Genomic DNA, 55,311 nt, shown 5'->3' with positions numbered 1-55,311 from the left:
GGGACGACCCTTACGGGTACCGGAACGATCACTGCGACCGAGATGACCAGCACCCTGAGCGGTACCCTTGCCCCGAGGGTTACTGTTTCCAATGAGCGTACCGGAGTCAGCGGGACAATTGCAGGTAACGTGTACGATCACGATGGGTCGTTGCTGGTACACGGAGACCTGACAGGAACCGTTACTGTGGGCTCACAAGCTGGCGCTCCTATCGAAGGTGGAGCGTTTTACGCTGTCCAACAACCTGCCCCGACCCAGAACTGAAGACAGAATCAGGGTTTCAGGCGGCCACGCCGCCTGAAACCTTCTGTCTCTTCCCGACCGCCTCCCGAAAGGGCAGGTTGTTCCGCAAGGTGTTCCGTAATTGGCGAACACCATCCATGCCCACCCGTCGAGACCACGAGCGAGGCCTCAGGGTCGCATATGTCAGTCGCATATGTCAGTCGATGATCGGGGTCGACGATCAGGATTGCGATGCCGCTCTGACCGACGCGGCGATCTGCCTGAGCGATCTGCCTGAGCAGATTCACGCCAGCCGGGGGAACCGCTGCCGGTTCCCCCGGCTGGCGATCCGATCTAGTGTTCCTCTCCGCGCTCGCCGCTGCATGCCTTGATCGGACAATTCTGCCATGACGACGCACGACAGCCTGATTTCGCTGGTCGGCAACACGCCGCTCCTGAAGCTGCGCGGCCCCTCCGAAAAGACCGGTTGCAACATCCTCGCCAAGTGCGAGTTCCTCAATCCCGGCCAGTCCGTGAAGGACCGGGCCGCCCTGTCGATCATCCGCGACGCCGAGGCGCGCGGGGACCTGCAGCCCGGTGGCGTGATCGTCGAGGGCACGGCGGGCAACACCGGCATCGGGCTCTGCACCGTGGGCCATGCGCTCGGCTACCGCTGCGTGATCGTGATGCCGGAAACCCAGAGCCAGGAGAAGAAGGACACCTTGCGAGCCCTCGGCGCCAAGCTGCATCTGACACCGGCCAAGCCCTACAAGGACCCGCAGAACTACATCCGCACGTCCGAGCGCATGGCCACCGAAATCGCCGCCAGGGAGCCCAACGGCGCGATCTGGGCCAACCAGTTCGACAATGTTGCCAACCGTCAGGCCCATATCGACGGCACCGGCCCCGAGATATGGGATCAGACCAACGGCAAGGTCGACGCTTTCGTCTCGGCGATCGGGACCGGCGGCACGCTGGCCGGCGTCGGCATCGCCCTCAAGGAGCGCAACAAGGATGTGAAGATCGTGCTGTCCGACCCCTTCGGCTCGTGCATGCACACCTGGTTCCAGACCGGCGAGCTGAAATCCGAGGGCAGCTCGATCTCGGAAGGCATCGGCCAGGGCCGCGTGACGAAGAACATCGACGGCGGCCCGATCGACATGTCGATGCAGATCACCGATGTCGAGATGCTGGACGTCATCTACGACCTCCTGCAGCATGAGGGCCTCTGCACGGGCGGCTCGACCGGCATCAACGTCGCCGGCGCAATCAAGGTTGCCGGGGAGATGGGCCCCGGGCACACCATCGTGACCATTCTTTGCGACGTCGGCACCCGCTATCAGAGCAAGATATTCAATCCGGCGTTCCTGTGGGAGCGCAACCTGCCGACCCCGCCCTGGATGAACTGACATGGAGCTCGTGTTCCGCGATGACGCCTATGCGGCGTCCTGCGAGGCCAAGGTCACATGGGCCGAGGCCGGGCGCATCCGGCTCGATCGCACGGTCTTCTACCCGACCGGCGGCGGCCAGCCGGGCGACACCGGCCGCCTGACGCTGGCCGACGGCTCGGTCGTCGAGATCGCGGACACGGTCAAGGGCGATCATCTGGAAGACGTCGTCAACATTGTCGCCGAAGGGGCCACCCTTCCGGCGGTCGGTACACCGGTCGCCGCGGAGATCGACTGGGAACGGCGCTTCAAACACATGCGCATGCACACCACGCTTCATGTGATCTGCGCCCTGGTCGATGCGGAGATCACCGGTGCATCGGTGGGCGCCGAAAAGAGCCGGATCGATCTCAACTGGCCGCAGCCCGACATGACCAGGGACGATCTCACCGCGAAGCTCGCCGCCATCGTTGCGGCCGACCATCCGGTCCGACCGATCTGGATCGCCGACGACGAACTCGACGCACGGCCCGAGCTGATCCGCACCATGTCGGTCAAGCCGCCGCGTGGTATGGGCAGGGTACGTCTGCTGGAAATCGAGGGCGTCGACCTTCAGCCCTGCGGCGGCACCCATGTGTCGCGCACGGGCGATCTCGGCCAGGTCGCGGTCTCCAGGATCGAAAACAAGGGCAGGCAGAATCGACGCGTGAACGTCGTCCTGCTCGACTGACGGAGCACATCATGAAACGTGGCAAGAGCCTGGTCTCGACCGACTGGCTGGCGGATCGCATCGACGCACCCGACATCCGCGTCGTCGACGGATCGTGGTATCTGCCGACCGAGGAGCGCGACCCCAGGGCTGAATACGCCGAACGGCACATCCCCGGTGCGGTCTTCTTCGATATCGACGGGATTTCCGACGACAAGTCGGACCTGCCGCACATGCTGCCCTCGCCCGAAAAGTTCTCGAGCCGGGCCCGCAAGCTGGGACTGGGCGATGGCGTGCGAATCGTGGTTTACGACGGCGGCAACATGATGGCCGCAGCGCGGGTCTGGTGGATGTTCCGGGTCTTCGGCCACGAGGACGTCGCGGTGCTCGACGGCGGCCTTGCCAGGTGGATGGCCGAGGAACGGCCGGTCGACGATGAAGCCGTCATCCCGCGCGAGCGCCATCTGACCGCGCGCATGAACTCCTTCCTGGTCCGCGACCGGGAGCAGATGCTCAACAACCTGAGCACCGGGCGCGAACAGGTCGTGGACGCACGCGGTGCGGGTCGGTTCACGGGCGAGGAGCCTGAAATCCGCCCCGGTCTGCGCGGTGGCCATATCCCCGGCAGCCGCAACCTGCCCTGTTCGACGCTGCTCAACGACGACGCGACGGTGAAGGACGACGACGCCATCCGCGCCGCCTTTGCAGACCTGGGTGTCGATCCGTCGAAGCCGGTCGCCACCACATGCGGTTCGGGCATCAGTGCCTGCTTCCTGGCACTCGCGCTTGATCTGATCGGTGCGCGCAAGGTTGCGGTCTACGACGGCTCCTGGACCGAATGGGGCGGACGCGACGACACGCCCGTGGAAACCGGCCCCGCCGCTTGATCCGCCATGGCCGAGGTCTTCGGGAAGGACGGCGTACGCGATCTCGAGACCGTCATCACGTTCCTTGAGATGCGAAACCGGCCGACACGTCCGCGGCGGCCCGCGCCACTGCTCAGGACCGCCATTCTGCGCGCCGGTCCACTTGCCGTTCGTCCGGCACAATCCCGACCCGGACCTGACCTGAGCCGACCGGGATTCCGGGGATCCCGTTCCTCCCGCCCCGGTGCGTGAATCCGCTCTGCATCGAAAGACCCGGAGCATCGTCACCCGTTCAGATTGATTCAATCTGAACGGGATATGCCCTAGGCTCCACACCGGCCGGTAAAGGGAACAACCATGAAGGACGACACCAGGGTCGTGGCCGCGGGGCGTGATTTCCACGGCAATCACGGCATCGTCAATCCGCCGGCCTGCCACGCCTCCACGGTGCTCTTTCCGACCTGCGGAAGACCTTCGTGACACCGGGCAACTGCATCGCACCCGACGACGCCTGCCTCGCCCGGCGCGGCATCCGGACTCTGGCCATACGCCTTGGCCGACCTCAGGAAACAGGCTTCGTGCTGCATCCCGGCCTCGGGTCGAGCCCCGACCACGCCCTCTGGAAGCGCGCCTTCACGGGTTCCAGCGGCCTGTTCGGTATCCTGCTGCAGCCGATGAGCGAAAGCCGGAAGTCCGCCTTCTTCGACGATCTCCATCACTTCGGCATGGGCTGCTGCGGCTCCATGCCGGTCTCGAGAATGCCGGCGATCCTGTCACCGAACGCGAGGCTGCATTCGATCGCCTCAACGCGGCCCCCCGAACCCTGCGATGTTCGACCTGACGCCGCTTGAGATCGAAGCGCTGAAGCTCAGCCTCAGGGTCGGGTTCTGGGCCGTGCTGGGCAGCCTGCCGCTGGGCCTGCTTGTGGCCTGGCTGCTGGCGCGGGTCGCATTCCCGGGACGCACCATCGTCAACGGCATCGTCCACCTGCCACTTGTCCTGCCACCGGTCGTGGTCGGCTACCTCCTGCTCGTCCTGCTGGGGCGGAACGGCCCGATCGGCAGCGTGTTGCAGAGCTGGTTCGGCTGGACCTTCGCCTTCACCTGGCAGGGTGCCGCCGTGGCCAGCGCCGTGGTCGCCTTCCCGCTCATGGTCCGCGCCATCCGGCTTGGCCTCGACCTGGTCGACCGCAGGCTCGAAACCGCCGCCCGCACGCTGGGTGCCGCGCGGATCGACGCCTTCTGGTCCGTCACCGTGCCGCTCGTGCTGCCAGGCATTCTCACGGGCGCCGTGCTGGCCTTCGCGCGCTCCATCGGCGAGTTCGGTGCAACGATCACCTTCGCCTCCAACATTCCCGGCCAGACCCGGACCCTGCCGCTGGCGCTCTACACTGCCACGCAGACACCCGGCGGCGACGAAGGTGCCCTTCGCCTGGTGCTGATCTCCTGCATTCTGGCCTTTGCGGCGCTCGCCGCCTCGGAACTCCTCGCCCGCCGTGTTCAGCGCCGCCTGTCGGGAGGTGACACATGATCGAGGTGACCGTCAAACGGGCTCGCAAAAAGTTCACAATCGATGTCAATTTTACGGAAGAAACCCATGGTATAATGACATTATTCGGCCCAAGCGGATCCGGAAAATCGACCCTGATCGAGCTCGTTGCGGGTCTCCTGAAGGCCGACAGCGGCCGGATCGCGCTGGGCGGGCGCGTGCTCTTCGACGGCGCGGATGGCACGAACCTCCCTCCCGAAAAGCGTCGGCTCGGTTATGTCTTCCAGGATGCACGCCTGTTTCCGCACATGACCGCCCGCGCGAACCTGCGCTACGGCATGCGCCGTCGGCCGGCTGCCGAGCGACGGATCGCGGAAGCCGACGTCATCGATCTCCTCGGCGTCGGGCATCTGCTCGACCGGCGCCCCGCCCGGCTCTCGGGCGGCGAGCGCCAGCGCGTGGCGATCGGGCGGGCCCTGCTCACCAGTCCGGACCTCATGCTGATGGACGAGCCGCTCGCCTCGCTCGACCAGCCGCGCAAGAACGAGATCCTGCCCTTCATCCGACGCCTGCCGCGCGAGCTCGGCATCCCGGTGATTTATGTCAGCCATGCGCTTGAGGAGGTCATCCGGCTGTCCGATCGGGTCGTGGTGCTGCGCGAGGGCCGTGTGCTCGCCGCCGGGGATGTCGAGGACATCCTCAGCCGTCCCGATCTCGCCCCGCTGACGGGACGGTTCTGGGCCGGTGCGGTGATCCGTGCGAGCGTCGCCGGCCACGACACCGACTATGCCCTCACCCGGCTCGATTTCTCCGGCGGCAGCCTGCTCATCCCCGGCCTCGACCATGAGCCGGGCGCGGAGCTTCGTATCCGCATCCGCGCCCGCGACGTGTCAATTGCGCTCCAGGTGCCCGAGGGCAGCAGCATCCTCAATGCCATCCCCGCGACCGTGCGCGCGGTCGCCCACAGCGGCGGAGCCCAGGCGGATGTGGTTCTCGATGCCTCCGGCACCCGGCTTCTGTCCCGCATCACGCGCAAATCGGCGGAGACGCTCGGCCTCTCGGAAGGCACACCCGTCCACGCCATGATCAAGGCCGTCAGCGTCGAACGCCCCAGCGTCGAACGCGCCGATACGGGACGTGCGTCATGACATCGAACCCACGCCCCGACCTCGACACGATCCGTAGCACACGGGCCGCAGCACACGGGCCGTGAGAGCCCTGCCGCCCCTCTGGCGCAACAATTCCGGCGCACATGGAGCACAGCGATTGCCCGATGCATCCCCCGTACGCTACATTGCGCCGGCACGGCCCAATGTATCGGAATCGGGCTATGGCGGTGCGCCCGGGCGTCGGTCGACCGGACCCTTTGGATGGATATGGTTGAGGAGACGTGAGAATGACGGGCACCGGGACACGGGATATGCGCGGCAGGACCAGACACGGGATCGCGGGCGCAATCCTGGCAATGCTGATGCTGACCGGTCAGGCCGGGGCGCAGGTCGACAGATGCGACTGGACGGAAGGGGCGTTCTGGGACGGTGCGGGCCTGCCGGCCGTGGAACGCTGCATCGACGCCGGGGCCGATATTGAGGCGCGGACCGAACACGGATCGACACCGCTGCACAACGCGGTGGTTTTATATGGCAAAGCGGAGATCGTGCAGGCCCTGATCACCGCCGGGGCCGACATTGAGGCGCGGACCGAAGACGGACGGACACCGCTGCACCGGGCGGCGCGTAACAGCATTGGCGCGGAGGCCGTGCAGGCCCTGATCGCCGCCGGGGCCGATATCGGGGTGCGGAGCAATAACGGAGATACACCGCTGCACGAGGCGGCGCATGGCGGCACAGCGGAGAGCGTGCAGGCCCTGATCGACGCCAGGGCCGACATCAGGGCGCAGACCGAAGACGGCAGGCTCGCCGCCGATCTTGCCGAAGGCAACGCAGCGGTGCGCAACCATCCTGTGTTCTGGACACTGAACGACGCGCGGTTCGACTGACCGGCGGGCGTCGGGATCGGGGTGCGAAACGAGGATGGCAGGCTCACCGTCGATCTCGCCTGCCACGGCGAGGCCATTCCCGGTCGTGCCGCGTTCGGGAAACGCAAGGAGGCGACCGGAATGCCATGCCTCCCAGACCCGGCGGAATGGCGCGCCCTCCAGGATTCGAACCTGGGACCTACGGCTTAGAAGGCCGTCGCTCTATCCAACTGAGCTAAGGGCGCGCGGGAAACTGGTCAGCCCGGTCTCTGCCACTTGAAATTGTCGGCGTAGGACTTGGGCACGATCTTGCGGGTCTGGTGTTCCATCACGCGGTAGTCGATGCCGTGGCGTTCGGCGTAAGCAATCGCCTCTTCGCGCGTCTTGAAGGTCAGGCGGAGCTGGTCGGCCTTCATGTCCGACGATCCGGTCCAGCCCATCAGCGGATCGGCGGTCGGCGCGGACGACGCGGCATACTCCAGCACCCAGACATGGGTCCTCGCGCGGCCCGACTGCATGGCGGTCCTGGACGGGCAGTAGATTCGTGCGGTCATGGCAGCCCTTCGGCCACGGGTTCTTCACGCCTTCTATAAGGTACGCGCGATGACAAACGCAAGCGCGGCTGCCGAGGCGGAGGCCGTTTCGGCGCAGGATCACTGACGCCCGGCCTGAGCCTTCCGCCCGGCGACTCCGATAAGTCGAGGCTCTCGGCAAGGAAAACCTCCTCGACGGTTCGGGTACGCGAACAGTATCTCAAGTGTCTTGCGGTTGGGTTCGGTGCCACAGGGATAGAAGTTCCGCCCCATGAGGACACGGTTGTCCTCAAGCTCCCGGGTGCAATCCCGGGTGCACGAGGGCAACATAGCGGTTATCCGGGTCAGCCGGTTCTTCGTCCGGTAAGGCTCTCCGTCCTGGCTCCGGAACAGGTACTGCGCCGCTCGTTGCCCTCGTTGATCGAGATCAGAGCATCACGGCAAGCCGGGAATGGTCGGGGCGGCTGGATTCGAACCAGCGACCCCCTGCTCCCAAAGCAGGTGCGCTACCAGACTGCGCTACGCCCCGACCGGAGGCGGCCCTTTTGATTGCTGAGGCGGGCTGCGTCAACCGTTACCGCGCTGGTTCCCGCTGCCGGCGATGTCGACCCCGGGCACCTCATCCTCGATCACCATGCCGTTTTCAGACCCGGGAGAATCCAGAACCAAATGCCCGACTCTGTATGGATTCCCGATCAGCGCTCGAAAGCCTCGTGAACAATTCGGTCGCCGACGCCGAGCGAGAGCTCCTCCACGGTCCCGGCAAGAACCTCCAGAACCGCCAGAGCCGGTACGCCCGACAGGATGGGAGTCTCATCGAAGGGGACAGCGTTCGTGCTGATACTGACGATGTATCCGAAGCGATCGATAAATATCAGATCGAGTGGCAGAATGGTGTTCTTCATCCAGAAGCTCCGCAATGCTTCCTCCGGGAAGATAAACAACATTCCTTTGCACGCGCCCATCTGCTCGCGAAACATTAGCCCCTGAGCCCTTTGCTGTGCACTCACCGCCAGTTCGACATCAAAACGGTAGGACTCGCCATCTGTCGTCTGGATCGTTAGATGATCTCGTTCAAAGGCTTGAGCTCCCGCCACAAGGGGGCCAGCCAGGGTGGCAAGAACGAACGCGAGCCCGATGAAACGCTTTGTCAAAGACCAGGGAGACGGGAACAGCCCGGCGCCCGCTCGGCACCGATTCAATCCTGTATTCATTCCGGGTATCGTCGGCTCTGTTCCGGTTCTGGCGGGCACACCCTACCCGACTGACAATTCCCGAACATCAGGGTTATCCATTTCCCGATGTTGCAGCCTGGGCGGCGCTTGAGCCCGATGCGGGATCGATGGTCGCTGTGTTCGCGCTGTTCGACATCGCGGTTCCGGCTGTGCGGAATTGCGCAAGCCGCGTCGCGGCCGGACTTGCCCAAACGGACCCTCTGGGCATACTCGGACTCCAACACGGGGACATCGCGGGCGGGGTAAGGCCCGCGCGTCCACTTTCCCTGTAACGTACTCGGGCCCTGCAACGTACTCGGGAGACGCCATGTTCTCGGCACGGACCTTCAGCCTGTTCGCCATCCTGTTCGGCACCTGGTTGCTCCTTTCGGGCCACTGGGATCCGTTTCTGATTGGCTCGGGACTCGTGTCCTGCCTCATCGTCGTGACGATTGCACATCGCATGAGCGTGATCGACGGCGAGGGACATCCCGTGCAGCTCACATGGCGTCTGATCGTCTACCTTCCCTGGCTCGCCTGGCAGATCACCCGGTCGAACATCGCCGTGACCCGTGCTGTCCTCGGTCCGATGTCCCGGCTCGATCCCGCCTCGGGCTGGGTGACCGCGAGCCAGCAAACCACGGTCGGGCTCGTTACCTTTGCAAACTCGATCACGCTGACACCGGGCACCGTGTCGCTGTCGGTCTTTCCCGGCCGCATTCATGTCCATGCGCTCTCCTGCTCGGAGTTCGAGTCGCTGAAAGAGGGCGAGATGGACCGCAGGGTCTGCGCCATGGAGGGATCGTCATGATGTTCACGATCCCCACCTTGCTGCTGGTCGCGGCCATGACGTTGTCGTTGGTGCGCGCCGTGCGCGGGCCGACACCCTACGACCGCATTCTCGCGGTCAACGTGCACGGCACCATGACCGTGCTGCTGATAGCCCTGGGCGGTTTCCTGACCGGACGTCCGGATTTCCTGGACCTCTCGCTAACCTATGCGCTGCTGAACTTCGTCGGCACCCTTGCTGCGCTGCGGTTCTTCAAGCACGGCCATCTGGGAGAGGAAGAATGATCCTCGCCCTCGACATCGCAAGCTGGATTTGCCTGATCATCGGCGCCTTGCTGATGGTGGTGAGCGCGATTGGCCTGTTGCGCCTTCCCGATCTCTTCACCCGGCTGCACAGCGGCGGCCTGGCCGACACCGGCGGCGCCGCCCTTCTGCTGCTCGGCATGGCACTGCAGACCGATTTCGATCTCGTGACCGTGAAGATCGTGCTGATCGGTATCGTTCTGGTGCTGACATCGCCGACAGCGAGCCATGCCGTGGCTCATTCCGCCCTGTTGGGCGGTCTGTCGCCGAACGCTCCTGAGGCCAATCAGGCCAGAGACGAGTCCGACAAGGAGAACCCCTGATGGTCGAATGGCATGTCATCATCCTTGTCGTCCTGATGATCGCGCTCGCACTGACGCTCGTGAAGATCCGCAGCCCGCTCGGCATGGCGATCCTGACCGGCGTCTACAGCCTGATCCTCGCGGTCGTCTTCACCCTGCTCGACGCTGTCGATGTCGCGTTAACGGAGGCGGCCGTGGGTGCCGGTATCACCCTGACGCTGATGTTGGCGGTGATTTCGCTCACGACACGGGAGGAAATGCTCCGCAGCAGTCACATCAAGCAACGTTATATCGGCCTGCCGGTAGCCATCGCGACCGGCTTGGCGCTGATGTATGCCACCTTCGAGATGCCGCTGATGGGCGATCCCTCGGCACCGAGCCAGACTCATGTTGGCGACCGTTACCTTGCCGAGGGACCAGCCGAGACCGGCGTGCCCAACGTCGTCACGGCCGTCCTGGCGAGCTATCGGGGCTACGACACGCTGGGTGAGGTCACCGTGATCTTCACAGCCGGCATCGCCGTCATTGCTCTTCTCTGGCGCTGGAAGGAGGACGGCGAATGAGCGAACACCTGATCGTCCGTGTCGTCGTCAAGATGCTGGTCCCGTTCATCCTGCTGTTCGCACTCTATGTGCAGATGCACGGCGACTATGGCCCTGGCGGCGGCTTTCAGGCTGGCGTGATTTTCGCGACCGGTTTCATCGTCTATGCCGTGGTTTTCGGCGTACGCCGCACCATCAAGGTTCTGCCACTTCCGGCTGTCACTCTGTTGATCTCGTCAGGCCTTCTGCTCTATGCGACCGTCGGCTTCGCCACCCTCTTCCTCGGTGGCAACTTCCTCGAGTACGGTGCGCTCGACAGCAACAATCCCGTTCACGGCCAGCACATCGGCATCATCATCATCGAACTCGGCGTCGGCATCACCGTCGCCGGCGTGCTGATCGCCATCTTCTTCACCTTCGCCGAGCGCTGGCGGCCGTAGTGGGTGCGCTCGAGTTCGTCCTCGGCCATGCCGTCCAATGGGGTGCGATCATCGTGATGATGATCGGACTCTACATCGGCATGACACAGGGCAACCTGATCAAGAAGGTCATCGGCCTCAACATATTCCAGACGTCGGTGTTCCTGCTCTACATCGAGATCGGCTATGTCGAGGGCGGCACTGCGCCGATCGTGCTTGAGGGTGCGACGGCCTACTCCAACCCCCTTCCCCATGTGCTGATCCTCACGGCCATCGTCGTTTCGGTCGCGACGACGTCGCTCGCGCTCGCCCTGATCGTGCGCATCCGGGAGGCCTACGGTTCGATCGAGGAGGATGAACTCCGCGACGATGGAGATCGCTGAAACTGTGCCGCTGGTGCAGCATCTTCCAGCGCTTCAGATCGCCGTCCCGCTGATCGCGGCGCCGGTCTGCGCGTTGCTGGTGCAATCGCGACTGGCCGGGCTATTCGCCACGGCTGCGGCCTGGCTGACCTTCGCGATCGCGATTGCGCTCTTCCTCAACGTGCTGGGTCTGGGCTTTGTCTGGTACGAGATGGGCGGCTGGGCGCCGCCGTTGGGGATCGGCCTGGTGGTCGACCCGATGAGCGCGCTGCTGCTTGTGCTCGTCTCCGGCATGGCGGCGATCATCATGCCGGCTGTACCGCTCGGCATTGGTGTCGAGGTGGCACCCCGCGCGCAACGCCTGTTCTATACGCTGGCACTGTTGGCACTGACCGGCATGCTGGGCATCGTCGTCACGGGCGACGTCTTCAACCTCTATGTCTTCCTCGAGATTTCGTCTCTGGCGAGCTATGCCCTGGTCGCCACAGCCAACGACCGGCGGGCGTCGAAGGCGGCCTTCAGCTACCTCGCCCTGGGAACGGTGGGTGCGACCTTCATCCTGATCGGCATCGGCCTGATCTACATGGTGACGGGCACACTCAACATGTCAGACCTCGCGGTCCGGCTCCCGGCTCTCTGGCATCTGGCACCGGTTCAGGCATCGCTGGCCTTCATCCTGGTCGGCGCGGGCATCAAGTTCGCGCTGTTCCCGGCCCATGTCTGGATGCCGAACGCCTACACCTACGCCCCGTCACTGGTCTCCGCCTTCTTCGGCGCGACGGCGACGAAGGTCGGCGCCTACATCCTGATCCGCTTCATCTACAACGTCTTCGGTGCCGAGTTCGCGTTCGTCGATATGCGGATCGGCTGGGTCCTCATCCCCCTGGGAATCGCCGGCGCCTTCGTTGGCTCGCTGGTCGCGATCTGGCAGAACGACCTCAGGCGCATGCTCGCCTATTCGAGCGTCGCCCAGGTAGGCTACATCGCCGCCGCCATCGGCTACGGCAATCAGGACGGCCTCGTCGCCGCCATCGTCCATGCCTTCAACCACGGCCTGATGAAGGGTGCTCTGTTCCTGGTGATGGCCTGCGTCATCATGCGCCTTGGCAATGCAAACCTGGAAACCTTCCGGGGACTGGGCCGGCGGATGCCGATCACGATGGCCTGTTTCGTCGTGGCAGGCCTGTCGATGATCGGCGTGCCGTTCACCGTCGGCTTTGTCAGCAAGTGGTATCTGATCGCGGGGGCCCTGCGAGCCGATCTGTGGCCGGTCGCCGTGCTGATCGTGCTCAGCTCCCTGCTCGCCATCATTTACATCTGGCGCGTTGTCGAGGTGGCCTACTTCCAGCCTCCGCCCGAAGGTGCCGGTCGCAGTGAGGCACCGGCCATGCTGCTCGGCACGACCGTGTTGCTGACCGTGCTGTGTGTCGTCTTCGGCATCGCCACGCGATTCACCGTCAACGTGGCGGACGTCGCTGCCGTCATGCTGGGAGCGCCGTTATGACCGGCCTGCCCGATCCCGGCCTGCTTGCGGCACTGGCGATTGCCATTCCCCTGGTCGGTGCCATCGGCATCCTCCTGACAAGCCGCTGGCCGGATGTGCGCGAAGGCATCAGCCTTACGACCGGCGTTGTGCTGTTCTGCAACGTCGCCCTGATTGCTACAGCGCTCGAAGCCGGCGAAGAGATCCGCATCTCGCTCGCCGAGCCAGTCAGCAACATCGGAATCACGCTGGAGGTCGAGCCGCTCGGCATGCTCTTCGCGCTGGTCGCGAGCGGTCTCTGGATTGTCACGACCGTCTACGCGATCGGCTACATGCGTGGGCATCACGAGAAGAACCAGACTCGTTTCTACACCTTCTTCGCCATCAGCATCGCGTCCGCGATGGGTGTCGCCTTTGCCGGCAACCTGCTGACGCTTTTCGTTTTCTATGAAGCCCTGACGCTGGCGACCTTCCCGCTCGTCACCCATGCCAGGACCCCAGAGGCACGCAAGGGCGGACGCACCTATCTCGGCATCCTCCTGGGCACCTCGATCGGCTTTCAGCTGCTCGCCATCATCGCGACCTACTGGCTTGCAGGGACGCTGGACTTCGTGCCGGGCGGCATCCTGCAGAACGTCCAGGACCCTGTTGTCACCGGTGCCCTGCTTGTCCTCTTCGTCTTCGGCGTCGGCAAGGCGGCGGTCATGCCGTTCCATCGCTGGCTGCCCGCCGCGATGGTCGCACCGACACCGGTCAGCGCCCTTCTGCATGCGGTCGCGGTCGTGAAGGCTGGTGTCTTCACGATCCTGAAGATCGCAACCTTCATCATCGGGTTCGATCTGTTGCGCGACCTCGTCATGACCGACGTCCTGCAGTGGGGCGCAGCCTTTACCATCATCGCCGCGTCGCTGATCGCGATGACCAAGGACAATCTGAAAGCCCGATTGGCCTACTCGACCGTCAGCCAGCTCTCCTACATCGTGCTCGCCGCGCTTCTTGCCACCGAGGCCGGGTTCCTCGGCGGCGGTCTCCACATCGCGACCCACGCCTTTGGCAAGATCACACTCTTCTTCTGTGCGGGCGCTATCCTGGTCGCGGCGCACAAGACGGAGATCTCGCAGCTCGACGGATTGGGCCGTGTCATGCCCTGGACCTTCGCCGCCTTCCTGATCGGAAGCCTCAGCATCATCGGTTTGCCACCCCTCTGCGGTCTCTGGAGCAAGTGGCTGCTGGTCGCAGGCGCCATCGACGCCGACAAGGCGATCTTCGCGGCTGTGCTGTTCCTCTCGACGCTGCTCAACATCGCCTATCTGCTGCCGATTCCGTTCCGCGCGTTCTTCCGCCCGTTGCCTGCCGGTGTGCCGGCCAAGCGCCACGAGGCGCCCGCCGCCTGCCTTGCCGCGATCGGCTTCACGACATTGGGCTGCTTCGTTCTCTTCTTCTATCCCGACCCCCTGATCGCGCTGCTCGAGGGCGCGGCGATCACCGCCGGAGCGCTGCCATGAGCCAGCCCCCCAGAGACGACGGCAGACGTTATCTCTTCGACAATCCGCGCAACGTCAGGCTGATGATCCGGGCGTTGGTCGCCGCCTGCGCGGCCGTCTTCATTGCTGATTTCTTCATTGAGCGTCACGGCTACCACGACTGGGAAGACATGATCGGTTTCTACGCCGTGTTCGGCTTTGCGGCCTATGCCTTGCTCGTTCTGCTGGCCGAAGGCCTGCGCTTCCTCGTTCAGAAGGGTGAGAACTTCTACAATGACTAGCGTCGCGCCCTTCCTGGTGTTCCTGGTCGGCGCTGCGCTGGTCGTGGTGACGCGGGGCTGGCTGCGCAACGTGCTGGCGGTCGCCACGCCGGTTGTCGCGGGTGTCAATCTTCTGCTCCTGGGCGATGCGGAACCGACGATCGTCACGCTGGTCGGCCAGGAGCTCATCCTCGTCCAGCCCGACCGCCTGTCGATGCTGTTCGGCTGGCTTTTCACGATCGCCACCTTCATCGCGATGGTCTACGGGCTGCACCAGCCCAGCAAACTCGAGCAGACCGCGGGCCTGGCCTATGCCGCCAGCACGATGGGTGCCGTGTTCGCGGGCGACCTGCTGACCCTGCTGTTGTTCTGGGAGGGGCTTGGCCTCACCTCCGTCTTCCTGATCCTGGCACGCCGGACGCCGGACGCCGAAGGCGCGGCCATGCGTTACATGATGCTCCAGGTGCTTTCGGGCCTGCTCATGATCGGTGGCATCGCGGCCCTCGCCAGCCAGGGCGAGTCGCTCGTCATGCATCCGATGGAGCTCGAAGGCCTGGCAGCCTGGCTCATCCTGATGTCGCTGGGCATCAAGGCCGGCTTCCCGCTGCTCCACAACTGGATCACCGACACCTACCCCAAAGCGCCCGTGACCGGCACGGTGCTGATGAGTGCGCTCACCACCAAGACCTCGATCTACTGCCTGGCCACAATGTTCCCGGGCACCGAGCTGCTGATCTACATCGGCGCGGCGATGACGCTGTTCCCGATCTTCTACGCCGTGATCGAGGACAATCTGCGCAGAGTGCTGTCGTACAGCCTGCTCAACCAGCTCGGTTTCATGATCACCGGCATCGGGATCGGCACCGAGCTCTCCATCAATGGTGCTGCGGCCCACGCCTTTGCGCACGTGCTCTACAAATCGCTGCTCTTCATGTCGATGGGCGCGGTTCTGTTCCGCACGGGCAAGATGGGCGCCACGGAGCTCGGCGGGCTCTATCGCACCATGCCCAGGACCACCGTGCTCTGCATCATCGGTGCGGCATCGATCTCGGCCTTCCCGCTGTTCTCCGGATTCGTCGCCAAGGCCATGGTCATGAGTGCGGCTCTGAAGGAAGGCCACGACTGGGTCTGGATCGCGCTGTTGTTTGCTTCGGCCGGCGTGTTGCACCACGCGGGCATCAAGATCCCGTTCTTTGCATTCTTCAACCACGACTCCGGCCTGCGCCCGAAGGAAGCGCCGATGTCGATGCTGATCGCCATGGCGATCGCGGCCGTGTTCTGCATCGGGATCGGGGTCTTCCCGCGTCTGCTTTATGAACACCTGCCTTACCCCGTGACCTATGCGCCCTACACGGTCGAGCATGTCCTGACACAGATGCAGCTACTGTTGTTCGCAGCGCTGTGTTTCGTTGTCCTGCGGCTGACAAAGCTCGAGCCGCCGGAACGGGCAGGCGTCAATGTCGACGCCGAATGGAGCTATCGCTGGCTGCTGCCGCGGGCGGTACGCTTGTTCCGCAGCGTTCTTGAAGCGATCGGCGTGCCGCTGCGCGAGGCCGCACGATCCGGCATCAACGGCACGATCGGTCTGGCGATGCGCTGGCACGGCCCCCAGGGCCTGTTCGCCCGCGACCCCGTCATCAGCACCGCCTCCCTCGTTGTGATAGTGTTGTTCGGTCTTGTTCTGATCATGCAACTCATCAGAGGCTTCTGAGAGCCAAACGGAAGACACGGATAGACCTGAAAGACGAGTACCGCATCGCAGCCCCGCGCCAGGCTGTGCGGGAGGCCTCTCAACGATCCCGAGATTTTCAAGCAGTACATTCCCGGCTGCCAGGAGATCGAAAGGGAAGCCGAGTGAGCCGAGATCACGACAATCGAAGGCGTGGCCGACGACCGCGCCCATCTGGTCACGGTGATGGCCAAGCGCGCCGTTGCCAAGGCGCTCGGCTGATCCCTCCCAACACCGAGGGTTGATCATGCACAGGTCCCGGCTTCGCGTTAGACTTGTGGTGTGCTGCTCTTCATCCAGGACCTGATCGGCTTCTTGCGCCGCACCGTCCGCTGTCTTTCGATCATCGTCCTGGTCGCGGCGGCCGTGATCGTGGCCGCGTGGTTCGGCGCGCGCGCCGAGATCGTCGTCTGGCTCATCCAGCGCGGGCTCCACGAAACACCCTTCCCGGATACCCGCTACAGCGTGGCCGAGGTCCTTACCGACCGCACGGTGCTGACCGATGTCACCATCGACGGTCTGGCCCGGATCGATCGCGTCGTGCTGACCTACAGCTTCCGGCAGTTGCTTGATGGCCGCGTCGAAGCCGTCCGGTTGACCGGGACAACGCTCAAGCTCAATCTCGATGAAAACAACATCCTGACAGGCAAGACTGCCGAGGTGCTGGCCTGGGTCGAAGGCGACGGTTCGGGTGATCAGGTCAGCCCGTTTGCCCACCTTGTCGCCGAAGCGATCGAGGTTCGGATTGTGCATCCGGAGGGTGAAGCATCGATCGCGTTCGATGGTGCATTGCAGGCCGGACCGGGATCGCTTTCGGGTGCCGGTTCATGGACCCTGCGATCCGGAATCGCGAACGGTGACGGCACGATCTCCTACGTGGTCGATCCACTGACGGGAGCGCAGACGCTCGTCGTGACGCCCCGGCAGATCAATGTCGCACACGAAGGGATCGGGTTGTCGGGGATCACCGGCGCGCTCCAGGTCACCTTGGCCTCACCACACGAGCCGATCGCCTGGTCTGCAGACCTGCGTGCGACCGAGGGTGAGATCGACGGCTACCCTACCGGGCCGCTGGCGCTTCAGGGAACCTGGGATGGCCATAGCGCTTTCGGCGACCTTATGATCGGGCACGAGACCTCAGCGCTTTCGGCGACGCTCTCGTTCGTATCCGGGCCGGTCGACGAACACATTCGGATCGCGAGTACCGGGTTTCTGGCAATCCGCGAGCCTCTCGCCCTTCCGATCCTGGAGGACATCACGTTCGGCGGGCCGGCTCAGATGACCTTCTCGCTGGAAGGTCAAGCGCCGGGATCCGGGCCACTCTCGCCAGGTGCCGTCGACGTGGCGGGTTCGGCCAGAATCGTGACGGGCCCGCTCGCTGTCCGGGAAACCTTGGCCATCGCAGCATCGGAGTTGGCGCTCGAAGCCGCTCTGTCAGTTGGCGTTCTCGATATCGTGGCAAGCGAAGGTGGCCATCTTCACGAACTGGTCGTCCATACCCCGGCGGAAGACGACGGCGTCAGTGCGGCCTTCGATCGCACCTTCGACGTCACCGTGCCGCCGGGAGGTGTTGTCGTGCGACTGCCGGTCGCGCGCGACGAGACCGCGCTGACGGGATCGCTGACCGCCGCCATCACGTCGGGCGAAACATTCGAAGGGCAGGTGTTTGTCCGCGGCGACGCCGGCTTCGATGTTTCGGGCATATTCGATACATTTTCGCTCTCGACCTTCGAGTTTGCCGCTTCCGGTGACATTATTCCGGACGCTGTCGATGGGATCATCCGGCTCAGCGGGCAACTTTCCGGTACGCCCGCGATCTTCGATGGTGCGGTCAACCTGCAAGCCAGGCTCGATACGGCAGCGACGGCCGATGTCGAGGCTCGTGGCGTGGTTCTCGACATGCCCTTGCGGATCGAACATGTCGACGGTGCGACGCAGGCTGCGGTCGATCCTGTTGCCCTCTTCAGGGCGGACAGCCTGGAGGCAACCGGGATCACGGCGACAGGTCTTCTGGCCGAGCTGCCGCTCAACCTCGAGCTGATCGACAAACGTTTTCACGTCAGGCTGACCGATACGGCATGGCTCGATCTCGAGAGCGCAGAGCATCCACGGTTCCGCTCATGGGACGCCACATCAATCAAGCTCGAGCCGGAATCCCTGCCTCTGCTCGTCCTGGAGCGATTCAACAGAGATTGGAGCTGGGATGTCCGCTTGCTGATCGGTCCGACCGGCGCCCATGTCGACCTGTTCGACGAGGGCAACACCCTGGCGACGCTGCGCGGCACCCTGCCGAACATGGGCATCCGGTTCGGCAGTCTCGGCTCCTACCATTTCCAAGGCACGATTGAGACCGACGGTGGCGACCTCGCCGTTCTGGGACCCGACGTCCGGCTCGGCGACATTCGTATCCTCGCCACCTACAACAACGGACTGTCGGATTGGCCTCAGATCAATGCCGATATCCGCCAAGTCGAGGATATCCTCGAACCCGCCCGGTTCAGTCCGATGGTCGCCGATTTCTCCGTCTCTCCGGTCTGGCCTCTGGGCGATGATATGCGCTTCAATGGCAACCTTCACATGGACGGTCGCCGCTATCTCGCCAACATGGAGGCGAGCTATGAACCCGAAACCGAGCGGCTGCGGGCCCTTGTCCGCGTGCCGGCGATTCGTTTCGAAGACGGCAGCCAACCGCAGGACGTCTCGCCGCTCTACGGTACGCTGCTGACAGACGCAACGGGCGCCATCGAGCTCTATGGCGAGATCGTTGCCGAACGCGGTGTGACCTCGTCCAACCTTACCCTCTCCTTTCTGGAGGTTTCCGGCCGGAACGGAGATATCGCCATCGAGGGGCTGGACGGCTCCGTCACCTTCACCAACGTCGCCCCGCTTTCGACGCCGCCCCAGCAAACGCTGTCCGCACGGCGTATCGATGCCGGTGTTCCACTGACCGATCTTGCCGTCACACTCTCGCTTCCGGGCGACGACAGTCTCTTGCTCCAGTTCGCATCGGCAGAACTCGCCGGCGGTCATGTGGTCGTCAATCCGTCCATCCTTCGGTTCATGCCGGACGGGAACGAGGTCATGCTCAACATTCGAGGCATCGACCTCGGAACGTTGCTTGAGAACGTCGACATCCCCGGACTCTCGATCGACGCCCGACTGACAGGTTCAATCCCCGTTGTCATCAGCGATGACGATGTCGTCATCAAGGGTGGGCGTCTCGACGCGGATTCGCCGGGCACCCTGCACTACACACCGGGAGACGGCGACATGCCGTTCGCGCTCGACGACGAGAACATGGCGCTTGTGCTCGGCGCGTTTGAGAACTTTCAGTTCACGGCGCTGGGCGTCGATATAAACCGCGAGGCCGGCGGCGAGACCGAGCTCGGGCTCCACATCGCCGGGGCCAACCCGGACCTTTATGACGGCTACCCGATCGAACTCAACGTCAACCTGACCGGCGATCTCGACCGAATCGTGCGTGACAGCCTCGCGGGCTGGCGGATTTCCGAAGAAATCCGCGAAAGGCTGTCGGGTTTCTGACACAATGACGTATCATGATCGGCAAGATGGAGACGGCCAGGGTCCTGGCCGCTGCGCTGGGGCGGGACCTGATCAGGCTGCAGTGTTACAAGGGGCTCGACATCGCGCATGCTTTCCACGAGTGGAACGACCCTTGTCAGATGATCGAGATCCGGTCCGCCGATCCTGCTGATCGATGAACTCGACCGCGCCGACAAACCACCCGTTGTCGTGATATCGTCGAACCCAACGCGCGAGATCCAGCACGCGCTCAAGCGGTGCTGTCTCTACCACCGGGCCGATGACCCCGGCGCGTAACGGGAACTCGAGATTCTGCGCCGCAAGGTGCCCGGCTGCAGCGAGCGGGTGAAGGGCACGGACTCTGCCGTTCTGCTTCAGCAGTCCTGCCGCAAGCTGATCTGGCTCAACCCACTTCTGCGCTGGCGCGGTTTCGAACCGCGATCACGGGATGGCCGCATGATGCTGTCCCATGTCGATGCCTTCCGAACATGCCATAATCTGGAAAGTCTCGAGGACCTGGCCGAGGCGCTCGGCGGTCCCGACCGGCTGACCGACAAGGAGATGAAAACAATGGCTGAAGGCAGCCTTAACGAGGATGTTCTCGAAATGGCCGAGGGCTGGGCGAGGTCCGGCCACAAGGTCGCGCTCGCCACAGTGACCAACACCTGGGGCTCGAGCCCCAGACCGGTCGGCAGCCAGCTTGCCGTACGCGAGGACGGCACCTTCCGGGGCTCGGTCTCGGGCGGCTGCATCGAAGGCGCGGTGATCGGCGAAGCCCAGGCCGCAATCGCCGACGGTGCCGTTCGTAATCTCGAGTTTTCGGTCAGCAACGAGCGTGCCTGGGAGGTCGGCCTGACCTGCGGTGGCACGGTCCACGTCTTCGTCGCCCCCCTGACATGAGGGCCGCCACACTTTCGGCGCTCAACGAGGCGAGACGCGAACAACGCGCCGTCATCGTCGCGACCTGGCTTGATTCCGGCGACGAGAAGCTGATCGCGCTCGGTGATGCACCGGATCCGGAACTCGCCGACGCGGTGGCCGACGCTTTCGCTTCCGACCGATCCACAGCCGTGGAGATCGATGGCCGCCGCCTGTTTCTGCACGTCTTCAACCCGCCGCTCCGATTGATCGTGGTCGGCGCCGTGCATGTCGCCGAGCCGCTCGCGGCGCTCGCCCGCATCACCGGCTACGCCATGACCGTTATCGATCCCCGCCATGCCTGGACCGACACCACGCGGTTACCGGGGATCACCCTGCTCAATGCCTGGCCCGATGACGCCATGGCCGAACTCGCACCGGACCATCGCACCGCTGTGGTGACGCTTACCCACGATCCGAAGATCGACGATCCCGCGCTGCACTTCGCATTACGGGCCCCGGTGTTCTACATCGGCGCGCTGGGCAGCACGCGGACCCATGCCAAACGTGTCTCGCGCCTGACCGAAGGCGGCTTCGACGAAGCATTGATCACACGCATCAAGGGGCCGGTCGGCCTCGACATCGGTGCCAGGACACCATCCGAGATCGCCTTGTCGATCATGGCCGAGGTCGTGGCGGCCCAGCGCGGCAAGCTGGCATGAACTTCGGCGACGTTCCTGTCGATCAGGCTGCCGGTGCGATTCTGGTCCACAGCACACGCTGCGGCACCCGCACTTTCAGGAAGGGCCTGATTCTGCAGGCCGAGCACGCTTCGGATCTGGCGGAGGCCGGATACAGCCATGTCACTGTCGCGCACCTCGATCCCGACGACGTCCATGAGGACGACGCTGCGTGTCTGCTTGCCGACGCGCTTGCCGGGTCTGCGATCCGGGTGCAGCGCCCCTTCACGGGGCGCGTCAATCTTTTCAGCGAGGCGGCGGGGGTGGCGACCCTCGACATCGCCGCGATCGATGCGGTCAACCTGATCGACGAAGCCGTCACGGTCGCGACCCTGCCGTCGTTCGACGTTGTGACGCCCGACCAGATGGTCGCCACCATCAAGATTATCCCCTTCGCCGTCCCGCAGGCCACGCTCGACCGTTGCCTTGAGGCCGCCCTCGCGTCCAACGGCACCATCGGAGTCGCACCGTTCCGCGCCCGCAGCACCGCGCTTATCCTGACCGAAACCGCCGCGATCAAACCGGGCGTGCTCGACAAGACGGCTGATGTCGTCACCGACCGCCTGGCAGCCCTCGGTCTGACGCTCGACTCAAAATGCCGGGTCGCGCACCGGACCGAAGCCCTGGCCTCGGCCATCGAACAGCAAGCCGAGACGCACGACCTCGTGCTGATCTACGGAGCATCTGCGATCACCGACCGACGCGATGTCATCCCGGTCGCGATCGAAGCCGCCGGCGGCACAGTCGACCATCTCGGCATGCCGGTCGATCCCGGCAACCTGTTGCTTCTCGGCCACCGGGGCCACGTGGCCGTTCTCGGCCTACCCGGATGCGCACGCTCGCCGAAACTGAACGGTTTCGACCGGGTGCTGCAACGCATCGCCGCCGGGCTGCGCGTCACTGGCCGTGACATCATGGCCATGGGCGTCGGCGGCCTGCTCAAGGAGATCCCGCTTCGTCCCCAACCTCGTGCCGAGGAGGAAGATGCCGAGACGCGCCCCCAGCGCACACCGCGCTTCGCCGCGGTCGTCCTGGCAGCCGGCCAGAGCCGCCGTATGGGCCCGCGCAACAAGCTGCTGATCGAGATCGACGGCAAACCCGTGGTCCGTCACACCGTCGAAGCGCTTGCAGCCTCAGGCCTCGAACGCATCACCGTGGTGACAGGTCACGAAAGCCGAGAGGTCGAGGCCGCACTCGCCGACTGCCCGGTGGCGTTCACGCACAATCCGGCCTTCGCGGACGGTCTCAGCACCTCCTTGCGCGTCGGAATCGCAGCACTGCCCGACAACACGGATGCTGCCCTGGTCTGCCTGGGCGATATGCCCCGGATCTCCGCCGAAATCCTGTCGACACTCACCTCGGCTTACGCTCCTGCCGAAGGGCGCGCCATCGTGGTGCCGACGCACAACGGTAAACGCGGCAACCCAGTCCTGTGGGACCGGCGATTTTTCGACGCGATAAGCCAAGTGACCGGAGACACGGGCGCGCGCCACCTGATCGGCGAGAACGAGGAATTCGTCGCCGAAGTGCCGCTCGACGACGATGCCGTGCTGCTCGATTTCGACACGCCTGAGACCCTGCGGCACGCCCAAGGCTGATCAGACGGTCAGGTCGAGCGCCACGCGCACCGCATAGGGACAGGGTTCCGGGTTCGCGACAAAAGCCAGGTTACGGGCCAGATTGCGCATACGCTGATTGTTGTGAAGGATCTCGCCAACGATCCGTTCGTACCGCGCTGGCGCGTGCAGGCGATGATCTTCTTCATCAACGCAATGCCGAGCCCTCCTGCCCTGCACATCCGAGCGGATGACAATGGCAGACTGGGCATCCTCGTTATCGGGATCGGTCACCGAGCGCATCACACCGAATGTGTCGCCCTCCCCGCCGATTGCGACAAAGGCCATCTCCCGGTCGACCGCCGGCTCATCCCGATAACCCTCCAGGAGGCGCGTGGCGCGCGTCTCGGCCACAAGCTCCTTCGCGAGCTTCATGGTGAGTGGCGGCAGCGCAACGCTGCGATCAGCCACAACCTCAACGGCCTTTCCCCCTGCGCCGAACAGCACGACCGGACCGACAATCGGGTCGGGTACCGTCGCCGACGGCGCGCAAATGACGGCCAGTTCGGGCATGATCGACAGGTCCGCGACCCCGGGATAGCAAAGAACGCCCTCGACCGATCAACCAGCCGGGGTTCACCGGCATGATTGGCCCGGAAAAACCGCCCTCCAGCAGATTCCGCATCACCGTGCGTCCCACGCTGCGCGGCGATTGCTGTCACCGATCAAAGCCATGGATCTGAGCGAGAAAAGGTCGTTGAGATTGCGGGTCGTCATCGGACCTCACTGGCGTCTATGGGACTTGATTTCGGCCCGTCGCGGCCATGAACGGCGAGACCGGGGTCGATTCCGGGCTCGTTTTCCGCAAAACTCTTGGGCATAACACTCCGTCATCTAACGGGACGCCGTGTCATGACGTTGACGCTTGCCGACATTCAGGCTGCAGCAGAGTTGCTGGAAGGCCAGATCATCAAGACGCCCTGCACGCATTCGCGCACACTTTCGGAAATGAGTGGCGCGGAGGTCTGGGTCAAGTTCGAGAACCTGCAGTTCACAGCCTCGTTCAAGGACCGTGGCTCGCTGGTGAAGATGTCCGCACTCACCGACGACGAACGCGAGCGTGGCGTGATCGCGATGTCGGCCGGAAACCACGCTCAGGCCGTCGCCTACCATGCCCAGCGGCTTGGCATTCCCGCGACGATTGTCATGCCCGAGGGCGCACCCACCGTGAAGGTCAAGAACACGCGCCGCTTCGGTGCACGCGTGGTGCTGTCTGGCGAGACCATCGACGAAGCCGCCATCGCGGCGCGCCAGATCGCGGCCGACGAAAACCTCACCCTCGTCCATCCCTATGACGATGAGAAGGTCATGGCGGGCCAGGGCACGATTGGCCTCGAGATGATGGAAGCTGTGCCCGACCTCGACGTGATCATCGTCCCGATCGGCGGTGGCGGGCTGATCGGCGGCATCGCCACGGCAGCCAAGGAGATCAAGCCCGAGCTGGAGATGATCGGTGTCGAAGCCGCCATGTTCCCCTCCATGTACCAGACAATACAGGGGCTGAACGTGAAGGCGGGCGGACGCACGATCGCCGACGGCATCGCAGTGAAAACCCCCGGAAAGCTCAACATCCCTGTCATCAAGGAGTTGGTCTCAGACATCATCCTGGTCACCGAGGATCAGCTCGAACACGCGGTGCAGACCTTCGTCGAGATCGAGAAGACGGTTTCGGAAGGCGGCGGCGCGGCGTGCCTCGCCGCCCTGCTCGCTCATCCCGAACGTTTCTCGGGCAAAAGGGTCGGCCTCGTGCTGAGCGGCGGCAACATCGACAGCCGGATCCTGTCGGCCGTGATCGAACACGGCCTCGTGCGCGACGGGCGTATGGTGCAGCTGCGCATCGAGATTCCCGATGCACCGGGCACGCTGGCGCATATCGCCGCCGTGATTGGCGAGAGCGATGCCAACATCATTGAGGTTTACCACCAGCGCGCGTTCTCCAGCCTGCCGGTCAAGCAGGCCGATCTCGACGTGGTGCTGGAAACGCTCGACCGCGACCATATCTCCAACATCATGGGCAGGCTGACAGCGGCGGGCTTCAAGGTGCGCCAGCTTCAGTCCGACACACTGCCGCTTTCCGTCTGAATCGATCCCGGACGAGAGCCGGTTGACGGCGCGTCCGGGATCGCGACACTCCGGGCTCATGAAGAACAAGGTCATCTGCGTCGTTCACGGCAACGAGTCGAACACCGGTCGGATCGGCTGCACCGTGTGCGACAAGGGTTTCGAGGAGGTCCGTTGCTGCGTCAGGGAGGGTGACAGCCTTCCCGAAGAATTCGACGACATCGCCGGCGCCATCGTGTTCGGCGGTCCCATGAGCGCAAACGACGACGACACGCTCGATTTCATCGCCAGCGAACTGGTCTGGATCGACAAGGTGCTGGAGTCCGGCACGCCGTTTCTGGGTGTCTGCCTCGGTGCCCAGATGCTGGCCCGCTGTCTGGGCGCGACGGTCAAACCGCATCACGAGGGCTGGCACGAGATTGGCTATACCGAGGTGCTGCCGACCGCCCACGGCGACGACCTGCTGGGCGACATGCGTTTCTTCTACCAGTGGCACAGTGAGGGTTTCGACCTGCCGTCGGGCTGCGAATTGCTGGCGAGCGGCGCCAGCGGGCACTTCCCCAATCAGATGTACCGCATGGACGGCAACGTCTACGGTGTGCAGTTCCACCCCGAGTGCACGGTCGACATCATCAGGTACTGGACGGGTATCGAAGAGCCCCATCCCAAGCTTGAGTATCCGGGCGCGCAGTCGACCGAGGAACAGCTCGCCAACGCGGAGAAGTACGATCATCTTGTCGAGGCTTGGGTACCCCGCTTCATCGACCGCTGGCTCGGACTGACCGTATCTCTTTCGAACGCAGCAGATTAGGTTTCGAGGTGCCAACGCCTTGAAACCGTGTATTTATCCCCTATATCCGAATTATTCTAATTCCGGAGAATAACAATGACCCAGGCACCGCAGACGAACACGGCCAACAGCCGTCGTGTCGTGGCCGGCAAGCTCGGAACCGTGCTCGCCGACACCTATCTCCTCATGCTCAAGACCCAAGGCTACCACTGGAATGTCACGGGTCCCCGCTTCCACAGCCTGCACGCCATGTTCGGCGAGCAGTACAACGCGCTGTTCCTCGCTGCCGACGAGATCGCCGAGCGTATCCGCGCCCTGGGACACAAGGCGCCGGGCACATACGCGGCCTTCGCCAAGATGTCGGGGCTGCACGAGGACCAGGGTCTCGACGAGGCCGATGACATGCTGATGGAACTGGCCCGCGATCACACGGCACTGGCGCAGTCGGCTCTGGCCGCCAAACAGGCGGCTCAGGCGGTCGATGACGAGGTCACCGCCGACATGATGATCGGCCGCATGACCGAGCACGACAAGACAGCCTGGATGCTCAACGCATCGGTGGCGCGCTAAGGCACAGTACGGACCCGCCGAGAGGACACGCACCCGGCGGGTCTTGTTTTCAGCTCCTTCCTTGGATCACAGCCTCGACCAGAAGCAACCGGTCGTTGCCCCAGAACATCCTGTCGACGACGAAAAACATCGGCACCCCGAAGGCCGTGCGGGCCGCTGCATGTTCGATGATGGCGAGGTTTTCCGTCCTGAGCGCGTCACTCTTCAGGGCGGCCCACCCTGCGCATGGTGGCCGGCACCTCGATCATGGACGCCGCCCGAAACGGGCAGGGCATTGCCTTGGCCTGCACAGCGATCGTCATGGACGATCTGGCCGCCGAACGCCTTGTTCGCCCTGTGCCGGAGGCAATTCCGACCCACACCGGCTATGTCGTCGCGACAAAGCCATCCGATCGCGACCGCGCGGATATCGCGACCTTCAGGGACTGGCTGATCGAGACGATTCGGAGCCCCTGAATCGATCGAGGCCCGGAGCTATCCCCGGGCCTCGACCTGGTGTGTCCTCTGGTTTCGTCAGATCCACCATTGGGAGCAAATCCTCGACCTTGAGAACTCTGTCGCTTTCGCGCCCGCAGACGTGATGCGAATTCGTTAGATGCAGTCCGGACGCGGACCGGCACCGTGGCAGTAACGAGCCAGGTCGGAGATCTGGCCGCGATGAATGCCCAGATCGTCCAACTGGCCGTCCGTCAGGCCGGCGAGCTCACGACGCATGGTCTTCATACGCAGTTCGTTGCGCAGCTTACGAAGAAGATTGGTCATGGCACTTTTCCCTTGTCTCAAGAGGCCCGGAATGGAGCCTGCTGGGGAAGAGATAATGTTTCCCAAATCATCGCAGTAGCGGGATTTCAGAACCTCAGCCATGCAAAAACTGCATGGCTCCCAGCCATCGGACTGTCACGCTTTTCGGCGTGTCACGAGCGCATCGACGGCGGTGACGCCGGTTTCGTGCACCAGCACGGGATTGACGTCGAACTCGGCAATCAGATCCCCCAGTTCCGCGGCCATGACCGAGAGCCGCGAAACGGTCTCCGCAAGGGTCGCGCGATCGCCCGCAGGCCGTCCCCGCACCCCATCGAGCAGCTTCGAGGCCTTCAGGCTGGCGATCAGGTCCGCTGCCTCGGACGGGGAGACAGGCGGCACGACCATCACCGCGTCGTTGAGAACCTCCACGAGGCTCCCCCCCATCGCGATCGTCAGAATCGGTCCGAAATTCGCATCGTTGATCATGCCGACAAGCATCTCGATACCCGGAAGCACGGTGTCCTGGAGAAGGACGCGCGGCCCAAGCGATGCCGCCATCATGTCGTAGGCGGCAAGCAGGGCCTCCTTGTCGGCCAATCCCAGAACAACACCGCCGACGTCGGTCTTGTGCAGGATCGACGGCTCCGCGGTCTTGAGAACCACCGGAAAGCCAAGCTGCACCGCCGCCGCGGTAACCTGCTCGCGGGTTTCGCACACGAGGGTCATCGGGACCGAGACACCGAAATCAGCAACGAGTCCCATCATCGCCTCGGGCGTGAGATCGCGGCCCGCGAGCCGCTTGCGCCAGCCCGCGATCACGGCGCGCGAGGGAGGCGTGACGTCATCGCGCCCCTCGCGGTGCCGGCAATGCCAGTCGATCAGATGCTTGATGGCGCGCAGGCCGGTCTCTGTTCCCGACAGCACGGGAATGCCGGCCTCGCGAAGGCGCACGGCCTCGCCCTCGTCAATCGTCGAGGCGATGTTGGCAAGCATCATGCAGGGTTTGTCGGTCGCCTTGTGCGCGCCCTCCAAGGCTTCGGTCGAGGCGTAGAGGATCGCCCGGCCCGAGACCATGTTGGTCGCGAAAACCACAACCCCGGTCTCCGGCGCATCGGCGATGACATTCATCACTCTGGCTGCGACCGGCAGGCCGCCCTCGCCCCAGTAATCGACCGGGTTCTCGGGCTCCAGTCCGGGATCAAGCGTCTCCGCAAGAGCCTGCTGTGTTGCTTCGCTGAAGACGGTCAGCGGCACGTTGTTGCGTTCGGCGATGTCAGCGATGAGCTGGCGTTCGCCGCCGGAATCAGTCTGGATGCTCACGGTGTCGGTTGTCGGCACCCTGTCGCAGGCCATGGCCTCCAGCGTGTCGAGCATTTCGTCGAGCGTATCGACACCGATCACGTTGTGACGGCGAAAGACCGCGTCGTAGATCCGCTCGTTGCCTGCCAGCGCGCCGCTGTGAGACAGCGCGAACTCGCGCGCCTTGTCGGACTTGCCGAGCTTCAGTGCAACCAGGGGAATCCCCGAACGATCGGCCCGTTCCGCGGCCGCCACAAACCGCTCGCCGTCGCGCACCGTCTCCAGCACCAGGGCAATCGCCGCTGTCTCCGGACGTTCGACCATGTAGTCGATGTAGTCGGCAACGCCCGTGACAAGCTCGAAGCCCATGGAGACGCCGATGTTGAAGCGCAACGGCCGGCCGTTGCCACCCAATCCGGACCAGGTTGAGCCGCTATGCGACAGCATCCCGATGCGCCCCGGGCGATCATGGCAGGGCAGATGGGTCATCGAGAGATAGAGATCGTCGACGGAGTTGAAGAGCCCCATGCAGTTCGCGCCGCAGGCGGCCATCCCCGCTTCACGCGCCATAGCCTCAATCCGTTCGGCCAGGTTCGGGCGGTCGTTCGTGGGGTCGTAGAGACGACCGAGCAGAACCAGAGCCTTCACCCCCGCCTTGGCCGCATCGTGCACGGCGGCCTCGATCCGGCTGTCGGAGACACACATGACGGCACAATCGGGGGTCTTCGGCACCGCCTCGAGCGACGGATAACAGGTCCGGCCCAGCACCTCGTCGTATCCCGGATTGATCGCCACCACGCTGCTCGAGCTTCGCGGCCCTGCCACATGCTCAATGACCCGGTTTCCGACCGCGCCTTCGCGCGGTGTGGCACCGACCACGGCAATCCGCCGAGGCGCCATCAAGGCGCCAAGCGCCTCTATCGAACTCGCCATACTCGACAACCCGCAAGATCGCGGGCATGGAAGCCATAGGCAGGCGCGTGGTCAAGAACGGAAAGCGCATGACAGGTACGCTCGTGCTGATCGGCACGCCAATCGGCAATCTGGACGACATCTCGAAGCGGGTCCTCGACACCTTGGGCGCGCTCGATGCACTGGCCTGCGAAGACACCCGCCGAACCCGCAAGATCTACGAGCATTCAAGCCTCCAGAGTCCCCGCACGATCTTCTCCTGCGGCGACCACAACGAAGACAAGGCCGTCGAACGCATGGCCGGGCTGTTGCGCCAGGGTCTGCGGGTCGGCCTTGCAACGGATGCCGGCATGCCCGGCATCAGCGATCCGGGCTTTCGGGCCGTGCAGATGGCGACCGAGGAAGGTTTTGCCGTCGAGGTCGTACCCGGACCAACGGCGGTCGCCACGGCGCTGGCACTGTCCGGGCTGTCGGCCGCGAGCTACACGTTCCGGGGCTTTCCGCCGCGCAAGCCGGGCAAACGCCGCAACTTTCTGGCCGCCGAGGTCGAGAGCGAGCACACCCAGGTTCTGTTCGAATCACCCCATCGTCTGGGTGCCCTGCTCGCCGACTGCCTTGATGTCTTCGGCGATCGCCGCGCCGCGGTGGCGATCGAACTGACCAAGATGTTCGAGGAAACCGCCCGCGGCTGGCTGTCGGATCTCTCCGGCCGATTCGCCGAGGAAACGCCCCGCGGCGAGGTCACGCTCGTGATCGCAGGCAACAATCCGAAGTTTCTGCGCAGCGGCGAAGAGCCATGAAGACGCTCCGGACCCGCCGTGGCGACCTGCGCCTGCCGGCCTTTCTGCCCGACGGCACGCGCGCCGTGGTCAAAGGCCTCGACTCCCGTGATCTCGCCGAATGCGGGATCGAGGCAATGATGGTCAACAGCTTTCACCTTGCGACACGGCCCGGCACATCGACAATCGCAGCGGTCGGCGGGGTGCACCACTTCATGGGCTGGAACGGCGTTGCCGCCTCCGATTCCGGCGGATTCCAGGCTTGGTCGATGGCCGCGTCCGGCGCCGGTCTGGGCAGCGTCACCGACAAAGGGTTCGTTTATCGTCACGAAAGGGGCGGCAAGAAACACCTTCTGACCCCGGAAAAATGCATTCGGCGGCAGATGGAGCTCGGTACTGACATCCTGTTCTGCCTCGACCAGTGCACCCACCCCGACGATGCGGCCGACGTGCAGCGCCAGAGCGTGGAGCGATCGTTGACCTGGGCCCGGCGCTGCCGTGAGGAATATACCGCACGCGTCGGCACCGAACCAGGCAATGCGGACGGACAGGAACGCACGCTTCTCTTCGCCGTGGTTCAGGGCGGTAACGACCCGGAGTTGCGGCGCCGATGCGCCCACGAACTGGCGGCCATGGGTTTCGACGGCTTCGGCTTCGGCGGCTGGCCCATCGGCGATGATGGCCTGTTGACCGACATGGTCGCGCTGACCGCCGAACTGCTACCGCCAGAGGCTCCCAAACATGCCCTCGGCATCGGAAAACCGGAGAATCTGGTGTCGGCCTGGAACGCCGGTTACCGACTGTTCGATTGTGCGCTACCGACCCGCAACGCTCGCCGCAAACGCCTTTACAAAACATTGGAAAGCTCACATAAACAATTGATAAAAAATGATTTTTACGACGTTCTTTATCTTGAACATGAACAGCATTCACGAGAGGCTGCACCGGTTGATCCCGTGCTCGACCCGACAGGCCCCGCACGCAGCTATCTCCATCACCTGTTCAGGATCAACGAACCCTCGGCCGAGCGGCTCGCAACCCGCCACAACCTGAAATTCTATGCTTGGATGATCGACCGCCTGCGTGATCAGGAGGACCATGGCTGATGCGTTGCAAACGGTCGTTGCGGGCCTCGCCGACTCGTCGAAGTATCGCGACCTGGCTCCCGCGGCGCTTGAGCGCACGGCCCAATGGGCCCTTGCCCGCCATGGCAAGCCGTCGGACGCGCTGAAGGCGGCCAAGCGCAAGCTGCACCAGGCCTTCGGTGCCTACCTCGAACCCGGCAGTCTGCGAAACCTCGACAAGCTGCTCGACAGCATGGAAGCCGGCTCAGACATGGAGGAGACCTCCCGAAGGGCCCTCCGCCTTCATCGTTCCAGCGCCGAGCGTCTGGAGCGGACCGAGGCATTCTACGCGGCGATCTGGGGCGAAATCGGGCTTTCGTCGAATGTTCTGGACGTTGCGGCGGGATTCAACGCGTTTGCCCTGCCGTTCATGGGTTTGGCGACGGACGCCCGCTATACCGCCCTTGAGATCGATCGGCGGATGTCGGACGCCATCGGACGCTATCTGCAACTCGTCGATCGTCCCGGAGAGGCCATCTGGACCGATGTTCTCACCGAGACGCTGCCGAGCGATGTGGAGCTGGCCCTGGTCCTGAAGACCCTGCCCTGCCTCGAACAGCAGGAGGACGGTGCCGCCCTCACCCTTCTCCAACGCCTCGCAGGCGTGCCCCGCATCGTCGTGAGCTACCCCGTCCGTTCGCTCGGCGGACGCGACAAGGGCATGCGCGAAACCTACGGCAAGCATATCGAAAGCCTGGCTCGGGCGTGCGGGCGCGAGCTCTCGTTCGTGCCGTTCGACGATGAGTTGATCGCCGTCCTGAACCCTGCGGAATCGTGAATTCCAGCTCCCTGGCGCAACGCAGTCGCTTGATCGATACTATGCCAAACACGAAAACAGTGGGGTGACACCGTGCAACGTCTTCTCGCAGCAGCCTTCGTTCTGGCCCCGGGCATCGCCCTTGCGGACCTCGCGGGCCAGCCCATGGTCCTGACCGGCGACACCATGCAGTTCGGCGAACGGAAGGTGACGCTCTACGGCGTCCATGCCCCCACCATCACGCAGACCTGCGGCGCACCCGGCGGCATCTGGTCCTGCGGCTGGGATGCGGCACTCTATCTGGAGGAGGTCATCGGCACATCCGAGGTCATCTGCACTGACCTCACCGAAACCGGCTATGTCGAGGACAAACAGATGCACCATGTCGCCCGCTGCTCGGCCCGAGACGTCGATCTCGCTGGCGCGATGATCGATGCCGGCCTTGCTGTCGCTGACGAAACGATGGGTGATGAGTACGCTGAACGTGCCATGGCCGCCAGGCAAGGCGGCACCGGCATGTGGTCGGGCCCCTTCGTCGATCCTGTAACCTACACTGAATCCGGCGGTTGTGCGTGCAGCGCACGCAAGAAGGCGATGCAGGACAACGCCGAACTGATCCAGCAGAGGAAAGACGAGGAAGCGGCGGCCGAAGCTGCGACCAACTGACCGAACGACCGGGTTTCAGCTCTCCGACGACTCGTCGCCGGGTCGCGCCCATTCGGCGGCCGCCTTGCCCGTCATGTCGATCATGGCCGGTAGCGCCGCCGCAACATCTCGAACACCGCACGTGCACTCTGGATTTCTCCGCCCTTCGGACGGCCCGGGCGCGGCGCATCGTTCCAGCAGACGGTGTCGATGTGGAGCCAGGGTGTCTCGTCGGCGACGAACTTCTCCAGGAACAGCGCGGCCTGGATGTGATCGGCGAAGGACCAGTCACCGATCGTGTTGACGTCGGCCAGTTCGCCCGCCATGCGCGGCATGTAGCTCCGCAGCAGCGGCATCGGCCAGAGCGGATCGGTGACCGCATCACCTGCCTCCAGAACCGAGGCCATCAAGTCGTCGCTGTTGGAAAAGCAGGCTGGCAGGTCGTTGCCAAGCGCGACGCGGGCCGCGCCGGTCAGTGTGGCGAAATCAATGAGCAACCCGGGCTTCTCTTCACAGGCCAGCGCCAGGCCGTCGGCCAGGATCACCCGGCCCTCGGCGTCCGTATCGCCGATCTCGATCCAGATCCCTTTGCGGGTCGGCAGGATGTCCGCGGGCTTGATGGCATTGCCGTCGAGCGCATTGTCGACGGCCGGAATGATCACGCGCAGGCGTACGGGGAGATCGGTCGCCATCACCTGGTGCGCCACCGCAAGGACACAGGCGGCCCCGCCCATGTCCTTCTTCATGCGCTCCATGCCGGAAGCGCTTTTGAGATTGTGGCCACCCGTATCGAAGCAGACGCCCTTCCCCACCAGCGTCACCCTGGGCGCGTCTTCGGAACCCCAGGTCAGGTCGATCAGCCGCGGTGCGCGGGAACTGGCGCGGCCGACGGCATGAACGGCAGGCAGGTTCTCCGACAGCAGGCGTTCGCCATGGATCGAGGAAAGCGCGCCGCCGTGCTGCTCGGCCAGGGCCTCCGCGGCGTCCTCAAGCTCGGCCGGGCCCATGTCCTGAGCCGGCGTGTTGACGAGATCGCGGCCCAGCGCCAGCGCCTCCGCCATGGCGCCGACGACGTCCTCATCGACACCTTCTGGCCAGAGCAACGACGTCGGCTGCCGATCGGCCTTGCGATAACGTGTGAAGCGGTAGCAACCCGCGGCCCAACTCCGGGCAAAGAGATCGCCCGTGATGTCGGAGGCCGCATCGAGCGTCACGACGAGATCTTCCGGCAAAGCCATCGGCAGAGCGCCGGCCGACCAGACATCGGGCATATTGCCCAGCCCGGCGACGATGGCTGCGATGTCCCCATCGACTTCGGGAATGGATAGCCAGGAACCGGCCTTCGCCGCAAAATCGTGGTGGCGCAGCCATGTCGCAACGCGCGACGGTTGCTGCTCCAGCCATGCGGCGTAGCCGTCGGCGGTCAGCGCGACGAGCGGAACCGTCGCGTCGGCCGTGTCGACCAACCCTGCAACCGGCATTCCGATCAGCCCCTGTAGCGTCGTTCGATCAGGTCGAGCAGGCCGCGCACCGCCATCACCTCGCCACCCTTGGGCCGGCCAGGCTTGCCGTTCACGTTCCAGCCCATGATATCGAAATGGACCCAGGACACGTCGTCATCGACAAAACGCTCCAGGAAAAGCGCGGCGGCAATGGCACCCGCACCCTTGCCGGAACCGGTCGTCGAGAGATCGGCGACATCGCTCTCCATCCACGTCCGGTAGCCCGGCCACAACGGCAGGCGCCAGACCTCCTCCTCGGCGTTCTTGCCGTGTTCGACGACCTCGGCGGCCAAGGCGTCGTCGTTGCACAGGAAGGCCGGAATCTCGGGGCCCAGGGCGACACGCGCTGCACCGGTGAGCGTTGCGAAGTCGATCAGCAGATCGGGCTTCTCGGTCGAGGCTTCAGCCAGCGCATCGCACAGGATGACCCGCCCCTCGGCATCCGTATTGCCGATCTCGATGGTCAGGCCCTTGCGCGTGGTAATGACGTCGAGCGGGCGGAAGGCATTGCCGGAAACGGCATTCTCCACCGCCGGGATCAGCAGGCGCAGCCTGACCGGCAGCTTCAGACGCATGATCATGGACGCCAGAGCGATGGCCGCGGCCGCCCCGCCCATGTCCTTCTTCATCATCTTCATGCCGGTCGCGGGCTTGAGGTCGAGGCCACCGGAATCGAAGCAGACACCCTTGCCGACGAGCGTGACCTTCGGCGCATCCCGATCGCCCCAGACGAGATCGGCAAGCCGCGGCGGGCGGCTGCTCGCCCGGCCCACGGCATAGACTGACGGGAAGTTCTCGGTCAGCAGCTCATCGCCCTCGATGATGCGCAGCTCCGCACCATTGGCCGAGGCGGCCTCGGCGACCGCGTCGGTCAGCTCGGCCGGGCCCATGTCCTCGGCGGGCGTGTTGATCAGGTCGCGGCCCAGGTTGACGCTCTCGGCGATAACCGCCACGCGGTCCATGCGCGCGGTCGGCGGCGCAACGAGCCTGGCGAGATCACGAACAGCTTCGCGATAGCGGTCAAAACGATAGCTGCCGAGGGCCCAGCCGATCGCAAGCTGCGTCGCCTCGGCGGTCTCGAACTGCCCCTTCAGTTCGCACACCGTGCCCCTGGGCAGGACGCCGGGCAGATCGCCCAGCGTGAACCGGCTCGGCGGATCGGCCATTGCCACCAGCACCGTGCCCATTCCGCCGTCTTCGTCGGGAATCGCGAGGTGACGGGCAGACGACGCCTCGAAATCATGCTCCTTCACCCAGCGCGCCTGGGCGCCGGTCGCCTTGTCAAGCCACTGATCCAGCCCGTCCCGCGTTACCGGCACCACCGCGACGGCATCCTCCGCCGCGTCAACGAAACAATCCATGGCATGACCTCATCGATGAGGATCGGAGCCTATCGTCCGTCGCCGAGGTGGCCAAGCGGCAAGGCCGTCGAATACTTTACTTGCTTGAGGGCGAAGCTGGAGCGGATGTTGGAGACGCCCGGCGCCTTGGAGAGATGTTCGAGGACAAAGACGCGGTAGGCTTCGAGATCGGGCACGACGATGCGCAACAGATAGTCGTGGTCTCCGGTCATCAGGTAACACTCCACCACCTCGGGCCGGGCGCGGATGTGGGCTTCGAAGTCTTCCAGCAGGGCTTCGGTCTGCCGTTCGAGGGAGACCTGGGCGAAGACGCTGACGCCAAGCCCGACCTCGCCGGGATCGAGCAGGGCCGCGTACTGACGGATCACGCCGCGCCGTTCGAGCGCGCGCACACGGCGCAGGCAGGGCGACGGCGAAAGACCGACCGCTTCGGCCAGCTCCACGTTGCTCGCCCGCCCGTCCTCTTGCAGGTGATTCAGAATGTTGCGGTCGTAACGATCCATGACAGAACACGCCTTTGATTGGCCGGTCCAGCGCAGAATATTGTGTCATCCTTGTGGATGCGAGGGCAGGACGCAAGAACATGCCGTGACGGACACGTTATCATGACGATCTGCTACGTGAGGTTCCGCCATGTCCGTCACACCCCTTCGTGCCGGGATTCGCACCCCTGACACCTCGATCGTCGATCCGGCCGAACTGGCCTGTCTCGACGCGCTGCAGAAGAAGATCCTGTGGCTCGCGAGCTGGACGATCCATCACGCCAACCACGTGCGCGAGAGCCGCGACGGCCTGAAGGTCGGCGGGCACCAGGCGTCCTGCGCCTCGATGGTCCAGATCATGACGGCGCTCTACTTCCACACCCTGCGCCCGCAGGACCGGGTGGCCGTGAAGCCGCATGCCAGCCCTGTCTTCCACGCCATCCAGTACTTGCTGGGCCGCCAGGACCGCAAGCAGCTCGAGCTGTTCCGTGCGCTCGGCGGCGCGCAGTCGTATCCATCCCGCACCAAGGACAGGGACGACGTTGACTTCTCGACCGGGTCGGTAGGCCTGGGTGTGGCAACAACGGCCTTCGCCGCGCTGGTCCAGGACTATCTGAAGCTCAAGGACATGCTGCCCGAAGACCGGAAGCCCGGCCGCATGGTGGCGCTGGTGGGCGATGCCGAACTCGATGAGGGCAATGTCTGGGAAGCCCTGCTGGAGAGCTGGAAGCACAACATCGGCAATGTCTGGTGGGTCGTCGACTACAACCGCCAGAGCCTCGACAGCGTGGTCTCCGATCGCCTGTTCCAGCGCATCCAGGGCTTCTTCGGCGCGGTCGGCTGGGAGGTCGTCACGATCAAGTACGGCAAGCTGCTGGAGGACGCCTTCGAGCAGCCCGGCGGCGAGGCCCTGCGTGACTGGATCGACAACTGCCCGAACGACCTCTACTCGGCGCTCTGCTTCAAGGGTGCCGAGTCCTGGCGCGAGCATCTCGAGCGCGACTTCAGGAAGGGCAGCGCTACACGCAGGATGATCGACGCCTGCGACGACGAGGCGCTCTATCGCCTCATGACCAACCTCGCGGGCCACGACCTCGAAAGCCTGATCGAGGCCTTCGACGACGCCGCATCGGCCGACGACGACCGCCCGCGCTGCTTCATCTGCTACACGATCAAGGGCTTCGGCCTGCCCTTCGCCGGTCACAAGGACAACCATGCCGGCCTGATGAACCCCGAACAGATGGCGGGCTTCCGCAAGGCCATGGGGATCGCCGAGGGCGACGAGTGGGAACCCTTCGCAGGCCTTGAGGAGCAGCGCGGCGACCTGCAGGCCTTCCTGCGCGCGGTGCGCTTTGCCCAGGAGTATCCGCGCCGCCGTTCGGCGCCTGTCGTGCCGGTGCCCACAGCCCTGTCGATGAAGAAGGATGCCAGGACGTCGACCCAGCAGGCCTTCGGCAACATCCTCAGCGACCTCGCCCGCTCGGGCGAGCGGCTCGCCGACCATATCGTCACGACCTCACCCGACGTTGCGGTCTCGACCAACCTCGGCCCCTGGATCAACCGGCGTGGCCTGTTCGACCGGCGCGAACACACCGACACCTTCAAGTCCGAGAAGGTGATCTCCGCGCAGTCGTGGGACATCAGCCACGGTGGCCAGCACATCGAGCTCGGTATCGCCGAGAACAACCTGTTTCTCATGCTCTCGGCCATGGGCCTGAGCCACAGCCTGTTCGGCGCACGCCTGCTGCCGATCGGCACGCTCTACGATCCCTTCATCAGCCGCGGCCTCGATGCGCTGAACCACGCCTGCTACCAGGACAGCCGATTCATGCTGGTCGCCACCCCGTCGGGTGTGACCCTGGCACCCGAGGGCGGCGCGCATCAGTCGATCTACACGCCGCTGATCGGGCTCGGCCAGCCCGGCCTCACCAGCTTCGAACCCGCGCATGCCGACGAGCTCGCCGTCATCATGCGCTGGGGTTTCGAGCACATGCAGGCCGAGGACGGCGGCAGTGTCTACCTGCGCCTCAGCACACGCCCCGTCGATCAGATCGAGCGAGCGATCGGCGACGACCTGGCGTCCGACATCCTGCGCGGCGGCTACTGGCTCGAGGTGCCCTCACCCGACGCCGGGATCGCCATTGTCGCCTCGGGTGCGACGGTGCCAGAGGCGCGCGAGGCGCACGCCATCCTCGCCGATGACATCCCCGGTGCGGGCCTCATGGTCGCAACCTCCGCCGACCGGCTGATGGAGGACTGGCACCACGCCCGCCGCCACCGCCGCGCGGGCAACGGTGCGGAGCCGAGCCATGTCGAAACCCTGTTCGACCGCCTGCCCGCCCACGCCGGCCTGATCACCGTGCTCGACGGCCACCCGGCCACACTCTCGTGGATGGGCAGCGTCCGCCGCCACCGCATCCAGTCGCTCGGCGTCGAGGATTTCGGTCGCTCCGCCGATATCCCCGACATTCACCGTGTCCACGAGATCGATGCCGAAGCGATCGTCGATGCGGCGGCAAGGCTCTGCCTGACGGGGTAAGCGCCCTTCCCGTTCCCCCGGATGTCATCCCGGACAAGCGGGCGCCGGCCGCGCCGATCCGGGATGACACAGTGGTTGCGGTGTTCGTTCGCAGTGCGCGAGACTGCCGCCACACCCAACGCGGGGAGGATGCCAGAGCATGGCCAGGTCACCGGACCTTCACTACATGGGCGCAGTCGAGGCGCTCGATCTCTTCAGGAAGAAGAAGCTCTCCCCGGTCGAGTTGATGGATGCGGTGATCGCGCGCGCCGGGAAGGTGCAGCCCAGGATCAACGCGTTCAGCCAGACGTTCTACGACCAGGCGCGCGACGCCGCGAGGAAGGCCGAAGCGAGGTATGCCAGGGGCGCCCGCACCCGCACGCTCGAGGGCCTGCCGCTGGCGGTGAAGGACGAAGAGACGATCAAGGGCCTTCCCGCATCGTCGGGCTGCCTCGCCTACAGGGACGTTATCGGCGATGAGACCACCTACATCGTGGATCGCTGCTTCAGGGCCGGCGGCATCATGCATGCCCGCACAACAACGCCTGAATTCTCCTGCGCCGGCTTTACCTATACCCGGCTCTGGGGCGTCACGCGCAATCCCTGGAACACCGACTACACACCTGGCGGTTCCTCAGGCGGTTCGGCTGCGACTCTGGCTGCGGGCTGCACCACGGTCGCCACCGGTTCCGACATCGCCGGTTCGATCCGCATTCCTGCCTCGTGCTCGGGCGTGGTCGGCTTCAAGCCGCCTTACGGCCGCAACCCGCAGGGTCGTATCTTCAATCTCGACTTCTACTGCCACTCCGGCCCCATGGCGCGCTCGGTCGCCGACTGCGCGCTGCTGCAGAACGTGATGGCGGGCCCGCACCCGCGCGACATCGCCACCGTGAAGCCGAAGGTGCGGATCCCGCTGGAGTACAAGTCGGTCAAGGGCATGAAGATCGCGCTCTCGATGGACCTCGGCTACTGCGAGGTCGACAGGGACGTGCAGAAGAACACCGGGGCGGCCGTGAAAAAGCTGCAGGACGCCGGGGCCATCGTCGAGGAGGTCGATCTCGGCTGGACCTGGGCAACCCTGACTGCGGCCATGAACTACCTCAGCCACCTCTTCGGCAACGTCATCGGCGAGACCATGCGCCGCCATCGTGAGGAGATGATGTGGTACGCCATCGACATCGGCGAGAAGGGTGCGAACTCGACCGCCGCCCATTACCTCGAAAGTCTCAGGATCGCCGGCGAGATGTACGACAGCCTCGGTCCGATCCTCGAGCGGCACGACGCCCTGATCTGCCCCACGAATGCGCTCTCCGCCGTTCCCGCCGATCACGACTGGCGCAAACAGCCGGTCAGGATCAACGGCAAGGAGGTCCAGCCTCTGCTGGGCTGGGTCATGACCTATCCCTTCAACATCATGTCGCGCTGCCCGGTGCTGTCGGTGCCCTCGGGCCTCGACGGTAAGGGCGTCCCCACGGGCCTGCAGATCGTCGGCCGCACCTATGACGATCCGACCGTGTTCCGCATCGGTGCCGCCGTCGAAGCGGCCGATCCCTGGTACACGAAGCCGTCGAAGCGTCCGAAGCTCTAGGCTGCGGAAAAGACCGCCGTTGTCGATCCACATCGGGACGGCGCAGGAACGGGATCGTCAGCCACCAGAGCAGGACGCTCGACGACGAGGCCAGACAGAAGCCCGTCAATCGGCTATACGCCTCGATGGACAAGGCAGCGGCGGGGGAGCTCCCCCTGATCCCTGATACCGGCGGCTTGAAAACCGCCAATCCATCCTGCACGAAGGGGCCATTCCGAAACCGGAGGGCCCCCTTTTGCAGGCCAGTATCGAGACCATTGTCGATCGCTTCCCCGATCTCCGCATCGCCGTGGTGATCGCGACCGGGCTTGCGATTCCGGAATCGCATCCGGTGCCGCTGTCCGGCGAGATCGAAGCCATCGAACACGCCGCCGCCTCGCGCTTCGCCGACACCGGCATGGGCGAGATCCCTGGGGTGGCCGCGTGGCGGCAGGCCTATCGTGCCTTCGGGATCAGGAAGACAAGCTACCGCTGCTCGGTCGAGCGGCTGATCCGCAAGGCCGTGCGCGACGGCAAACTGGCGCGCATCAATCCCTTCGTCGACGCCTACAACGCCGTCTCGCTCAAGCACGTCTTCCCACTCGGTGCCGACGACCTCGACCATGTGGCGGGCAATATCCATTTCCGCGAGTCACGCGAGGGCGACACCTTCCACGCCCTCGGGCAGGAGCCCTCCGATAACGATCCGCCGAAACCCGGCGAGATCGTCTATGCCGACGACGAGAAGGTCCTGTGCCGCCGCTGGAACTGGTACCAGGACGCCCGCAGCCCGGTCACGCGATCGACCGACCGCGCCGTCGTGACGGTCCAGAGTCTGGGCCCCGGCGACCTTGACGCGGCCATTGCCGATCTCGGGCGTCTGCTGACCGACCACTGCGGCGCCACGGTCGGCCACGTTGTTCTGGAAAGCGCCTCTCCCACCGTCGTCCTGCCGCTCTGAGCGGCCGCTTGAACGGATGGCCGCCCCGGCACGCAAGCCATGCGGTGCAATGGAGAAGAGCGGGTCATGTTGAATACTGCCGTTCGCAGTGTTCGGCGTAAAACCGCGACTCGACAAAATCCATCACGAGCTGCGGCGGCAGAATCAGCTGCTTGAGCATGTCATCGGCGATAAACGCTGACCCTTCGAGACCGCCGAGCCACGGATCGACCGCCTGGTGACTATAGCCAGGGTGCCGGATTGTCCGCACCGGGTTCCTCAGCCATGTAGGCCTCGCCCATCAGGCAAAACTCGGCCGCATAGCCCTTGCTGTTCTGCCGGGCGAGTTCGGTGTCGGCGTGGCTGCCGAACCAGGCCAGCATGGCGAAGCGCCGCATCATGATGAGATCGGGGATGGCCTTGCGGTCGGCGTCATCGAGCGGGCGCAGCGGCAGGTAGCCGTCGAGCCAGGATTGGATCAGCGCACCCGACGTTTCGGTGTTGTCGATCAGCGTCATGGCGGTCGCGAGGTCGTAGAGGAACCAGCCGGTGCCGCAGTCGTCGAAATCGATCACCCGGGTGCTGTCGCCGACCAGAAGCAGGTTCGCGAGCCGAAGATCGCTGTGCGCCAGGCCAAAGCGTTCGGGCTCCCGCCCGTAGGCGGCAAGACGCGTGACCATCGCGTCCTGAATGCGCTGGAGCTGCGCGACCTCCTCCACATCCCCGGCCGGACCGTCACGCCAGAACCCCCAGTTCGGTTCGACACCGAGGCCCAGCACATGCTCGACATCCCACACCAGCCGCTCGAAATGAGCCGGGCGCGGCCAGGCCACCGCATGCATATGGAGCTTCGCGCTGACCTCGCCCAGCCGCCGGAACGGCTCGATCAGGTCGTGATCCTCCTCCGGCTCGATACCGTCAATGAACGCGAACAGCACCATCCGGCGCGGCCCCGGCAGGCCCTCGACGATGCCCTCCTGAATCTCCTTGCCGTTCACACCCGCAATCGCCTGAGGGGTGATGACGTCGGCGTCGTGCTGCAACGCGTGCATCCAGTCAAGCTCGGTCTGGATGCCATCGAGCGTGTGATAATCCTCGCGATGAATGCGCAGCGCCCACTTCGAGCCGTCGGTCGCATCCATGCGGTAGGTCGCGTTCTCCGAGACGTTGAGCAGGGTCGCCGTCGTGCCCTCGGGCAGGTCCCACAGCGGCAGCGACTGTTCGGCCAGGCGCTGCAGGTGCGCCAGCAATGTTTCGGGATTCATGGTCAATCGCCACACCGTTGCCCGACGATCCCCGGAGGCAGCGTTGCTGCGGCTCCGGAATGGTCGTTGGTGCCCGCTGCAGGGCTCGAACCTGCACGCCCCGAAGGACACAAGATTTTAAGTCTCGTGCGTCTACCAGTTCCGCCAAGCGGGCACGCAGCTCTCCTGCTACGCCTCGGATCGTCGGTCTGCAACCGCGGCGTGCCGCTTGATTCGCTCCGGCAGCGCGCGATAGTCAAGGATCAACGATGTGGCTTCAGAGCGCGTCCCGCGTTACGGTCGCGGAGCGAGGTGCCTGTGCACAATGTCCTGAAGACCGTTCTGGTCCCGATCCACCGCGAAGGCTGGCGGTTTATCGGTGCCTTCGCGCTGGCAACCGCCCTTCTGACCTGGTTGTGGTCGCCGCTGCTGTTTCCCGGTCTCGTGCTGACCGCCTGGTGCATCTGTTTTTTCCGCAACCCGGACCGTGTCACACCGACCTGTCCCGGCCTCGTTGTCAGTCCGGCCGACGGCGTGGTGCAGATGATCGAAGCCACCGCGCCGCCCCCCGAACTCGAGATGGGCGACGAACGTCTGACCCGGATCAGCGTGTTCATGAACGTCTTCAACATGCACGTGAATCGCATCCCCACCGACGGCACGGTGACCCATCTCTCCTACCGGCAGGGCAAGTTCCTGAATGCGTCGCTCGACAAGGCGAGTGAGGACAACGAACGGCAGTCGGTGCGCATGACTGCGAGCGACGGGCAGCAAATTGCCTTCGTGCAGATCGCCGGCCTCGTTGCCCGCCGCATTCTCTGCGAGCTCATCGTCAACCAGCCCGTACGCGCCGGCGAACGCTTCGGCATGATTCGCTTCGGCAGTCGGGTCGACGTCTATCTCCCCGAAGGCGTGGCACCGGCGGTCTGCGTCGGGCAGCTCTGTGTCGCCGGCGAGACCGTCCTTGCCGATCTCGGCGCAACGGGCCGGGAGGCCGCGCGGGGCGCGGTTCGCTGATGGCCCGATCCGACAACAACCGCCCACTCCGGACGCGCCGCCTCAGGGACCTGACGCTTGAGGAACTTATCCCCAACATCATCACGATCTCGGGCGCCTGCGCGGGCCTGACAGCGATCCGATTTGCGATCGAGGGCCGCTGGGAGTTTGCCGTTGCCGCGATCCTGCTGGCGGCCTTCCTGGATGCGCTTGACGGCACCATGGCGCGCCTCCTGAACGCGACCAGCGATTTCGGTGCCCAGCTCGACTCCCTGTTCGACGTCCTCAGCTTCGGCGTCGCGCCCGCGCTCGTTCTCTACTTCTGGTCCCTTCAGGATGCCGGTGGCCTCGGCTGGGCCATAGCTCTGTTGTTTGTCGTGTGTTGCGGCCTTCGCCTCGCGCGCTTCAACAGCATGCTCGGCAAGATGCCACAGCACAGCGGAGGCTTTTTCATCGGCGTACCGGCCCCGGCCGGCGGCCTCCTGGCGCTGTTGCCCATCGTGGTCTGGCTCGACTTCGATCTCGCGTTCGCCTCCAGCGCCATCGTGACCGGCACCTGGGTCATCCTGACTGCCGGACTTATGGTCAGCCAGATCCCCACCTATTCCTTCAAGGGCCTGCGCGTGCCGCAGCCCTTCGTTTTGCCGGTCCTGATCCTGGCCGCGCTCTTCTTCACGGGTCTGGCGGGGAAGACCTGGATCACCCTGATCGTCGTGGCCGCCCTCTACGTCGCGACCTTCCCGCTCTCGGCCCGCTCCTTCAGACGTCTCGCCGCGAAGGCCGCACAGCAGGACAACGACAACGACGACGAACCCGGTCGGAGGGACGGCGACAAGGCGTCGCGAAGCCTCAAACCCTGACGGCGTTCGACGTTCAGGCGAGTCGACGGCGGCGGCCATGAGCGCATCGCGTCGTGCTGCCGGGTCGAAGCCCTCGCGCATGTTCGGTTGCACCGCGACGACCCTTGACGCAAGCGTTGCGGGCTGCAACGTGCGGCCATGACAACAAGAACGCTCCTGATCGTCGGTCACGTTCCCTCGCCCAACACGCAACGCCTGCGTGACCGGGTCGAGGCCGGCGCCGTGTCGCTGGAGTCCGGGGCCGTCAATGTGCGTGCCCTGTCGCCCTTCGACACACATTCGCCGGATGTGTTGGCCGCCGATGCCATCGTTCTCGGCACGACAGAGAATCTCGGTTACATGTCGGGCGCGATGAAGGACTTCTTCGATCGCTGTTACGATCCGGTGCTTGAGAAAAAGCAGGGCCTGCCCTACGCCCTCTACATCCGCGCCGGGCTCGACGGCACCGGCACGCGGCGCGCTGTCGAGAGCATCGCCACCGGCCTGCGCTGGCGCGCCGTCAACGAACCGCTCCTGCTCAAGGGCGAATGGCAGGACGGTTTCGCCGACCGGGCCGGGGAGCTCGGTATGCTGATGGCTGCCGGACTTGAAGCGGGTGTGTTCTGAGAAGACCCGGTGACCGGGCGACCGAGCTTACGGGCGAGGACGCAATCAATCCGCCATCGCCTCTTCGACCGGATCGCCTCCGACCGCGGCGGCCGCGGCGAAAACCCTGTCGAACGCCGTGTCCAGCATGTTCCTGTCGGTTGCCCGGAGGACGAGGCTGGTGCCGAACGTGCCGTCCCTGCTCCAGGGATAGCTGCCCATGTCGACGTCGGGAAACTGCTGCTGCAGGCCGGCAAGCGGCTCGGCGATGGTGCCCTCGCCGCAATGGACGCAGATCGAGCGTGAAAGGACGACGGCACCGCGACGCAAACGATTGCTCGCACCCTGGAACATGGCGCGCGCGATCGACGGCACACCGGCGAGCACGAAGACGTTCTCGATCTGGAAGCCCGGTGCCAGGCTGATCTCGTTGTCGATCAGCGACGCCCCGTCCGGCACGCGGGCCATACGCATGCGGGCCTCGTTGGCCTCCATGCCGCGGCTCTCGAAGTGATCCTTGAGCAGCCTGTAGACGTCGGGGTGAGCCTCGATGCCGACACCGAAGGCCGCCGCCACGCTGTCGGCCGTGATGTCGTCGTGGGTCGGGCCGATGCCGCCGGTGGTGAAGAGATAGTCGTAGCGACGGCGCAGCGCATTCACCGCCGCAACAATCTCGTCCCCGATATCGGCGACCACCCGCACCTCCATCAGGCGAATGCCGAGTTCGTTCAGGCTCTTGCCCAGAAACGCGACATTGGCGTCCCGGGTGCGGCCCGAGAGGATCTCGTTGCCGATCACGAGGACGGCGGCGGTGACGGTCTGGGACGTCATGATCTGGGACATGTGGTCTGGGGCATGGCGGCTCCGAACGGATGCCCGAGTGTTGCCCGAGCCCGCATCGGCGCGCAACTCTGTAAACCGGTGGTGCAAACCGGTGTTTGGCGTGGTGCGTGCCCGGGCCCGCTGCTATAGTGCCGCCGGCGCAGGCAGACAGGATGGCATCATGGCCTCAGCGGCCGAGGCCGAAACAGCCCTCACCGCGCGTTCGCGCGACCCGCACAGCCATTTGCTGCTGTTCCGGTTCGCCTTGCTCAACATCGTGGCGCTGGCCTTGCTCACCGTGGCCTGGGCCAACGGCCTGGTGCAGCGCGCCTTCGAGGCCGACGAGACCAACTTCGTGGTGATCATCGACATCGTTTTCGCGGTCGGTCTCCTGCTTGCCCTGTGGCGCGTGGTCTGGACCAGCCGCCAGCTCAACCTGGCACGCAGCTTCGATCCGACCCGGCGCTCCAGAGCGGCCACGTTCGTCGCCAGGACCACCGGCAAGGATGCCCAGAGCCGCCAGATTCTGGGATCGGCCCTGAGGCTGGAACTCTCCCAGAACATCACCATCGTCCGCCATCTCGGTGCCAGCCTGGTTTTCCTCGGCCTGATCGGCACGGTGATCGGCTTCATCATCGCACTGTCGGGTGTCGATCCGCAGCGCGCCGGCGAGACCGAGGCCATCGGCCCGATGGTCTCGGCGCTGATCTCGGGCATGTCGACCGCGCTCACCACCACCTTGGTCGGTGGCGTGCTCAACATCTGGCTGATGGCGAACTACCAGCTCCTGTCCACCGGCACGGTGCGTCTGATCAACACCATCGTGGAGCTGGGCGAAGACCGTGCAGGCGCTTGATCCGCTCGACGACGACGCCGCGGCCACCGTCTTCCGCGACGTCATCCTTCTGGCGCTGCTCGGCTTCGTGGCGCTGGTGATCCTGCTGTTGCCCCACGTCAACCCGCCGGAGACCGAAACCGACGACCTGATGACGCCCGGCAACGTGATTGTCGAGATCAGGTGGCCCGAAGACATCGATGCCGATGTCGATCTCTGGGTCAAGGCGCCGGGCGACGGTGCGGTCGGCTGGTCGCAGCGGGGCGGTGGCATTTTCGACCTGCTGCGCGACGATCTCGGCAGCAGGAACGACCTGACCAGTTCGAACCACGAGATGGCCTACAGCCGCGGGGTGCCCGAGGGCGAATACATCGTCAACATCCACATGTACCGCAACGACACCGGGATCTGGCCCGTGCCGGTCCATGTCGTGGTCAGCACCAAGGTCGACATCGACAGGAAGGCCAGGGAGATCCTGATCCGCAAGGTCGAACTGGTCCGCATCGATCAGGAGGAGACCGTGGTGCGCTTCGATCTCAACGAAGCCGGAGGGCTGTTGCCCCACACGGTCAACAGCCTCTTCCGTTCGCTGTTCGACACCCAAAGGCTCTAGGCCCGTGCTGCCGCTCGCACCCGTCGCCTTTGTCGTCTGTTTCCTGCTGGTGGCCGTGATCGCCTGGATGGCAATCGCCACCGAGGGCAGGACCTGGCGCAAGACCGTCGCCACCCTCGCCCTGCTCGCCCTGATCCCCGCCGGCTACGTGACCGTCACCGAACTGCTGGGCCGCCCCAAACCGGCCGGCACGGCGTTTCTCGAGAGCTTCACCGGGTATCGCAAGGTGATTGCCTACGATATTCACGAGAACCGGGCGATCTTCCTGTGGTTCGACATGGGCGGCGCCGGGGAACCGCGTGTCTTCGCCTTCCCCTACGACAGGCAGACGGTTTCGGAACTGCAGGAGGCCGCCGAACGCGCCGAGGGCCTGGCGAGCGAGCTGATGGCCCGGCTCGAGCAGGACGAACGGGGTCAATCGCGCACGAAACTGGAATTCACCAGCGAGGTCGACATCCGGCGCGAACTGCCGGGGAAACCCGACGAAGAGCCCGACGAGGACGTCATGGTCCTCGAGCCCGGGGACGGGAACACATTCGAGCCCCATCCCCATCCCGGCCCCGACGACGGCAAACCCTGATCGTGCGCTTCCCGCGTCCTCTGGTTCGGGCCACGCTGGTCCGGCGCTACAAACGCTTCCTCTCCGATCACCGGCTGGAGTCCGGCGAGGTCGTGACGGCCCACTGCGCCAATCCCGGCGGCATGATCGGGATCGGGACCCCGGGCCTCGTCACATGGCTGCAACCGGCCGGCAACCCCAACCGCAAGCTCATGTGGGACTGGGAGCTGGTCGAGGCCGACGGCACGCTGATCGGCTGCCACACGGGCAAACCCAATCGCCTGGTCGAGGAGGCGATCCTGAACGGCACCGTCCGGGAACTGTCCGGCTATGCCGATCTGCGCCGCGAGGTCAGGTACGGCACCGGCTCGCGCGTCGACATGCTGCTTTCCGATCCCGGCTACGATCCCGACCGGCGGCCGGACTGCTATGTCGAGGTCAAGAACTGCCACATGCGGCGCACAACGACGCTGGCCGAGTTTCCCGATGCCGTCACCACGCGCGGGGCCAGGCACATGACCGAACTCGCCCTGATGGTCGAGGCCGGCCACCGCGCCGTTCTGATCTACTGCATCCAGCGCATGGACTGCGACGGTTTCACCACCGCCGCCGACATCGATCCCGGCTACGATGCCGCCCTGCGCGATGCGCTTGCACGTGGCGTTGAGGCTTATGCCTATTCGTGTAGATTGACCGTCGACGAGATTGCGCTTGCGCACCGGTTGCCCCTCGTCCTGGACTGACCTGCACGGGATTCGAGACGATGGAACAGGCCCAGCGCAGCCCCGCGCGACGCATCGTCATTCATGAAGCCGCCGCCTTCCCCGGGATGCGGGCGGCGGGCAACCTGGCCGCGCGCACGCTCGACATGATCGGCGAACACGTCCGTCCCGGCGTATCGACCGGGGAGCTCGACCGGATCTGCCACGCGTTCATCCTGGCGCATGACGCCATTCCGGCACCGCTCAACTATCGCGGTTTCCCGAAGTCGATCTGCACCTCGGTCAATCATGTCATCTGTCACGGCATTCCGAGCACCGACAAGATCCTGCGCAACGGCGATATGCTGAACATCGACGTCACCGTCATCCTCGACGGCTGGTACGGCGACACGAGCCGGATGTTCCATGCCGGTGAGGTCAGACGGAAGGCGTCCCGGCTCGCCGGGATCACCTTCGAATGCATGTGGCGCGGCATCGAACAGGTCCGGCCCGGCGCGCGCCTGGGCGATATCGGCCATGCGATCCAGCGCCATGCCGAGAAGCATCGTTGTTCGGTGGTGCGCGACTTCTGCGGCCACGGCATCGGCCAGGTCTTCCACGACCATCCCAACGTGCTGCACTACGGCCGTCCGGGCACGGGCCTCAAGCTTGTCCCCGGCATGTTCTTCACCATCGAACCGATGATCAACCTGGGCCGTCCCGACGTTCTGATCCTGGACGACGGCTGGACCGCGGTGACGCGCGACAAGAGCCTCTCGGCCCAGTGGGAGCACACCGTTGCGGTGACCGACGACGGCTGCGAGGTCTTCACGCTCTCTCCCGCCGGGCACACGCTGCCGCCCTGCGACGCCTAGTCCATGGCGGGCGAGCGCAAGCCCGATCACGCCGAGCATCGCCGGCGCCTGCGCCAGCGCTTTCTGGATGGCGGTTCCGGCGCCCTGCCCGACTACGAACTGGTCGAGCTTCTGCTCACCATGGCGATCCCCCGCGGCGATGTGAAACCGGCCGCCAAGGCGCTGATGGCGCGCTTCAGGACCTTCGACGGCGTGGTCAACGCCAGTGTCGACGACCTGCGCACGGTCAGGGGTCTGGGCGAGGTCGCGCCCGTCGCCATCAAGATCGTGCGCGCGGCGGCCGACCGCCTTCTGCAGGCCGAACTCCAGGATCGCGACATCCTGTCGAGCTTCGATGCCGTGCTCGCCTATTGCAAGGCGGCGATGGCCTTCGAACAGCGTGAGGCCTTCCGCGTGCTCTTCCTCGATCGCAAGAACCGCCTGATCGCCGACGAAGAGCTCCAGAAGGGCACGGTCGACCACGCGCCGGTCTATCCGCGCGAGATTGCCCGCCGCGCCCTCGAGCTGGGTGCCACCGCCCTGATCCTCGTCCACAACCACCCCTCGGGCGATCCCACACCGAGCCGCGCCGACATCACGATGACCGCCGGGATCGTCGCGGCGCTCAAGGCCGTCGACATCGTGGTCCACGACCACATCGTCATCGCCCGCGGCGGTCACAGCAGCCTCAGGACCCTGGGACACCTGTAGCGGTCACCCCGGACGGGGCTCGCCAGTCTCTCCGGGTCCCGGCTTGCCCGGGGTGACAGGACGAGGTTGCACCCCATGCGAGGCCGCACTAAAGCGAACCCGATGTCGTCCGAAACCGCCGTTTCTCCGCAACAGAAGGTTGCCGGCAATCTCGTGCTGGCACTGGGATCGTCGGTCTGGGCGACGCATTTCCTGGTGACCGACACCCTGCTGGAGACGTGGGATCCCTACATCGTCACGGCGGGTCGTCTCCTGTCGGCCACCGTGTTCCTCATGGCCTTCTACGCCTGGCAGGCCCAGGGACGCCCGCTGCGGCGCATCCCGTGGCGGCCCTCCCTGCTGCTCGGTTCCATCGGGATCGCGCTATCCACGGCCTTCCTGACCCTTGGCGTGCAGTACGCCGGTCCCGTGCCCGCCTCCATCGTCTCGGCGGCAGGGCCGATCGTGGCGGCCTTCGTCGCGCGCATCGGGTTCCGCCAGCCGCTCAGGGTCGCGGTCATGCTGGGCGCGATTGTCGCCGTCATCGGCGGCATCCTCGCGGCGACAGGCAAGGGCGAGGGCGAGGGCGGTGTCGGCGACCTGCGCGGCGGCGAACTGCTGATTCTCGCGGCGATCACGATCTTCACCTGGTACTCGCTCGGCGCGCAGCGCTGGATGGCCGGTGTGTCACAGCTCGGCATCACCGCGATCACGATCATGATCGGCGGGCTCACCACGCTCCTTGCCCTGCCCGTCCTGCTGCTGCTCGGCATCGCTGAGCCGCACTACGTCCTCGACTGGCAATCGATCGTCTGTATTCTCTACCTCGGTGCGGGCCCGGCCTCGTTTTCGCTCTTCTGCTGGCACTGGGGCATCAGCCGCATCGGTGTCACGATCGCCTCGATCTACCAGAACCTCGTGCCGGTCACCGTGGTTGCCATTCGCATGATCCAGGGTGAACCGCCGACCGCGTCCCATCTGATCGGCGGGTTGCTCATCATCTCGGGCGTCCTGATCGCCCAGTTCCTGCCACCCGGTCCCCGCCGCCGCAAACCGGGGACCGCGACATGACCGCCCCAATGCCCGCTTCCTCATCAGTGCCGGAACGATCATCGTAATGCTGTGGTCGCAATGGTGTGGCCTTCGATCGCGGTGACTGCCTTTTGCGCCAGCCCCGCCAGCCCCTTCATGTCAGGTTCATGTCAGGCCGCACCGCGGCACGAGGACGCGGCGCGCCCTCCTCTTGCCCGGTGTCACTGCCGGGATAGTACGCATCCGGCCCTCAGGATCCGAACTTTACATGCCGGTTGCATCCATGCCGGTCGCATCGTTGAGCGCCCAGTCGTAGGCGTAGCCCTCGATCTCGTCGATGCCGGCCATCCGGTCGATCAGGGGTTCGGCCGCGTAGCCGCGAATGTGATCGACAATGGCGGCCTCGTTCTCACCGAAGTCGTCGTCGTACCAGTCGTACAGACTGGAGACGACCAGACGCCCCTTGAGGTCGAGACCGGCACCGCGCGGATGATTGACGTAAATGGCGGCCGCACGGCTCATCATCCGGTCGACGGCAGGCCCGACATAGGCGGCGTCGGCGAGGTTCGGACAGCCGATCGAGGCACAGTTGACGACATAGTGGATGCGCGGATCCTTCCAGATCGCGCGCAGGATGCCGTGTTCTATGTCGTCGAGGCTGAGGTCCTCACCGTCGATGGTGACGACGTCCATGCCCCAGGGGCCGAACGACATGAAACCGTTGGTGATGTCGCGGATGCTGGCCACCGGATAGTGCTGCAGGATCAGGTCCACCGTCAGCGCGTTGTAGAGATTGATCCAGTAGGCCCGCTGTTCGTCGGGCGACAGCGCACCGACGTCTGTTCCGGCCAGAACCTCGATATAGGCCTGCAGCCGCCCGCAATCCTGCCCGGTCACCTCGCCGTAGCGCACCCGGGCAATACCGTCGCCCGGCACGTGAACATGGCGATGGAGGAACCGGGTCCACGCCTCATGGTTGACGATCGCGTCGGAAGTATCGTCGCGGCGCAGCCAGCGATCGTCGACGAGGTCGGGCCAGTCCGCCCGTGCCGCCGTGCCGAGCGGTGCGGACAGACCGGCAAGGGTTGTGGCAAGGGTTGTGGCAAGGATTGTGCGACGGCTGAAACCGGGGCGATCCATGGATGCGTCTCCGAAGGCGCGGGCGATGTGGCCAATGGATGAACCGACTACAGGAACCGACCGGTCCGGGTCCACGCACCGCCCTTCAACTTTGCGCCAGCGCGCGCCATGCGAAGCGCTCACCGACGCCTGTGAAAGGCGTCCTCGAAAACATCGCCTGTGCAAGGCGTCGTCCCAACCATGGCCGGTGCACCTCATGCCCGGAACATCGCCCCCCACCGTGACACGTGCGACGCTACACCTGCGACGCTGGCCGCACCGCTTTTCTGTACGGACATGACTTCCATGCTAGACATCGGCCTCGACAGAAACGACGAGATCCCGAACCGACGAGACCCCGAACGATGATTCCGCGTTACACCCGCGCGCCCATGGCCGCCATCTGGGAGCCCGACAACAGGTTTCGCATCATGCTGGAGATCGAGACCCTGGCAGCCGAAGCCATGGAAATGCTCGGCACGATCCCCGAGGGCGTCTCCGCAGCCTTGCGTGAGCGCGGTGCCTTCGACGCCGGGCGGATCGACGAGATCGAGCGCGAAACCAGGCACGACGTCATTGCCTTCCTGACCAATGTTGCGGAGCATGTCGGCGAGGAAGCGCGCTTCATGCATCGGGGCATGACGAGCTCGGACGTGCTCGACACCTGCCTTGCCGTCCAGCTCACCCAGGCTGCCGATATCCTGATCGAGGACACGGACCGGCTCCTCGATGCCCTCGCTCGACGCACGCGCGAACATGCGCTGACGCTCTGTGTCGGCCGCAGTCACGGCATTCATGCCGAACCCACCACCTTCGGCCTCAGGCTTGCGGGTTATCACGCCGAGTTCCAGCGCGCCCGGGCGCGGCTGGTCACGGCCCGCGAGGAGGTCGCGACCTGCGCCATATCCGGTCCCGTCGGCACCTTTGCGACGGTCGATCCCGCGATCGAGGCCCATGTCGCCGAAAAGCTGGGCCTCAAACCCGAACCGGTCTCGACCCAGGTGATCCCGCGCGACCGCCATGCCGCCTTCTTCGCCGCCCTGGCCGTTGTCGCCTCGTCGGTCGAACGCCTGGCGGTCGAAATCCGCCATCTCCAGCGCACCGAACTGCGTGAGGTCGAGGAAGAGTTCACGAAAGGGCAGAAGGGCAGCTCCGCCATGCCCCACAAGCGCAACCCGATCCTGACCGAGAACCTGACCGGCCTCGCCCGCCTCGTGCGCTCGGCCGTGGTGCCTGCGCTGGAGAATGTGGCCCTTTGGCATGAGAGGGATATTTCCCACTCCTCGGTCGAACGCAACATCGGACCTGACGCCACAACCGGTCTCGACTTCGCACTTGCCCGCCTGACCGGGGTCGTCGATGGCCTGGTGATCTATCCCGCGAACATGATGGCGAACATGGAACGCCTGGGCGGGCTGGTCTTCTCCCAGCGTGTGCTGCTGGCACTGACCCGGGCCGGCGTCAGCCGCGAGGACGCCTATCGCCTCGTCCAGTCGAACGCCATGGCGACCTGGCAGGAAGGCGGAAGCTTCAGGGATCGGCTGAAGGCCGACCCCGAGGTGGCCTCACGGATCGGCGATGAAGAGATCGACGACCTCTTCGACTACGGCTTCTATGCAAGACACGCGGAAGCCGTGATCGCGCGGGTCCTGTCCGGCACCTGAAGCGGATCGCACCCGGCCGGCACCGAACCCCTACTCCGACTGGATCTGGGCCCGGGCTTCGTGCTCCAGAGCTTCCAGGCGGGCACGGATCTTGTGCTCGTCGATGTCGAGACCCGCACTCTTGACATCGGCCATGACCTTCTCGATCACGTCATCGTCGCCCGGACGATCGAAATCGGACTCGATGACCTCTTTTGCATAAGCCTCGGCATCGTCGCCGGACTTGCCCATCTGCTCGGCAAGCCACAGGCCCAGGAGCTTGTTGCGTCGTACAGAGATCCTGAACGCGCGTTCCTGGTCGTGGGCATATTTGTTTTCCTGGCCTTTTTTGCGGTCGTCGAAGAGCGCCATGGTCGTGTCCGTCCGGGTTGGGATGATGGGTTGGGATGATGGATTGCGGTGATTCCCCTGGCCCGCCGTGTTCCGGCGCGCCGTCCCTTCTTCATATGGCATGGACGCAACCTGTTCCCAAGCCCTGAACCGCCAAAATCGGCCAAAATCGGCCAAAATCGGACCTGGAAGCCCCGCTGTCGTTCCGGCCCGTGGCTTGTGGATACCACGGATTGTGCCCGTTTGTGTCTCGCCGCTGTTTTGGTTAGGGTCGTGCTGACCGGCGCCGCGGCCCCCGGCGGCCAGGATCGGAGCGCCGGACGACGTCGGGGAACCCCGCCATGGCTCGCCGCAGACGCGTTTACGAAGGCAAGGCCAAGGACTTCTACGAAGGTCCCGAGCCCGGCTTTCTCGTTCAGCACTTCAAGGATGTTGCCTATGCCCGACACCAGCAGAAAAGCGGCGTGATCGACGGCAAGGGCGTCATCAACAACCGCATCAGCGAATACATGATGACCAGGCTGGGCGAGGTCGGCGTACCCACCCATTTCGTGCGCCGCCTCAACATGCGCGAACAGCTTGTGCGTGAGGTCGAGTTGCTGCCGGTCGATGTCGTCATTCGCAACCTGGCCGCGGGCGAATTCGCCGGGAAGTTCGGCCTGAAGGACGGCACGCCCCTGCCCCGCTCGCTCATCGAGTTCTACCTTCGCTCGGACGAGCTTGGCGACCCGCTGGTCTCCGAAGAGCACATGACGGCGTTCGGCTGGGCAACGACCCAGGATATCGACGACATGATCCACCTGTCGCTGCGGGTGAACGACTTCATGACCGGCCTTCTCATGGGTGCCGGCATCCGCCTGGTCGACGTCACGCTGACCTATGGCCGGCTCTACTTCGAGGACGACGCCCGTCTCGTCATTGCCGACGAGATCAGCCCCGACAACTGCCGCCTGTGGGATGCCGACACCGGCGAACCCATGGACAAGGACCGTTTCGTGAAGGACCTCGACAACGTCGCCGAGGGCTACCGGGAGGTTGCCCGCCGCCTCGGCATCATGCCCGAGATGAACAATCTCGCCGAACTGCCCAAGGCCGTTTCGTGAAGGCCCGCGTCCACATCACGCTGAAGAACGGCGTCCTCGATCCCCAGGGCAAGGCAATCCACAACGCCCTTGGCACGCTCGGTTTCGACGGCGTCCAGAACGTCCGCCAGGGCAAGGTGATCGACCTCGAGATCGCCGAAACCGACGAAGCCAGCGCACGCGCCAGGATCGAACAGATGTGCAAAAAACTGCTCGCCAACACGGTCATCGAGAACTATGCCATCGAGCTCGGCTGAGACATGGCGGCGGTGCCTGTGACCGTCTCCCAAACGGAACAGGGTCCCGCAATGATGACGGCAACATCCGAACGGGAGCTTGAAGAGGCTCTTGTCGAAAAACTGAAAGGCCTCAAATACGGCTATCGCCCCGACATCCGGGACCGCGCCACGCTTGAGGCAAACTTCAGGCAGAAGTTCGAGGCCCTG

58 protein-coding genes, 3 tRNA genes and 1 pseudogene (1 of these 62 only partly in view) are annotated in these 55,311 nt (G+C 64.8%); 47 read left to right on the top strand and 15 right to left on the bottom strand.

The genetic code is table 11. The features are described from left to right. The first annotated feature begins 629 nt into the window (after positions 1-629). The 7 genes from GDA49_06215 to GDA49_06185 all read left to right on the top strand — a co-directional run bounded on the left by GDA49_06215 (position 630) and on the right by GDA49_06185 (position 6,672). Positions 630-1,631, top strand: coding sequence for a cysteine synthase A (locus GDA49_06215; protein ID MBC6439995.1), 1,002 nt, complete (start codon positions 630-632; stop codon positions 1,629-1,631). Position 1,632: 1 nt separating this feature from the next. Then, the gene (locus GDA49_06210; protein MBC6439994.1) at positions 1,633-2,340 is read left to right on the top strand and encodes an alanyl-tRNA editing protein; all 708 of its coding nucleotides are present in this window, start codon (positions 1,633-1,635) and stop codon (positions 2,338-2,340) included. An 11-nt stretch (positions 2,341-2,351) separates the two neighbouring features. Continuing rightward, a complete protein-coding gene (sseA, locus tag GDA49_06205) occupies positions 2,352-3,206 on the top strand; it encodes a 3-mercaptopyruvate sulfurtransferase (GenBank protein ID MBC6439993.1) in 855 nt (284 codons plus the stop codon). 410 nt (positions 3,207-3,616) lie between these two features. Next, positions 3,617-4,036, top strand: coding sequence for a PLP-dependent transferase (locus GDA49_06200; GenBank protein MBC6439992.1), 420 nt, complete (start codon positions 3,617-3,619; stop codon positions 4,034-4,036). Beyond that, complete coding sequence (gene modB, locus GDA49_06195; protein MBC6439991.1) at positions 4,014-4,715, top strand: molybdate ABC transporter permease subunit; 702 nt, start codon at positions 4,014-4,016, stop codon at positions 4,713-4,715. The genes GDA49_06200 and modB overlap by 23 nt, the downstream gene beginning before the upstream one ends. Further along, positions 4,712-5,821, top strand: coding sequence for a molybdenum ABC transporter ATP-binding protein (gene modC, locus GDA49_06190; GenBank protein MBC6439990.1), 1,110 nt, complete (start codon positions 4,712-4,714; stop codon positions 5,819-5,821). The genes modB and modC overlap by 4 nt, the downstream gene beginning before the upstream one ends. Before the next feature lie 248 nt (positions 5,822-6,069). Beyond that, entirely contained in the window at positions 6,070-6,672 is a 603-nt protein-coding gene (locus tag GDA49_06185) for an ankyrin repeat domain-containing protein (protein ID MBC6439989.1), read from the top strand. Positions 6,673-6,819: 147 nt separating this feature from the next. On the opposite strand, the gene GDA49_06180 is transcribed toward GDA49_06185, so the two are convergent. From GDA49_06180 to GDA49_06165, 4 genes are all read right to left on the bottom strand, one after another. Then, positions 6,820-6,896 (bottom strand) — tRNA-Arg (locus GDA49_06180). Between the two features lie 12 nt (positions 6,897-6,908). After that, positions 6,909-7,205, bottom strand: coding sequence for an ETC complex I subunit (locus GDA49_06175; protein MBC6439988.1), 297 nt, complete (start codon positions 7,203-7,205; stop codon positions 6,909-6,911). Positions 7,206-7,636: 431 nt separating this feature from the next. Continuing rightward, positions 7,637-7,713 (bottom strand) — tRNA-Pro (locus GDA49_06170). A 166-nt stretch (positions 7,714-7,879) separates the two neighbouring features. After that, positions 7,880-8,398, bottom strand: a complete 519-nt coding sequence (locus tag GDA49_06165) for a DUF192 domain-containing protein (GenBank protein MBC6439987.1) — start codon at positions 8,396-8,398, stop codon at positions 7,880-7,882. A gap of 328 nt (positions 8,399-8,726) precedes the next feature. On the opposite strand from GDA49_06165, the gene GDA49_06160 reads away from it, so the two are divergent. From GDA49_06160 to GDA49_06090, 15 genes are all read left to right on the top strand, one after another. Then, positions 8,727-9,209 carry a Na+/H+ antiporter subunit E gene (locus GDA49_06160; GenBank protein MBC6439986.1) on the top strand — a complete coding sequence of 161 codons (483 nt, stop codon included), beginning with the start codon at positions 8,727-8,729 and terminating at the stop codon, positions 9,207-9,209. Next, positions 9,209-9,472, top strand: a complete 264-nt coding sequence (locus tag GDA49_06155) for a pH regulation protein F (protein MBC6439985.1) — start codon at positions 9,209-9,211, stop codon at positions 9,470-9,472. The genes GDA49_06160 and GDA49_06155 overlap by 1 nt, the downstream gene beginning before the upstream one ends. Continuing rightward, positions 9,469-9,813, top strand: a complete 345-nt coding sequence (locus tag GDA49_06150) for a monovalent cation/H(+) antiporter subunit G (GenBank protein MBC6439984.1) — start codon at positions 9,469-9,471, stop codon at positions 9,811-9,813. The genes GDA49_06155 and GDA49_06150 overlap by 4 nt, the downstream gene beginning before the upstream one ends. After that, positions 9,813-10,355, top strand: coding sequence for a DUF4040 domain-containing protein (locus GDA49_06145; GenBank protein MBC6439983.1), 543 nt, complete (start codon positions 9,813-9,815; stop codon positions 10,353-10,355). The genes GDA49_06150 and GDA49_06145 overlap by 1 nt, the downstream gene beginning before the upstream one ends. Next, on the top strand, positions 10,352-10,774 hold the full coding sequence (locus GDA49_06140; protein MBC6439982.1) for a Na(+)/H(+) antiporter subunit B: 423 nt from the start codon (positions 10,352-10,354) through the stop codon (positions 10,772-10,774). The genes GDA49_06145 and GDA49_06140 overlap by 4 nt, the downstream gene beginning before the upstream one ends. Beyond that, entirely contained in the window at positions 10,762-11,136 is a 375-nt protein-coding gene (locus tag GDA49_06135) for a cation:proton antiporter subunit C (protein MBC6439981.1), read from the top strand. The genes GDA49_06140 and GDA49_06135 overlap by 13 nt, the downstream gene beginning before the upstream one ends. Positions 11,137-11,146: 10 nt before the next feature. After that, a complete protein-coding gene (locus GDA49_06130; protein MBC6439980.1) occupies positions 11,147-12,619 on the top strand; it encodes a monovalent cation/H+ antiporter subunit D family protein in 1,473 nt (490 codons plus the stop codon). After that, positions 12,616-14,103, top strand: a complete 1,488-nt coding sequence (locus tag GDA49_06125) for a monovalent cation/H+ antiporter subunit D family protein (GenBank protein ID MBC6439979.1) — start codon at positions 12,616-12,618, stop codon at positions 14,101-14,103. The genes GDA49_06130 and GDA49_06125 overlap by 4 nt, the downstream gene beginning before the upstream one ends. Next, a complete protein-coding gene (locus GDA49_06120; GenBank protein MBC6439978.1) occupies positions 14,100-14,363 on the top strand; it encodes a hypothetical protein in 264 nt (87 codons plus the stop codon). The genes GDA49_06125 and GDA49_06120 overlap by 4 nt, the downstream gene beginning before the upstream one ends. After that, the gene (locus tag GDA49_06115) at positions 14,356-16,053 is read left to right on the top strand and encodes a Na(+)/H(+) antiporter subunit D (protein ID MBC6439977.1); all 1,698 of its coding nucleotides are present in this window, start codon (positions 14,356-14,358) and stop codon (positions 16,051-16,053) included. The genes GDA49_06120 and GDA49_06115 overlap by 8 nt, the downstream gene beginning before the upstream one ends. Before the next feature lie 300 nt (positions 16,054-16,353). Further along, on the top strand, positions 16,354-19,614 hold the full coding sequence (locus GDA49_06110; GenBank protein MBC6439976.1) for a YdbH domain-containing protein: 3,261 nt from the start codon (positions 16,354-16,356) through the stop codon (positions 19,612-19,614). 14 nt (positions 19,615-19,628) lie between these two features. Then, complete coding sequence (locus GDA49_06105) at positions 19,629-19,793, top strand: hypothetical protein (GenBank protein ID MBC6439975.1); 165 nt, start codon at positions 19,629-19,631, stop codon at positions 19,791-19,793. A gap of 166 nt (positions 19,794-19,959) precedes the next feature. Next, positions 19,960-20,514, top strand: coding sequence for a VWA domain-containing protein (locus GDA49_06100; protein MBC6439974.1), 555 nt, complete (start codon positions 19,960-19,962; stop codon positions 20,512-20,514). Then, positions 20,511-21,194, top strand: a complete 684-nt coding sequence (locus GDA49_06095; protein ID MBC6439973.1) for an XdhC family protein — start codon at positions 20,511-20,513, stop codon at positions 21,192-21,194. The genes GDA49_06100 and GDA49_06095 overlap by 4 nt, the downstream gene beginning before the upstream one ends. Further along, positions 21,191-22,810, top strand: a complete 1,620-nt coding sequence (locus GDA49_06090) for an NTP transferase domain-containing protein (GenBank protein MBC6439972.1) — start codon at positions 21,191-21,193, stop codon at positions 22,808-22,810. The genes GDA49_06095 and GDA49_06090 overlap by 4 nt, the downstream gene beginning before the upstream one ends. Here GDA49_06090 and GDA49_06085 read toward each other — a convergent pair. Then, positions 22,811-23,341, bottom strand: a pseudogene (locus GDA49_06085) (GNAT family N-acetyltransferase). A 339-nt stretch (positions 23,342-23,680) separates the two neighbouring features. On the opposite strand from GDA49_06085, the gene GDA49_06080 reads away from it, so the two are divergent. From GDA49_06080 to GDA49_06065, 4 genes are all read left to right on the top strand, one after another. Continuing rightward, positions 23,681-24,910: a threonine ammonia-lyase gene (locus GDA49_06080; GenBank protein MBC6439971.1), complete on the top strand. Its 1,230-nt coding sequence runs from the start codon at positions 23,681-23,683 to the stop codon at positions 24,908-24,910. A gap of 58 nt (positions 24,911-24,968) precedes the next feature. Next, on the top strand, positions 24,969-25,700 hold the full coding sequence (locus GDA49_06075) for a glutamine amidotransferase (GenBank protein ID MBC6439970.1): 732 nt from the start codon (positions 24,969-24,971) through the stop codon (positions 25,698-25,700). 75 nt (positions 25,701-25,775) lie between these two features. After that, positions 25,776-26,249: a DNA starvation/stationary phase protection protein gene (locus GDA49_06070; protein MBC6439969.1), complete on the top strand. Its 474-nt coding sequence runs from the start codon at positions 25,776-25,778 to the stop codon at positions 26,247-26,249. A 225-nt stretch (positions 26,250-26,474) separates the two neighbouring features. Further along, positions 26,475-26,705 carry a hypothetical protein gene (locus GDA49_06065; protein ID MBC6439968.1) on the top strand — a complete coding sequence of 77 codons (231 nt, stop codon included), beginning with the start codon at positions 26,475-26,477 and terminating at the stop codon, positions 26,703-26,705. Positions 26,706-26,840: 135 nt separating this feature from the next. Here the strand turns inward: GDA49_06065 and GDA49_06060 are convergent, their stop codons facing one another. After that, positions 26,841-27,011, bottom strand: a complete 171-nt coding sequence (locus GDA49_06060; protein MBC6439967.1) for a DUF1127 domain-containing protein — start codon at positions 27,009-27,011, stop codon at positions 26,841-26,843. Between the two features lie 135 nt (positions 27,012-27,146). Beyond that, entirely contained in the window at positions 27,147-29,225 is a 2,079-nt protein-coding gene (locus GDA49_06055; GenBank protein MBC6439966.1) for an acetate--CoA ligase family protein, read from the bottom strand. Positions 29,226-29,293: 68 nt separating this feature from the next. On the opposite strand from GDA49_06055, the gene rsmI reads away from it, so the two are divergent. The 4 genes from rsmI (at position 29,294) to GDA49_06035 (ending at position 32,530) form a co-directional block, all read left to right on the top strand. After that, entirely contained in the window at positions 29,294-30,004 is a 711-nt protein-coding gene (rsmI, locus tag GDA49_06050; protein ID MBC6439965.1) for a 16S rRNA (cytidine(1402)-2'-O)-methyltransferase, read from the top strand. Beyond that, complete coding sequence (locus GDA49_06045) at positions 30,001-31,089, top strand: queuine tRNA-ribosyltransferase family protein (GenBank protein MBC6439964.1); 1,089 nt, start codon at positions 30,001-30,003, stop codon at positions 31,087-31,089. Before rsmI ends, GDA49_06045 begins: the two co-directional genes overlap by 4 nt. After that, positions 31,082-31,885 (top strand): hypothetical protein, encoded by an 804-nt coding sequence (locus tag GDA49_06040; protein MBC6439963.1) that lies wholly within the window; start codon positions 31,082-31,084, stop codon positions 31,883-31,885. Before GDA49_06045 ends, GDA49_06040 begins: the two co-directional genes overlap by 8 nt. 72 nt (positions 31,886-31,957) lie before the next feature. After that, positions 31,958-32,530, top strand: a complete 573-nt coding sequence (locus GDA49_06035) for a thermonuclease family protein (protein MBC6439962.1) — start codon at positions 31,958-31,960, stop codon at positions 32,528-32,530. Between the two features lie 80 nt (positions 32,531-32,610). Here the strand turns inward: GDA49_06035 and GDA49_06030 are convergent, their stop codons facing one another. The 3 genes from GDA49_06030 to GDA49_06020 are packed head-to-tail and all read right to left on the bottom strand — an operon-like array spanning position 32,611 to position 35,875. After that, complete coding sequence (locus GDA49_06030; protein MBC6439961.1) at positions 32,611-33,990, bottom strand: leucyl aminopeptidase family protein; 1,380 nt, start codon at positions 33,988-33,990, stop codon at positions 32,611-32,613. 5 nt (positions 33,991-33,995) lie between these two features. Then, positions 33,996-35,372 (bottom strand): leucyl aminopeptidase family protein, encoded by a 1,377-nt coding sequence (locus GDA49_06025; GenBank protein MBC6439960.1) that lies wholly within the window; start codon positions 35,370-35,372, stop codon positions 33,996-33,998. A 29-nt stretch (positions 35,373-35,401) separates the two neighbouring features. Beyond that, positions 35,402-35,875, bottom strand: coding sequence for an Lrp/AsnC family transcriptional regulator (locus GDA49_06020; GenBank protein ID MBC6439959.1), 474 nt, complete (start codon positions 35,873-35,875; stop codon positions 35,402-35,404). 130 nt (positions 35,876-36,005) lie between these two features. Between GDA49_06020 and GDA49_06015 the strand changes: the two genes are divergently transcribed. From GDA49_06015 to GDA49_06005, 3 genes are all read left to right on the top strand, one after another. Further along, positions 36,006-38,393, top strand: coding sequence for a transketolase (locus tag GDA49_06015; GenBank protein MBC6439958.1), 2,388 nt, complete (start codon positions 36,006-36,008; stop codon positions 38,391-38,393). A gap of 139 nt (positions 38,394-38,532) precedes the next feature. Further along, positions 38,533-39,960, top strand: a complete 1,428-nt coding sequence (locus tag GDA49_06010; protein MBC6439957.1) for an amidase — start codon at positions 38,533-38,535, stop codon at positions 39,958-39,960. A 235-nt stretch (positions 39,961-40,195) separates the two neighbouring features. Next, the gene (locus GDA49_06005) at positions 40,196-40,900 is read left to right on the top strand and encodes a hypothetical protein (GenBank protein MBC6439956.1); all 705 of its coding nucleotides are present in this window, start codon (positions 40,196-40,198) and stop codon (positions 40,898-40,900) included. A 221-nt stretch (positions 40,901-41,121) separates the two neighbouring features. Here the strand turns inward: GDA49_06005 and GDA49_06000 are convergent, their stop codons facing one another. Beyond that, complete coding sequence (locus GDA49_06000; GenBank protein MBC6439955.1) at positions 41,122-42,144, bottom strand: phosphotransferase; 1,023 nt, start codon at positions 42,142-42,144, stop codon at positions 41,122-41,124. A gap of 67 nt (positions 42,145-42,211) precedes the next feature. Next, positions 42,212-42,298, bottom strand: a tRNA-Leu gene (locus tag GDA49_05995). Between the two features lie 137 nt (positions 42,299-42,435). Between GDA49_05995 and GDA49_05990 the strand changes: the two genes are divergently transcribed. The 3 genes from GDA49_05990 to GDA49_05980 all read left to right on the top strand — a co-directional run bounded on the left by GDA49_05990 (position 42,436) and on the right by GDA49_05980 (position 44,585). Continuing rightward, a complete protein-coding gene (locus tag GDA49_05990; protein ID MBC6439954.1) occupies positions 42,436-43,140 on the top strand; it encodes a phosphatidylserine decarboxylase in 705 nt (234 codons plus the stop codon). After that, positions 43,140-43,979, top strand: coding sequence for a CDP-diacylglycerol--serine O-phosphatidyltransferase (gene pssA / locus GDA49_05985; GenBank protein ID MBC6439953.1), 840 nt, complete (start codon positions 43,140-43,142; stop codon positions 43,977-43,979). Before GDA49_05990 ends, pssA begins: the two co-directional genes overlap by 1 nt. A 138-nt stretch (positions 43,980-44,117) precedes the next feature. Beyond that, positions 44,118-44,585 (top strand): NAD(P)H-dependent oxidoreductase, encoded by a 468-nt coding sequence (locus tag GDA49_05980; protein ID MBC6439952.1) that lies wholly within the window; start codon positions 44,118-44,120, stop codon positions 44,583-44,585. A 45-nt stretch (positions 44,586-44,630) separates the two neighbouring features. On the opposite strand, the gene GDA49_05975 is transcribed toward GDA49_05980, so the two are convergent. Continuing rightward, complete coding sequence (locus GDA49_05975; protein MBC6439951.1) at positions 44,631-45,395, bottom strand: competence/damage-inducible protein A; 765 nt, start codon at positions 45,393-45,395, stop codon at positions 44,631-44,633. A 172-nt stretch (positions 45,396-45,567) separates the two neighbouring features. On the opposite strand from GDA49_05975, the gene GDA49_05970 reads away from it, so the two are divergent. The 7 genes from GDA49_05970 (at position 45,568) to GDA49_05940 (ending at position 50,709) form a co-directional block, all read left to right on the top strand. Continuing rightward, the gene (locus GDA49_05970; GenBank protein ID MBC6439950.1) at positions 45,568-46,242 is read left to right on the top strand and encodes a MotA/TolQ/ExbB proton channel family protein; all 675 of its coding nucleotides are present in this window, start codon (positions 45,568-45,570) and stop codon (positions 46,240-46,242) included. After that, positions 46,229-46,834 carry a hypothetical protein gene (locus GDA49_05965; GenBank protein ID MBC6439949.1) on the top strand — a complete coding sequence of 202 codons (606 nt, stop codon included), beginning with the start codon at positions 46,229-46,231 and terminating at the stop codon, positions 46,832-46,834. Before GDA49_05970 ends, GDA49_05965 begins: the two co-directional genes overlap by 14 nt. Before the next feature lie 4 nt (positions 46,835-46,838). Then, positions 46,839-47,414: a hypothetical protein gene (locus GDA49_05960; GenBank protein ID MBC6439948.1), complete on the top strand. Its 576-nt coding sequence runs from the start codon at positions 46,839-46,841 to the stop codon at positions 47,412-47,414. A 2-nt stretch (positions 47,415-47,416) separates the two neighbouring features. Continuing rightward, complete coding sequence (gene sfsA, locus GDA49_05955; GenBank protein ID MBC6439947.1) at positions 47,417-48,136, top strand: DNA/RNA nuclease SfsA; 720 nt, start codon at positions 47,417-47,419, stop codon at positions 48,134-48,136. 20 nt (positions 48,137-48,156) lie between these two features. Continuing rightward, entirely contained in the window at positions 48,157-48,969 is an 813-nt protein-coding gene (gene map, locus GDA49_05950; protein MBC6439946.1) for a type I methionyl aminopeptidase, read from the top strand. A gap of 3 nt (positions 48,970-48,972) precedes the next feature. Beyond that, positions 48,973-49,659, top strand: coding sequence for a DNA repair protein RadC (gene radC / locus GDA49_05945; protein MBC6439945.1), 687 nt, complete (start codon positions 48,973-48,975; stop codon positions 49,657-49,659). 102 nt (positions 49,660-49,761) lie between these two features. After that, positions 49,762-50,709 (top strand): DMT family transporter, encoded by a 948-nt coding sequence (locus GDA49_05940; protein MBC6439944.1) that lies wholly within the window; start codon positions 49,762-49,764, stop codon positions 50,707-50,709. 225 nt (positions 50,710-50,934) lie between these two features. Here GDA49_05940 and GDA49_05935 read toward each other — a convergent pair whose 3' ends face one another. Then, on the bottom strand, positions 50,935-51,810 hold the full coding sequence (locus tag GDA49_05935) for a DUF547 domain-containing protein (GenBank protein MBC6439943.1): 876 nt from the start codon (positions 51,808-51,810) through the stop codon (positions 50,935-50,937). 344 nt (positions 51,811-52,154) lie between these two features. Between GDA49_05935 and GDA49_05930 the strand changes: the two genes are divergently transcribed. Continuing rightward, positions 52,155-53,453 carry an adenylosuccinate lyase gene (locus GDA49_05930; GenBank protein ID MBC6439942.1) on the top strand — a complete coding sequence of 433 codons (1,299 nt, stop codon included), beginning with the start codon at positions 52,155-52,157 and terminating at the stop codon, positions 53,451-53,453. A 30-nt stretch (positions 53,454-53,483) separates the two neighbouring features. Here GDA49_05930 and GDA49_05925 read toward each other — a convergent pair whose 3' ends face one another. Further along, positions 53,484-53,804 carry a DUF1476 domain-containing protein gene (locus tag GDA49_05925; protein MBC6439941.1) on the bottom strand — a complete coding sequence of 107 codons (321 nt, stop codon included), beginning with the start codon at positions 53,802-53,804 and terminating at the stop codon, positions 53,484-53,486. Positions 53,805-54,124: 320 nt separating this feature from the next. On the opposite strand from GDA49_05925, the gene GDA49_05920 reads away from it, so the two are divergent. The 3 genes in view from GDA49_05920 to GDA49_05910 are tightly spaced (at most 51 nt apart) and all read left to right on the top strand, a layout consistent with a single transcriptional unit that may run on beyond the window. Then, positions 54,125-54,886 carry a phosphoribosylaminoimidazolesuccinocarboxamide synthase gene (locus tag GDA49_05920; GenBank protein MBC6439940.1) on the top strand — a complete coding sequence of 254 codons (762 nt, stop codon included), beginning with the start codon at positions 54,125-54,127 and terminating at the stop codon, positions 54,884-54,886. Next, positions 54,883-55,122 carry a phosphoribosylformylglycinamidine synthase subunit PurS gene (gene purS, locus GDA49_05915; GenBank protein MBC6439939.1) on the top strand — a complete coding sequence of 80 codons (240 nt, stop codon included), beginning with the start codon at positions 54,883-54,885 and terminating at the stop codon, positions 55,120-55,122. The genes GDA49_05920 and purS overlap by 4 nt, the downstream gene beginning before the upstream one ends. Before the next feature lie 51 nt (positions 55,123-55,173). Further along, positions 55,174-55,311, top strand: the start of a protein-coding gene (locus GDA49_05910) for a type I restriction endonuclease subunit R (GenBank protein MBC6439938.1). 2,904 nt of this gene lie beyond the right edge of the window; the window shows 138 of its 3,042 coding nt (coding positions 1-138); it begins with the start codon at positions 55,174-55,176; its stop codon lies off the right edge, out of view.

The organism is Rhodospirillales bacterium, from assembly GCA_014323865.1.
GTDB lineage: Bacteria > Pseudomonadota > Alphaproteobacteria > SP197 > SP197 > SP197.
The sequence above is the reverse complement of the archived record's forward strand: the minus strand, read 5'-3'. Positions and strand labels throughout refer to the sequence as shown.

Excerpts from the sequence above, each read along its gene's own strand:
- GDA49_06145 (MBC6439983.1), top strand. The coding sequence starts at position 9,813 with ATGGTCGAATGGCATGTCATCATCCTTGTCGTCCTGATGATCGCGCTC.
- GDA49_06010 (MBC6439957.1), top strand. The coding sequence starts at position 38,533 with ATGGCCAGGTCACCGGACCTTCACTACATGGGCGCAGTCGAGGCGCTC.
- GDA49_06175 (MBC6439988.1), bottom strand. The coding sequence starts at position 7,205 with ATGACCGCACGAATCTACTGCCCGTCCAGGACCGCCATGCAGTCGGGC.
- GDA49_06140 (MBC6439982.1), top strand. The coding sequence starts at position 10,352 with ATGAGCGAACACCTGATCGTCCGTGTCGTCGTCAAGATGCTGGTCCCG.
- GDA49_05930 (MBC6439942.1), top strand. The coding sequence starts at position 52,155 with ATGATTCCGCGTTACACCCGCGCGCCCATGGCCGCCATCTGGGAGCCC.
- GDA49_06025 (MBC6439960.1), bottom strand. The coding sequence starts at position 35,372 with ATGGATTGTTTCGTTGACGCGGCGGAGGATGCCGTCGCGGTGGTGCCG.
- GDA49_06045 (MBC6439964.1), top strand. The coding sequence starts at position 30,001 with ATGAAGACGCTCCGGACCCGCCGTGGCGACCTGCGCCTGCCGGCCTTT.
- GDA49_05935 (MBC6439943.1), bottom strand. The coding sequence starts at position 51,810 with ATGGATCGCCCCGGTTTCAGCCGTCGCACAATCCTTGCCACAACCCTT.
- GDA49_06015 (MBC6439958.1), top strand. The coding sequence starts at position 36,006 with ATGTCCGTCACACCCCTTCGTGCCGGGATTCGCACCCCTGACACCTCG.
- GDA49_06075 (MBC6439970.1), top strand. The coding sequence starts at position 24,969 with ATGAAGAACAAGGTCATCTGCGTCGTTCACGGCAACGAGTCGAACACC.
- GDA49_05925 (MBC6439941.1), bottom strand. The coding sequence starts at position 53,804 with ATGGCGCTCTTCGACGACCGCAAAAAAGGCCAGGAAAACAAATATGCC.
- GDA49_06060 (MBC6439967.1), bottom strand. The coding sequence starts at position 27,011 with ATGACCAATCTTCTTCGTAAGCTGCGCAACGAACTGCGTATGAAGACC.
- radC (MBC6439945.1), top strand. The coding sequence starts at position 48,973 with ATGGCGGGCGAGCGCAAGCCCGATCACGCCGAGCATCGCCGGCGCCTG.
- GDA49_05940 (MBC6439944.1), top strand. The coding sequence starts at position 49,762 with ATGTCGTCCGAAACCGCCGTTTCTCCGCAACAGAAGGTTGCCGGCAAT.
- GDA49_05920 (MBC6439940.1), top strand. The coding sequence starts at position 54,125 with ATGGCTCGCCGCAGACGCGTTTACGAAGGCAAGGCCAAGGACTTCTAC.
- GDA49_06030 (MBC6439961.1), bottom strand. The coding sequence starts at position 33,990 with ATGCCGGTTGCAGGGTTGGTCGACACGGCCGACGCGACGGTTCCGCTC.
- GDA49_06070 (MBC6439969.1), top strand. The coding sequence starts at position 25,776 with ATGACCCAGGCACCGCAGACGAACACGGCCAACAGCCGTCGTGTCGTG.
- GDA49_06160 (MBC6439986.1), top strand. The coding sequence starts at position 8,727 with ATGTTCTCGGCACGGACCTTCAGCCTGTTCGCCATCCTGTTCGGCACC.
- modC (MBC6439990.1), top strand. The coding sequence starts at position 4,712 with ATGATCGAGGTGACCGTCAAACGGGCTCGCAAAAAGTTCACAATCGAT.
- GDA49_06095 (MBC6439973.1), top strand. The coding sequence starts at position 20,511 with ATGAGGGCCGCCACACTTTCGGCGCTCAACGAGGCGAGACGCGAACAA.
- GDA49_06090 (MBC6439972.1), top strand. The coding sequence starts at position 21,191 with ATGAACTTCGGCGACGTTCCTGTCGATCAGGCTGCCGGTGCGATTCTG.
- map (MBC6439946.1), top strand. The coding sequence starts at position 48,157 with ATGGAACAGGCCCAGCGCAGCCCCGCGCGACGCATCGTCATTCATGAA.
- GDA49_06120 (MBC6439978.1), top strand. The coding sequence starts at position 14,100 with ATGAGCCAGCCCCCCAGAGACGACGGCAGACGTTATCTCTTCGACAAT.
- GDA49_06165 (MBC6439987.1), bottom strand. The coding sequence starts at position 8,398 with ATGAATACAGGATTGAATCGGTGCCGAGCGGGCGCCGGGCTGTTCCCG.
- GDA49_06080 (MBC6439971.1), top strand. The coding sequence starts at position 23,681 with ATGACGTTGACGCTTGCCGACATTCAGGCTGCAGCAGAGTTGCTGGAA.
- GDA49_05980 (MBC6439952.1), top strand. The coding sequence starts at position 44,118 with ATGACAACAAGAACGCTCCTGATCGTCGGTCACGTTCCCTCGCCCAAC.
- GDA49_06040 (MBC6439963.1), top strand. The coding sequence starts at position 31,082 with ATGGCTGATGCGTTGCAAACGGTCGTTGCGGGCCTCGCCGACTCGTCG.
- GDA49_06125 (MBC6439979.1), top strand. The coding sequence starts at position 12,616 with ATGACCGGCCTGCCCGATCCCGGCCTGCTTGCGGCACTGGCGATTGCC.
- GDA49_06105 (MBC6439975.1), top strand. The coding sequence starts at position 19,629 with ATGATCGGCAAGATGGAGACGGCCAGGGTCCTGGCCGCTGCGCTGGGG.
- GDA49_06020 (MBC6439959.1), bottom strand. The coding sequence starts at position 35,875 with ATGGATCGTTACGACCGCAACATTCTGAATCACCTGCAAGAGGACGGG.
- GDA49_06000 (MBC6439955.1), bottom strand. The coding sequence starts at position 42,144 with ATGAATCCCGAAACATTGCTGGCGCACCTGCAGCGCCTGGCCGAACAG.
- GDA49_06115 (MBC6439977.1), top strand. The coding sequence starts at position 14,356 with ATGACTAGCGTCGCGCCCTTCCTGGTGTTCCTGGTCGGCGCTGCGCTG.
- GDA49_06215 (MBC6439995.1), top strand. The coding sequence starts at position 630 with ATGACGACGCACGACAGCCTGATTTCGCTGGTCGGCAACACGCCGCTC.
- modB (MBC6439991.1), top strand. The coding sequence starts at position 4,014 with ATGTTCGACCTGACGCCGCTTGAGATCGAAGCGCTGAAGCTCAGCCTC.
- GDA49_06065 (MBC6439968.1), top strand. The coding sequence starts at position 26,475 with ATGGTGGCCGGCACCTCGATCATGGACGCCGCCCGAAACGGGCAGGGC.
- GDA49_05975 (MBC6439951.1), bottom strand. The coding sequence starts at position 45,395 with ATGACGTCCCAGACCGTCACCGCCGCCGTCCTCGTGATCGGCAACGAG.
- GDA49_06210 (MBC6439994.1), top strand. The coding sequence starts at position 1,633 with ATGGAGCTCGTGTTCCGCGATGACGCCTATGCGGCGTCCTGCGAGGCC.
- GDA49_06055 (MBC6439966.1), bottom strand. The coding sequence starts at position 29,225 with ATGGCGAGTTCGATAGAGGCGCTTGGCGCCTTGATGGCGCCTCGGCGG.
- pssA (MBC6439953.1), top strand. The coding sequence starts at position 43,140 with ATGGCCCGATCCGACAACAACCGCCCACTCCGGACGCGCCGCCTCAGG.
- GDA49_05970 (MBC6439950.1), top strand. The coding sequence starts at position 45,568 with ATGGCCTCAGCGGCCGAGGCCGAAACAGCCCTCACCGCGCGTTCGCGC.
- sseA (MBC6439993.1), top strand. The coding sequence starts at position 2,352 with ATGAAACGTGGCAAGAGCCTGGTCTCGACCGACTGGCTGGCGGATCGC.
- GDA49_06155 (MBC6439985.1), top strand. The coding sequence starts at position 9,209 with ATGTTCACGATCCCCACCTTGCTGCTGGTCGCGGCCATGACGTTGTCG.
- GDA49_06185 (MBC6439989.1), top strand. The coding sequence starts at position 6,070 with ATGACGGGCACCGGGACACGGGATATGCGCGGCAGGACCAGACACGGG.
- GDA49_06150 (MBC6439984.1), top strand. The coding sequence starts at position 9,469 with ATGATCCTCGCCCTCGACATCGCAAGCTGGATTTGCCTGATCATCGGC.
- rsmI (MBC6439965.1), top strand. The coding sequence starts at position 29,294 with ATGACAGGTACGCTCGTGCTGATCGGCACGCCAATCGGCAATCTGGAC.